This is a genomic window from Saccharospirillum sp. (genome assembly GCF_040881935.1).
In the GTDB taxonomy this organism is placed as follows: Bacteria; Pseudomonadota; Gammaproteobacteria; order Pseudomonadales; family Natronospirillaceae; genus Saccharospirillum.
Genome location: NZ_JBBECH010000084.1, coordinates 1 through 57409 on the forward strand (window position 1 = coordinate 1; position 57409 = coordinate 57409).

At 54.3% G+C, this 57409-nt stretch carries 55 protein-coding genes, 1 pseudogene and 1 CRISPR repeat array (1 of these 57 cut by a window edge); of the genes and pseudogenes, 45 read left to right on the forward strand and 11 right to left on the reverse strand.

Annotated elements, in window-relative coordinates:
- The 12 genes from WEB54_RS15630 to WEB54_RS15685 form a co-directional block, all read left to right on the forward strand.
- Positions 1–443: tripartite tricarboxylate transporter permease (locus tag WEB54_RS15630; protein WP_368056640.1), on the forward strand; the 443-nt coding region annotated here is incomplete at its 5' end.
- Between the two features lie 3 nt (positions 444–446).
- On the forward strand, positions 447–998 hold the full coding sequence (locus WEB54_RS15635; protein WP_368056641.1) for a tripartite tricarboxylate transporter TctB family protein: 552 nt from the start codon (positions 447–449) through the stop codon (positions 996–998).
- 73 nt (positions 999–1071) lie between these two features.
- The gene (locus WEB54_RS15640; RefSeq protein ID WP_368056642.1) at positions 1072–1677 is read left to right on the forward strand and encodes a cupin domain-containing protein; all 606 of its coding nucleotides are present in this window, start codon (positions 1072–1074) and stop codon (positions 1675–1677) included.
- Between the two features lie 49 nt (positions 1678–1726).
- Positions 1727–2284, forward strand: coding sequence for a cupin domain-containing protein (locus WEB54_RS15645; RefSeq protein ID WP_368056643.1), 558 nt, complete (start codon positions 1727–1729; stop codon positions 2282–2284).
- Positions 2285–2406: 122 nt separating this feature from the next.
- On the forward strand, positions 2407–3402 hold the full coding sequence (locus WEB54_RS15650; RefSeq protein ID WP_368056644.1) for an EamA family transporter: 996 nt from the start codon (positions 2407–2409) through the stop codon (positions 3400–3402).
- 145 nt (positions 3403–3547) lie between these two features.
- The gene (locus WEB54_RS15655) at positions 3548–4372 is read left to right on the forward strand and encodes an IclR family transcriptional regulator (protein ID WP_368056645.1); all 825 of its coding nucleotides are present in this window, start codon (positions 3548–3550) and stop codon (positions 4370–4372) included.
- Between the two features lie 81 nt (positions 4373–4453).
- Positions 4454–5407 carry a pca operon transcription factor PcaQ gene (gene pcaQ, locus WEB54_RS15660; RefSeq protein ID WP_368056646.1) on the forward strand — a complete coding sequence of 318 codons (954 nt, stop codon included), beginning with the start codon at positions 4454–4456 and terminating at the stop codon, positions 5405–5407.
- Between the two features lie 383 nt (positions 5408–5790).
- Positions 5791–6750: a Bug family tripartite tricarboxylate transporter substrate binding protein gene (locus WEB54_RS15665; protein ID WP_368056647.1), complete on the forward strand. Its 960-nt coding sequence runs from the start codon at positions 5791–5793 to the stop codon at positions 6748–6750.
- A gap of 18 nt (positions 6751–6768) precedes the next feature.
- On the forward strand, positions 6769–8268 hold the full coding sequence (locus tag WEB54_RS15670) for a tripartite tricarboxylate transporter permease (protein ID WP_368056648.1): 1500 nt from the start codon (positions 6769–6771) through the stop codon (positions 8266–8268).
- On the forward strand, positions 8255–8719 hold the full coding sequence (locus WEB54_RS15675) for a tripartite tricarboxylate transporter TctB family protein (RefSeq protein ID WP_368056649.1): 465 nt from the start codon (positions 8255–8257) through the stop codon (positions 8717–8719). Before WEB54_RS15670 ends, WEB54_RS15675 begins: the two co-directional genes overlap by 14 nt.
- Before the next feature lie 53 nt (positions 8720–8772).
- Positions 8773–9765, forward strand: a complete 993-nt coding sequence (locus WEB54_RS15680) for an ABC transporter substrate-binding protein (protein WP_368056650.1) — start codon at positions 8773–8775, stop codon at positions 9763–9765.
- A 114-nt stretch (positions 9766–9879) separates the two neighbouring features.
- The gene (locus tag WEB54_RS15685; RefSeq protein WP_368056651.1) at positions 9880–10395 is read left to right on the forward strand and encodes a MarR family winged helix-turn-helix transcriptional regulator; all 516 of its coding nucleotides are present in this window, start codon (positions 9880–9882) and stop codon (positions 10393–10395) included.
- A 34-nt stretch (positions 10396–10429) separates the two neighbouring features.
- Here the strand turns inward: WEB54_RS15685 and WEB54_RS15690 are convergent, their stop codons facing one another.
- A complete protein-coding gene (locus tag WEB54_RS15690) occupies positions 10430–11170 on the reverse strand; it encodes an FCD domain-containing protein (RefSeq protein ID WP_368056652.1) in 741 nt (246 codons plus the stop codon).
- A gap of 204 nt (positions 11171–11374) precedes the next feature.
- Here WEB54_RS15690 and manD point away from each other — a divergent pair, with 204 nt between their 5' ends.
- From manD to WEB54_RS15730, 8 genes are all read left to right on the forward strand, one after another.
- On the forward strand, positions 11375–12586 hold the full coding sequence (gene manD / locus WEB54_RS15695; protein WP_368056653.1) for a D-mannonate dehydratase ManD: 1212 nt from the start codon (positions 11375–11377) through the stop codon (positions 12584–12586).
- A 6-nt stretch (positions 12587–12592) separates the two neighbouring features.
- On the forward strand, positions 12593–13615 hold the full coding sequence (locus WEB54_RS15700) for a Zn-dependent oxidoreductase (RefSeq protein ID WP_368056693.1): 1023 nt from the start codon (positions 12593–12595) through the stop codon (positions 13613–13615).
- Between the two features lie 45 nt (positions 13616–13660).
- Entirely contained in the window at positions 13661–14617 is a 957-nt protein-coding gene (locus WEB54_RS15705; protein ID WP_368056654.1) for a TRAP transporter substrate-binding protein, read from the forward strand.
- Between the two features lie 66 nt (positions 14618–14683).
- On the forward strand, positions 14684–15229 hold the full coding sequence (locus tag WEB54_RS15710; RefSeq protein WP_368056655.1) for a TRAP transporter small permease: 546 nt from the start codon (positions 14684–14686) through the stop codon (positions 15227–15229).
- Positions 15229–16503 (forward strand): TRAP transporter large permease, encoded by a 1275-nt coding sequence (locus WEB54_RS15715; RefSeq protein WP_368056656.1) that lies wholly within the window; start codon positions 15229–15231, stop codon positions 16501–16503. The genes WEB54_RS15710 and WEB54_RS15715 overlap by 1 nt, the downstream gene beginning before the upstream one ends.
- Positions 16504–16513: 10 nt before the next feature.
- Positions 16514–17977 carry a mannitol dehydrogenase family protein gene (locus tag WEB54_RS15720; RefSeq protein ID WP_368056657.1) on the forward strand — a complete coding sequence of 488 codons (1464 nt, stop codon included), beginning with the start codon at positions 16514–16516 and terminating at the stop codon, positions 17975–17977.
- Between the two features lie 12 nt (positions 17978–17989).
- A complete protein-coding gene (gene uxuA / locus WEB54_RS15725; protein ID WP_368056658.1) occupies positions 17990–19189 on the forward strand; it encodes a mannonate dehydratase in 1200 nt (399 codons plus the stop codon).
- Positions 19186–20079 (forward strand): sugar kinase, encoded by an 894-nt coding sequence (locus WEB54_RS15730; protein ID WP_368056659.1) that lies wholly within the window; start codon positions 19186–19188, stop codon positions 20077–20079. Before uxuA ends, WEB54_RS15730 begins: the two co-directional genes overlap by 4 nt.
- 282 nt (positions 20080–20361) lie before the next feature.
- Here WEB54_RS15730 and WEB54_RS15735 read toward each other — a convergent pair.
- Positions 20362–21789 (reverse strand): annotated as a pseudogene (locus tag WEB54_RS15735) (alpha-glucosidase).
- Between the two features lie 291 nt (positions 21790–22080).
- Positions 22081–22224 carry a hypothetical protein gene (locus tag WEB54_RS15740; RefSeq protein ID WP_368056660.1) on the reverse strand — a complete coding sequence of 48 codons (144 nt, stop codon included), beginning with the start codon at positions 22222–22224 and terminating at the stop codon, positions 22081–22083.
- Between the two features lie 136 nt (positions 22225–22360).
- Here WEB54_RS15740 and WEB54_RS15745 point away from each other — a divergent pair, with 136 nt between their 5' ends.
- The 3 genes from WEB54_RS15745 (at position 22361) to WEB54_RS15755 (ending at position 25831) form a co-directional block, all read left to right on the forward strand.
- Entirely contained in the window at positions 22361–23455 is a 1095-nt protein-coding gene (locus WEB54_RS15745; RefSeq protein WP_368056661.1) for an NAD(P)/FAD-dependent oxidoreductase, read from the forward strand.
- Between the two features lie 99 nt (positions 23456–23554).
- Positions 23555–24325 carry a TSUP family transporter gene (locus tag WEB54_RS15750; protein ID WP_368054595.1) on the forward strand — a complete coding sequence of 257 codons (771 nt, stop codon included), beginning with the start codon at positions 23555–23557 and terminating at the stop codon, positions 24323–24325.
- Between the two features lie 177 nt (positions 24326–24502).
- Positions 24503–25831 (forward strand): DEAD/DEAH box helicase, encoded by a 1329-nt coding sequence (locus tag WEB54_RS15755; RefSeq protein WP_368054597.1) that lies wholly within the window; start codon positions 24503–24505, stop codon positions 25829–25831.
- Positions 25832–25888: 57 nt separating this feature from the next.
- Here WEB54_RS15755 and WEB54_RS15760 read toward each other — a convergent pair whose 3' ends face one another.
- Complete coding sequence (locus WEB54_RS15760) at positions 25889–26101, reverse strand: DUF1127 domain-containing protein (protein WP_368054599.1); 213 nt, start codon at positions 26099–26101, stop codon at positions 25889–25891.
- 125 nt (positions 26102–26226) lie between these two features.
- Here WEB54_RS15760 and WEB54_RS15765 point away from each other — a divergent pair, with 125 nt between their 5' ends.
- Positions 26227–27156 (forward strand): LysR substrate-binding domain-containing protein, encoded by a 930-nt coding sequence (locus tag WEB54_RS15765; protein WP_368054601.1) that lies wholly within the window; start codon positions 26227–26229, stop codon positions 27154–27156.
- Between the two features lie 342 nt (positions 27157–27498).
- On the opposite strand, the gene WEB54_RS15770 is transcribed toward WEB54_RS15765, so the two are convergent.
- The 3 genes from WEB54_RS15770 to WEB54_RS15780 all read right to left on the reverse strand — a co-directional run bounded on the left by WEB54_RS15770 (position 27499) and on the right by WEB54_RS15780 (position 29648).
- Positions 27499–28557 (reverse strand): peptidase M42, encoded by a 1059-nt coding sequence (locus WEB54_RS15770; RefSeq protein WP_368056662.1) that lies wholly within the window; start codon positions 28555–28557, stop codon positions 27499–27501.
- 19 nt (positions 28558–28576) lie between these two features.
- Entirely contained in the window at positions 28577–29122 is a 546-nt protein-coding gene (locus WEB54_RS15775) for a DUF2058 domain-containing protein (protein WP_368056663.1), read from the reverse strand.
- A gap of 199 nt (positions 29123–29321) precedes the next feature.
- A complete protein-coding gene (locus WEB54_RS15780) occupies positions 29322–29648 on the reverse strand; it encodes a hypothetical protein (RefSeq protein WP_368056664.1) in 327 nt (108 codons plus the stop codon).
- On the opposite strand from WEB54_RS15780, the gene WEB54_RS15785 reads away from it, so the two are divergent.
- Positions 29647–30231: an alpha-ketoglutarate-dependent dioxygenase AlkB gene (locus tag WEB54_RS15785; RefSeq protein ID WP_368056665.1), complete on the forward strand. Its 585-nt coding sequence runs from the start codon at positions 29647–29649 to the stop codon at positions 30229–30231. The two genes, WEB54_RS15780 and WEB54_RS15785, sit on opposite strands and share 2 nt — an antisense overlap.
- On the opposite strand, the gene WEB54_RS15790 is transcribed toward WEB54_RS15785, so the two are convergent.
- Positions 30224–30817: a hypothetical protein gene (locus WEB54_RS15790; RefSeq protein WP_368056666.1), complete on the reverse strand. Its 594-nt coding sequence runs from the start codon at positions 30815–30817 to the stop codon at positions 30224–30226. The two genes, WEB54_RS15785 and WEB54_RS15790, sit on opposite strands and share 8 nt — an antisense overlap.
- Positions 30818–31182: 365 nt before the next feature.
- Between WEB54_RS15790 and WEB54_RS15795 the strand changes: the two genes are divergently transcribed.
- From WEB54_RS15795 to WEB54_RS15820, 6 genes are all read left to right on the forward strand, one after another.
- On the forward strand, positions 31183–32055 hold the full coding sequence (locus WEB54_RS15795; RefSeq protein ID WP_368056667.1) for an acyl-CoA thioesterase domain-containing protein: 873 nt from the start codon (positions 31183–31185) through the stop codon (positions 32053–32055).
- Entirely contained in the window at positions 32048–32695 is a 648-nt protein-coding gene (locus tag WEB54_RS15800; protein ID WP_368056668.1) for a flavin prenyltransferase UbiX, read from the forward strand. The genes WEB54_RS15795 and WEB54_RS15800 overlap by 8 nt, the downstream gene beginning before the upstream one ends.
- Positions 32696–32697: 2 nt before the next feature.
- The gene (locus WEB54_RS15805; protein ID WP_368056669.1) at positions 32698–33783 is read left to right on the forward strand and encodes a DUF3524 domain-containing protein; all 1086 of its coding nucleotides are present in this window, start codon (positions 32698–32700) and stop codon (positions 33781–33783) included.
- Positions 33784–33977: 194 nt separating this feature from the next.
- A complete protein-coding gene (locus tag WEB54_RS15810) occupies positions 33978–34361 on the forward strand; it encodes a helix-turn-helix domain-containing protein (protein WP_368056670.1) in 384 nt (127 codons plus the stop codon).
- On the forward strand, positions 34358–34678 hold the full coding sequence (locus WEB54_RS15815; protein ID WP_368056671.1) for a HipA N-terminal domain-containing protein: 321 nt from the start codon (positions 34358–34360) through the stop codon (positions 34676–34678). Before WEB54_RS15810 ends, WEB54_RS15815 begins: the two co-directional genes overlap by 4 nt.
- Positions 34678–35697 carry a type II toxin-antitoxin system HipA family toxin gene (locus tag WEB54_RS15820; protein ID WP_368056672.1) on the forward strand — a complete coding sequence of 340 codons (1020 nt, stop codon included), beginning with the start codon at positions 34678–34680 and terminating at the stop codon, positions 35695–35697. The genes WEB54_RS15815 and WEB54_RS15820 overlap by 1 nt, the downstream gene beginning before the upstream one ends.
- Before the next feature lie 26 nt (positions 35698–35723).
- On the opposite strand, the gene WEB54_RS15825 is transcribed toward WEB54_RS15820, so the two are convergent.
- The 3 genes from WEB54_RS15825 to traF all read right to left on the reverse strand — a co-directional run bounded on the left by WEB54_RS15825 (position 35724) and on the right by traF (position 39644).
- Positions 35724–36488, reverse strand: a complete 765-nt coding sequence (locus WEB54_RS15825; protein ID WP_368056673.1) for a pteridine reductase — start codon at positions 36486–36488, stop codon at positions 35724–35726.
- Entirely contained in the window at positions 36476–37705 is a 1230-nt protein-coding gene (locus WEB54_RS15830; RefSeq protein WP_368056674.1) for a multifunctional CCA addition/repair protein, read from the reverse strand. Before WEB54_RS15830 ends, WEB54_RS15825 begins: the two co-directional genes overlap by 13 nt.
- Before the next feature lie 229 nt (positions 37706–37934).
- Positions 37935–39644 carry a conjugal transfer protein TraF gene (gene traF, locus WEB54_RS15835; protein WP_368056675.1) on the reverse strand — a complete coding sequence of 570 codons (1710 nt, stop codon included), beginning with the start codon at positions 39642–39644 and terminating at the stop codon, positions 37935–37937.
- A gap of 341 nt (positions 39645–39985) precedes the next feature.
- Here traF and WEB54_RS15840 point away from each other — a divergent pair, with 341 nt between their 5' ends.
- The 14 genes from WEB54_RS15840 to cas2e all read left to right on the forward strand — a co-directional run bounded on the left by WEB54_RS15840 (position 39986) and on the right by cas2e (position 52041).
- Positions 39986–40177 (forward strand): flagellar assembly protein T N-terminal domain-containing protein, encoded by a 192-nt coding sequence (locus tag WEB54_RS15840; protein WP_368056694.1) that lies wholly within the window; start codon positions 39986–39988, stop codon positions 40175–40177.
- Positions 40178–40385: 208 nt separating this feature from the next.
- Positions 40386–40640 carry an Arc family DNA-binding protein gene (locus WEB54_RS15845; protein ID WP_368056676.1) on the forward strand — a complete coding sequence of 85 codons (255 nt, stop codon included), beginning with the start codon at positions 40386–40388 and terminating at the stop codon, positions 40638–40640.
- Positions 40637–41062, forward strand: a complete 426-nt coding sequence (locus tag WEB54_RS15850) for a type II toxin-antitoxin system VapC family toxin (protein ID WP_368056677.1) — start codon at positions 40637–40639, stop codon at positions 41060–41062. The genes WEB54_RS15845 and WEB54_RS15850 overlap by 4 nt, the downstream gene beginning before the upstream one ends.
- A 132-nt stretch (positions 41063–41194) precedes the next feature.
- Positions 41195–41776, forward strand: coding sequence for a helix-turn-helix domain-containing protein (locus tag WEB54_RS15855; protein WP_368056678.1), 582 nt, complete (start codon positions 41195–41197; stop codon positions 41774–41776).
- Entirely contained in the window at positions 41773–42291 is a 519-nt protein-coding gene (locus WEB54_RS15860) for an ImmA/IrrE family metallo-endopeptidase (protein WP_368056679.1), read from the forward strand. Before WEB54_RS15855 ends, WEB54_RS15860 begins: the two co-directional genes overlap by 4 nt.
- A 189-nt stretch (positions 42292–42480) precedes the next feature.
- Positions 42481–43308, forward strand: a complete 828-nt coding sequence (locus WEB54_RS15865; protein WP_368056680.1) for a WYL domain-containing protein — start codon at positions 42481–42483, stop codon at positions 43306–43308.
- Between the two features lie 145 nt (positions 43309–43453).
- The gene (gene cas3 / locus WEB54_RS15870; protein WP_368056681.1) at positions 43454–46138 is read left to right on the forward strand and encodes a CRISPR-associated helicase Cas3'; all 2685 of its coding nucleotides are present in this window, start codon (positions 43454–43456) and stop codon (positions 46136–46138) included.
- Between the two features lie 18 nt (positions 46139–46156).
- On the forward strand, positions 46157–47749 hold the full coding sequence (gene casA, locus WEB54_RS15875) for a type I-E CRISPR-associated protein Cse1/CasA (protein ID WP_368056682.1): 1593 nt from the start codon (positions 46157–46159) through the stop codon (positions 47747–47749).
- Positions 47746–48333 (forward strand): type I-E CRISPR-associated protein Cse2/CasB, encoded by a 588-nt coding sequence (casB, locus tag WEB54_RS15880; protein ID WP_368056683.1) that lies wholly within the window; start codon positions 47746–47748, stop codon positions 48331–48333. The genes casA and casB overlap by 4 nt, the downstream gene beginning before the upstream one ends.
- Positions 48334–48347: 14 nt before the next feature.
- Positions 48348–49385 (forward strand): type I-E CRISPR-associated protein Cas7/Cse4/CasC, encoded by a 1038-nt coding sequence (gene cas7e, locus WEB54_RS15885; protein WP_368056684.1) that lies wholly within the window; start codon positions 48348–48350, stop codon positions 49383–49385.
- An 8-nt stretch (positions 49386–49393) separates the two neighbouring features.
- Positions 49394–50119 (forward strand): type I-E CRISPR-associated protein Cas5/CasD, encoded by a 726-nt coding sequence (gene cas5e, locus WEB54_RS15890; RefSeq protein WP_368056685.1) that lies wholly within the window; start codon positions 49394–49396, stop codon positions 50117–50119.
- Positions 50119–50811, forward strand: a complete 693-nt coding sequence (gene cas6e / locus WEB54_RS15895; protein WP_368056686.1) for a type I-E CRISPR-associated protein Cas6/Cse3/CasE — start codon at positions 50119–50121, stop codon at positions 50809–50811. Before cas5e ends, cas6e begins: the two co-directional genes overlap by 1 nt.
- A 13-nt stretch (positions 50812–50824) precedes the next feature.
- On the forward strand, positions 50825–51745 hold the full coding sequence (cas1e, locus tag WEB54_RS15900) for a type I-E CRISPR-associated endonuclease Cas1e (protein ID WP_368056687.1): 921 nt from the start codon (positions 50825–50827) through the stop codon (positions 51743–51745).
- Positions 51745–52041: a type I-E CRISPR-associated endoribonuclease Cas2e gene (gene cas2e, locus WEB54_RS15905; protein WP_368056688.1), complete on the forward strand. Its 297-nt coding sequence runs from the start codon at positions 51745–51747 to the stop codon at positions 52039–52041. The genes cas1e and cas2e overlap by 1 nt, the downstream gene beginning before the upstream one ends.
- A gap of 101 nt (positions 52042–52142) precedes the next feature.
- A CRISPR array of direct repeats spans positions 52143–57409; the repeat unit is 29 nt; unit sequence CCGTTCCCCGCAGGCGCGGGGATCAACCG; it runs 2692 nt beyond the window's last position.

Sequence of the window (57409 nt, forward strand, 5' to 3'; positions counted from 1 at the left end):
TGATGATTTCGCATCTGGATATTGTCTTTGTAATGATTTTCACCATTGTCATTGGTAACCTGATCGGAACCATCTTTGGTATGTTTCTGGTGAATCCCCTGACGCGAGCCACGTTCTTGCGCTCGTCCATACTTGTTCCCGTCCTTATATGTATTGTCTTTACCGGTGCTTATGTAGTTCACAACGCTTGGTTCGAAATGCTGATTGCACTGGTCTTTGGCATTCTCGGTTATGTGATGAAGGAACTCAGCTACTCACGTGCGGCCATGTTAATTGGTCTGGTACTTGGGTATGCCATCGAGAAAAATCTGTATCTTGCCTTGCAATTAAACGGACCGCGTTTTTACCTCGAGCCTATTCCGCTGACACTGGTAGTGATAACGGTTGTGTTTTTGGGTTGGAATATCTGGACATTTGTTCGCGACCGGAAAAAGGAGGCTTGAGTTATGTCCAATGAATATAAAAATCCGGGACAGAAAAATCTGGAAGACATCACCGTGGTGACTAAAGAGATCCGGGTCGCTGAAGTGGTGTTTATCCTATTCTTACTGGTCGTTACCATTGCTGCGATTCTGGAGTCACTGACCTACAGTATGACGGCCGCTCGCACCCCTCTGGTTATTCTGACGCCTCTTTTGTTGCTGATCATTGGCATCAGCGTTCGGGAAATCAGGGCCATGAAGAGGGAGTCAGCCAGTTTGGCTGAGACGGCCAGGAATGCATTGGCAGGTCAGTACCGGACGCTCAACCAATTTATTGTATTCAGTCTCTGGCTAATATTTCTCATCGTCATGGTGATTGTGTTGGGGCAATACCTTGCGATCGCGATCTTTACCTGGTTGCTGATGCGACCGGTTGGCAAGGAGTCCAACTCGCTGTCGATCAAAATTGCGCTTGGCCTTCCGTTGGCGCTTTACGGGCTCTTTGACTTGGTTCTTAACCTGGAAATGTTTCCGGGTATTTTGTACCAGCTGTGGGCTGGGTACGACGTCTTTTGAATCACGTTTGGCTGAATAGTGTGGGGCGGCAATAAGCTGGCCCCAGTAGTTGATTGAAACGAGGTAGCAAACCATGGCTTGGACAGAATCACAGTATTGGTTGGCGGGTGATGTCACCCGCGATCTGTATCAGGATTTGCTCGATGATGCGGCAACGGCCCCAGAGCGAGACAAATTGCGTAAGAAAGTCGTTCGACCTGAAGAAATGCCCTGGGAGATGTCGAAACAGGGTCTGCTCAAACATTTGTTGCACGACAAAATGAACACCCGCATGGAGTCGGTCGACGCCTACATGCAGATCATTCCGCCCGGCAGTCATTCAGGCAAGCACCGGCATCTGGCTGAAGAGTGCCTGTACGTGCTTGAAGGTAAGGGCTATGACCTGCACCAGGATTGTGATGTGGAAATAACCGATACCTATCACTGGAAGGCGCAGGACAAGGTACAAAAATTTGAGTGGGAAGCCGGAGATATCATTTACATTCCGCCTAACACCATTCACCAGCATTTCAATGCCGATCCGGACCGGCCAGTACGGTTAATTTCAGCAATCAACCGGATCTATAAAAAATTTGGTCTGAACGATGTAGAGCAGCTTGAAAATGCCCCGGAGTATGATCCAGCGGTAACCTTGAATGCCAAGGTCATACATGGCTACATCACCGCAACATCTAAATAACAGCGGCTCCGCGTCGAAAGGCGGGGCAGGTAAGCAGGAGTCCAGCTAGATGGGTACTGAATCGCATTATCACAGTAAGAAAGATCGAGTCTTTGTTCGCGCCATTGCGGGCCCGTACAATTTGAACGATGAGTTACAGCGCTTGCGCAGCATGCCGCGGGTACGCAAGGGTACTGAGATCAAGTTTCAGGATGGTCCTCAGGCGTACAGCCGACATTATGTGGAACCCAAAGACGGTATTACGCAGACCTTTCACCTGCACCTGGAGGAGTACGCACCGGGTGGCAAGTCGCAAAAACACGGTCATGTGAATGAAGCGGCTTTTTATATCCTCGATGGCAAAGGGTACGAGATACATGATGGCATACGCTATGACTGGCAGGCGGGCGACATTGCCATTGTACACAATAACTGTGTGCACCAGCACTTTAACGCCGACCCGGAACGGCCGGCGCGGGCACTGGTGATCAAGACCAAACCCATGTATATGTTTATGAATATGCTGTTTCAACAACAGGTGGAGCCTCGACCCACCGAACCGGCTCCAGGCGCTGAAGGCTTCGTGGAACGCGAAGCGGAAGAGGACTATAACCACGGCGACTACTAGCTACCCGTTGCTAGTCGGGCTCTCTGATCAGAGAGCCCTGTTTCACCGAATTTCAGATCATCAGCCGCCGCTGATTGGAAGGCGATTGAAGGGTTTTGTTTTGCTAAGCCGGAGTTAGTTATATGTTAGGTGGTTTTCTCGCTCTATTGTCGGCAATAACGTTTGGGTTAAACAATGCCAGCGTCAGGCGTGGTGTGCTGAGCGGGTCTGTTCTGCAGGCACTGGCGATTACGGTTCCCGTGGGTGTGCCTTTTTTCCTGGTGATGATTCTGGTGACTGGCAACATCGGTGCGGTTACCGGTTTAACCACTGAAACCTTTCTCTGGCTGTCGGCTGCCGGGGTATTGCATTTTGTGATTGGCCGATATTGCAATTATCGGTCGACCAAAGCGATCGGTGGCAATCTTTCCGGTCCCTGGAAGCAATCGAATCTGATCCTGGCGCTGGTACTGGCTATCGTATTTCTGGGGGAGGTGTTAACACCCCTTAAGGTCACCGGGATCGTGCTGATTCTGCTGGGTGCCTATTTTACTTCCAAGGCCACCTTCAAAAAGCCAAAGCCGGCTAAAGAAGGGGCTCCCAAGCCGGAGCACCCGGGATTTGAGCCGAGCTACCGGGAAGGTTACAGCTTTGCGCTATTGTCAGCCGTCGCTTATGGATCTAGCCCGATTCTGGTTCGTATGGGGTTGGAATCACAGGGTCCCGGTTCCAGTTTCTGGGGTGGCCTTATTTCCTATTCGTCCGCGGCGCTGGTTATTGGCCTGATCCTGCTGCTTCCCGGGCGCTGGCAGCACGTCCGCGAAGTGGGGCAATCATCCGTGCGCTGGTTTTCGCTGGCGGCCATCCTGGTCGGATTCTCGCAGATGTTCCGGTACATGGCGCTCGCAATAGCGCCAGTGTCGGTGGTGACGCCTATCCAGTCTACATCGGTGGTCTTTCGGGTTATATTCGGTTGGTTAATCAACCGTAATACAGAGGTCTTTGGCACCTGGGTAATACTGGGCGTCATTGTGACCATGTTGGGCGTGTTGGGGTTGTCGGTATCGACAGAGATAGTGACCGCTAACTTTCAGCTTCCGGGCGTTGTCATGTTACTGGTCGAGTTTCGTTGGCCCTAAACCCGGCCGCCTTCTGGTTGTGGGCTGTCTGGTTATTTTTCGCTCATATCGGTATAGTTCAGGCCCGGAACCTGTTGACGGATCTGAGTCGGAGTGCCTTACGATGCGCTCGGAGGGCCTAATTGATGAAGCATACAAGGACAGCATGAGCGAACTACGACACATCAATCAAAAAACTGAGAAAGCAGGTAACAGTGCAGACGACAAGAAAAGTCGTGGTTTGTCCTCGCTGGCCAATGCCATTGCCCTGCTTAAAACCTTTAGTGAAAAAGACGTCGAGCTGGGCATCAGCGAGCTGTCCAAGCGGCTGGGTCTGGCGAAAAGTACGGTACACCGTATGGCGACGACACTGGTCATCGGCGGGTTGCTGGAAAAGAATACCGCCAATGACAAATACCGGCTTGGGCTAACTCTGTTCAGTCTGGGTGGCCTGGTTCGGCGACGGCTGGATGTACCCAGTGTCGCCAGACCAATTTTGCAGGAGCTCAAGAGTGAGCTGAACGAGACTGTACTGTTGGGTGTGCTGGATGGGCCGGAAGTGGTCTATTTGTTTCACTTTGAAAGTACCCATGCCATACGCATGCAGTCGGATATTGGTGTGCGTAAGGAGGCACTGTGCACCGGTGAAGGGCAGGTGATACTGGCGTTCAAGAGTGATGTGGAAATAGATGAGGCCTTGTCGGGTACGATCAAACAGCGTACCAACTATACGATCACCGATCCGGCTGAATTGCGTAAAAAGCTGCTCAGAATACGAGCCCAGGGGTACTGCGTGGAAGATCAGGAGAGCGAAGTGGGGATGAGGTGTATCGCCGCTCCCATTTTCAATATGAACGGTGAGGTGGTTGCCGGTATGGGTCTGGCTGGGCCGATCCATCGCATGGATGAGGATACAATCCTGCGCTATGTACCTCACGTCCAGGATACCGCCCGGGCCGTTTCCCAGCGTCTGGGTTACCGGCCATTCTGACCAATTCAGGGCAGCGCCTTTACGGCTAACTGCCCGGGTCTGTTATGCTTATCTGACCAAAGGTCAGTATAGCGCCCCGCCATGTCGACATTGCACACACCCAAGAGCCCCATCATTGATAACCGGATCAAGTTCCGGCATTTACAGTGTTTTATCGAAGTGGTTCGCCAGGGTGGTGTGGTGCGTGCTGCCAGTTACCTCTCCCTGACACAGCCCGCCGTGTCTAAAAAGTTGCGTGAACTGGAAGACATGCTGGGTGTTGAGCTGTTGAACCGGCAGCGTAAAGGAGTTGAACTGACCCGGTTTGGTGAGGTGTTTCTACGCTACGCACTGAACAGTACCGACGCCTTGCGTGAAGGCATTGACCGGGTCAGCGCGTCAAGCCGGGCCGAGCATTCACCCGTGGTAATTGGTGTGTTGCCAACCATTGCTACCACTGTCATGCCTAAAGCATTGCAGGCCTTTAAATCCAAAATGCCCTATGCCGATGTCACTTTGCTGAACAGTGGCAACAGGATGCTGTTGGACGCACTGCGGATGTCTGAACTGGATTTGGTGGTAGGGCGGGTTGGATCGCCCGCGCAAATGCAAGGGCTGGTGTTTGAGCAACTCTATCAGGAGCGGATCGCTATTGTTGTGCGGCCTGATCATCCGGTGTTGTGGCAGTCACTGGCTTCACTGGAGGTGTTGTCCGAGTACCCTATTTTGATGCCACCCCCGGACTCGGTGATTCGCAGCCTGGTTGACCAGTTTATGATCCTGAACGGCATTCGACCCAACGCCAACCGGATAGAGACGATTTCCCATGCTTTTGGACGCGCCTATGTGCGAGATTCAGATACGGTATGGCTGATATCCCACGGTGCCGTTCAGGCTGACATATGTGAAGGGCGCCTGGTTGAACTGCCTTATGATTTTTCGACAACCCTGAGTCCCGTTGGCATCGCGACCCGGGTTGACGGTCATCCCAGCGAAGCGCAGTTGGTGTTGATGGAGCAGGTGCGGCAGGTGACGCAAACGTTGTCTGCGGTGTGATATATCGAAAATGAATCTCTTTTACCTGAACACTGACCGCTTAGTAAGTGCGGTGAGTAGCCAAAAGTCCATGCCAAATATCCGTTCAATGAGTTAAATCAATAGATTTGCGGGTGAACAGAGCGTCCCACTGCTTTATTTTGTTTAACTTCCGTAACCCTGTCTGTCCTTTAAACTGCATGGCTTGGGCCGGTCTGTCTTAGATATATCATTTTCGATATATTATTTTGTCTAAATTTCATTTCCCATGAAGCAGTGAGTTGCGTAACTTGGCTCATAGCCGAACGACGTTCCCTATAAAGGGATGGCTCGGCCAGTCGGATCTCGCAGTGGTCCGATACAAAGACCTAAAACCTGACAAAAACAAATAAAGGTAGCCCAACATGAAGATTAAATCAGCCTTGCTGTCGGCACTGGCCGGTGTCGCAATTATGTCGGGTGCTCAGGCCGAAGTTGATCCGTCTGACACCGTCTCTATTGTTGTTCCTTATGGTCCCGGGGGCGGGTTTGATCGCGCCGTCCGCGGATTTGCACCGTATTTCAGTGAAGCCCTGGGGGGTGCCAACGTTATCACCGCAAACATTCCCGGTGCCGGTGGGCAGCGTGGCTCAACCGAGGTCAGCCGAGCTGATCCGGATGGTCTGACTCTGGGTATTTTTAACCTGCCCGGGTTCGCTCTGCCTGCCATTCTGGGTGAAGAAGTCGGTTACGACCTGCGCGAATTGAGCTGGATCGGGCGTCTGGAGTCGGACGACTATGTGTTGATCGTTGCCGCCGATTCGGACATTCAAACGCTGAACGATCTGATCGCACTGGATGACCTGATCATTACCTCAACCGGTTATGGCTCGACGGTGCTGGCGGCCTTGCAAATTACCGCAAGTGAGCTTGGCCTGGCAGAGAAAGATCCGATCTACCTGTCTGGTTATGGTGGTACGACCGATGCGATTGTCGGCCTGATTCGTGGTGATGGCCAGGTAAGTATGGCCCCGGTATCGTCTGTAACTCCCTATCTGGAATCCGGTGATGTGCGTGCATTGGCCATGTCCGGAACCCAAAGTTTGTTTGAGGGTGTGCCCACGTTTGCCGAAGCAGGGTATCCGGGGTTAACACCGTTAAACTTGCAGCGTTCTATTGCCGGTCCTCCGGGAATTGATGATGCAACCCTCGAGCAATTGCGCTCCGCTTTCATGGATGTGGTTCAAAATGACGAGTATCTGGAATACGCCAAGAGCATTGGTATGAACATGTCCCCAATGAACGGTGCTGAAACAGCGGCTGATATATCCAGCAGCTTCGAGTTTTACGAGCGTTTCAGCACAAGCCTGGCAAACCCTAACTGATCAGCGGAAATCACTGTCATGCTAGACTCTTTTATGACGGCGACGCTGTATCTCGCCGACGGGGTTACCCTGATGTACCTGATGCTGGGGGTCCTGGTGGGCCTCCTGTTCGGCATCATCCCGGGCCTTGGCGGCGCTACCGCCATAGCACTGTTGTTACCCCTGACGTTCGGCATGGAGCCCGAACAGGCGATCACGCTGATGGGTGGCATCATGGGGTCAAGCGCCATTGGCGGCTCAGTCACGGCCATTTTGCTGAATGCGCCGGGTACGGCGCCCAACGCGGCCACCTGTTTCGATGGCTACCCGCTTACCCGCCAGGGTAAGGCGGGTCTTGCCATCGGCGCTGCAGCTACGGCGTCGTCAGTCGGTGGGATCATTGGTGTCGTGGTTCTGGTCGCTGTACTGCCCATGGCCAAATCTCTGGTGTTGCTGTTTGGCCCGCCAGCCTTCTTTATGTTGGCGGTGTTGGGCCTCGTCTCTCTGACCATCTCGAACAATAATATGCTGCGTGGTTTGATCGCTGCGGCGTTTGGTCTGTTCATTGGGTTCGTCGGTTACGATGACATGGGCGGTGCCCTGCGTTTTACCGCCGGGGTCGACTACCTTTGGGACGGTATCAAGCTTGTTCCCGCCCTGATCGGGTTGTTCGCCATCGCTGAAATGATGCGTCTGATGGTAGAGGGAGGCTCTATTTCAAAGGTTGATCGCAGCGAACTGGGCGACGTCAAGGGCGTCGGTGAAGGGTTCAGGGCGGTTTTCAAGCATCCGAAAACGGTGTTCAGCGGATCTTTTATTGGCACTCTGGTGGGTATTGTTCCGGGCGTAGGTGGAACAGTCGCTTCGTTTTTGTCCTATTCATTTGCAGTCCAATCAAGCCGCGACAGTTCGCAATTTGGCAAAGGGGATATTCGCGGTGTTATTGCTCCTGAAGCCGCTAATAATGCGAAAGATGGCGGCTCGCTGATTCCAACCCTGGCGTTTGGGATTCCCGGTAGCGCTGAAATGGCCCTGTTTCTTGGTGTATTGGTACTTCATGGCATGCAGCCCGGACCCTTGTTGTTGATTGAGCGTGAGTGGAGTCTGCTGGTGCTGATCATCGCCTTGTTGCTGGCCACCATAGCGTCGGCCTGCGTCATAGCGGTGGCCACAAAATACCTAATTAAAATTACCTTTATCGATTCGTCGATACTCATTCCCACGGTACTGGGTGTGGCTCTTGTCGGTGCCTATGCCCTCGAAGGATCGATGGGTGACGTCGTGATGGCGGCCATGTTTGGCGTTATTGGCTACGTCATGATTCGGCTCGATTATCCGCGCATTACGTTGGTCATTGCCATTGTGTTGGGTGGTATGATGGAGCGCAATTTTATCCAGTCGATGCTGATGTTCCGCAGTGACTGGACCGGGTTTTTCCGCGATACCACCAGCCTGGTGATTTTCATCATCATCGCCGTGGCGCTGGCATTGCCTGTGCTGGGTCGAATCAAGCGAGGAATGCGCAATGCGAACGCCTAGTACCCTGACTCGGCCAACGGTTCTGATATCCGTTGCCCTTCTCGCACTGGCCATTATCTTGTTGGTGCTTTCGCAGGAATTCGGTCGCTCCAGCGGCATGTTCCCTAGATTTATTGGCTGGGTGTTTGTCGCGCTGGCTGCGGCCGATGTTCTGGTTCAACTGGGGCGGTGGTATCAGCAATCACTGCCGGAAGCCACGGAAACCAGTACCACGGTTAAACAGTTGAAGGCCATGGGGTGGCTGTTCGGGTTGGTGGTGTTCCTGTTTGTGTTTGGTTTCTTAATCACCATTCCGCTGTATATTTTTGTCTTCCTTACCTGGCGTTCTGGTCACGACAGAGCGAAATCAGCGGCTATCTCCCTGGGTGCGCTGTTTTTTGTATGGATCATCTTTGTCTGGTTGTTGGATTATGAACTCTATGTGGGGCTGATACTGGAACGTTTCTTGTGAAATGTCTCGGTGTAAAACAATTCGTCTCTTGAAACAATAAAGGTCACAGTGACATGAGCAAACTTTCCCTGTCAGTCGCCATTGGTAATTACGACCGGATGAGACCCCTGGTCGATGGCGCAGTGCAAATAGACGGTGTTGATCCGGTATTCATGTTGCATGATCCGGAAGAAATTTTCTTTCGGGCATTTAGGCATGCGGATTTTGACATCACCGAATTGTCGATGAGCAGTTATACGGTGAAAACCGCGAATAATGATTGCCCCTACATTGCCGTTCCGGTCTTCCCTTCCCGGGCCTTTCGTCACACCTCCATCTACATTCGCACCGACAGAGGCATTAACACCCCGGCCGACCTGAAAGGAAAGCGGGTGGGTGTGCCCGAGTACCAACTGACGGCGAATGTTTGGGTGCGTATGATTCTGGAAGAAGACTACGGCGTTAAACCCAATGACATCACCTGGGTTCGGGGTGGGTACGAAGAGCCCGGTCGGGTCGAGAAAATCAATCTCAACCTGACAGAAGGCACTCAGGTCGTTAATGTCCCTGACGGAGAAACCATAAGCCACATGCTTGCCATGGGTGAGATTGATGCTGTCATTGGCCCCCGCGCACCGTCCTGCTTTACCGAGGGCAATCCGAACGTTGGCTATTTGTTTGCCGACCCCCAGGCCGAAGCGAAAGCCTGGTATCAGCGTACCGGTTTGTTCCCGATCATGCATACCCTGGGTATTCGAAAGGCGCTGGTGGAGCAGCATCCCTGGCTGTCATTTTCCGTGTTCAAGGCGTTTGAGAAATCGAAACAGGTAGCGATGCAGCATCTGACCGACACATCGGCAACCAAGGTTACACTGCCTTTTGTTGAAGACCAGTTGCGAGCGGCCCGGTTATTGATGGGGAATGATTTCTGGTCTTACGGATTCGAACAAAACCGGGAAACGCTGGCCCGGTTCCTAGCGCAACATCACAAAGAAGGCTTATCCAGTCGTCTGGTGTCACCGGAAGAATTGTTTCATCCGGCCAGTATGGAAAGCTTTAAGATATAGCCACGGTAATCTTTCTGTAATCCGGCCAATATCTGTCGAGGTTCAGTCTGTTGACTGGATCTCGATGGTTCCTTGTGTAACCATTCTGTCAGGCTTTATCCGGATAGACACCGAATGACACACCACGCCACGGATCATCAGTTCGACCTAAACCAATTCCTGCCCTATCGCCTCAACCGCGTGGCGGACCAGATCAGTGAACAACTGGCGCACCTGTATGAAACTTCCTATTCGCTGACCATCGCCCAGTGGCGGGTGCTCGCCTGGCTGAACCAGTGTGAAGTACTGACCGCCAAGCAGATTCGGGAGGCGACGCGTATGGACAAGGCCCGGGTATCCCGGGCGGTGCAGTCGTTGGTGGAGCGCGAACTGATCAGCCGTAGTCCGGACAGCCAGGACCAGCGGGCGCATCCTCTCCGACTTACGGCAACCGGCCAGGCATTGCTGGCCAAGTTGCTTCCAGAAGCAGAGGCCTGGGAGGCTGATTTGCTGACGGTTTTGTCGAACGATGAGCGGGCAGCACTGATAAACGCTATGGCGAAGCTGGAGCGAGCGTTTGCAAGCTCAACTCCACCGGCTCCGTGCGGTAACGACGGGATCGCCGAATTGAATCCGGCAAATGGAAGGTAACCAGACCCCTGACCAGCCAGATTGGTAACCTGGATCAGGGGCTCCCAAGCTGTTGGTTGGTGGGTTGAGCAAAAATATAGCCGTCAAAATCAGGGTCTTCGGTGTCAGACAGGTCAAACAGTGTTTGTTTTACATTTTCCAGATGCTGCCACATTGCGTCTCTAGCACCGTTAGCATTGCGTTTCTTTAGCTGGACCATTACCTGCCTGTGGTCCTCCAGCCATTGCCCGTGATAGGAAGAGTCTTTGATTCGCGAGTGGAGCTGTTGCCACATGGGGTTACCGTCACGCATATCCCATAACCGGGTTGCTGTATCCAGCAGCAATGCGTTTTGGGTGGATCTCGCGATCAGGAGGTGGAAGTTTCTGTCCGCTGCATTTGCCTTCTCGGCTGAATCAATTTCAGCGCCTTCGAGTTCCAGGGTTTCCAGTAATTCCTTGATATCGGTCTTGGTTATAGTAAGGGCGGCTTGGGCGGCGATGGCACTCTCCAGTACCTGCCGAGCTTGAAGCAATTCAAAGGGTCCGACATCGGATACTCTATTAACCGGTTCCGAAGTAAGGTTGTTACGCAAATAACTTCCTGAACCCTTTCTCACTTCTATCAGTTCTTCGATCTCCAGCATGATAAAGGCTTCTCTGACCAGCGTTCTGCTGACGCCAAACAGTTCAGCATACTCTCGTTCAGTCGGGAGCTTATCGCCAATTGCCAGGGATGATTTCGCCAGCTCCCGTCTGATCTTATTGCCAATGTCTCTGTACAGTCGTTCTGCCATGTGATGCTTCTTGATGAGTAGCTGAAAGTGGTATGCCATTCTCCTGTAAAACACTTTAAATGTCGACGAGTAATACCCTTTTTGCAATTAAAGGGTTATTTGGTATGTCAATTGTTGAAAAAACACTTGATTTCATCATTTCATCCCGCTAAGTTTGGCTGATCAGTACATTTGGTATGCCAAAAACAATAAAGGTAGCTTTGAATGATAATTCGATCAGCCAAAGTAATAGTGACTTGCCCGGGGCGTAATTTCGTCACCCTGAAGCTGGAGACCGATGAAGGGATTAGCGGTATCGGTGACGCTACTTTAAACGGTCGGGAAATGTCAGTGGTTGCTTATCTGGAAGAGTATATCCTACCTGCTCTTATTGGTAAGGATCCGCAAAGAATAGAAGACATTTGGCAATACTTGTACCGCGGGGCCTATTGGCGCCGGGGGCCGGTAACAATGACGGCGATAGCCGCTGTGGATGTCGCCTTGTGGGACATTAAAGCAAAAGTCGCTGGTATGCCTCTCTATCAACTGCTTGGCGGTAAGAGTCGAGAGAAGGTCATGGTGTACAGCCATGCTACAGGGCTGGACATTGACTCTTGTCTGAATGAAGTTCGCAAGAAAGTCGAATTGGGCTATAAGGCGGTTCGTGTTCAGTGTGGTATACCAGGTCTGGCTGCTACCTATGGCGTCGCCAAAGTGCCGGGTCAGCCTTACGAACCTGCTGACTCAAGGTTGCCTGCTGAACATGTGTGGTCTACCGAGAAGTACCTGAATCATGTGCCTTCATTGTTTGCCGCCGTAAGAAAAGAGTTTGGTGACGATCTGCTTCTATTGCATGACGTACATCATCGACTCACCCCTATTCAGGCGGCGCGACTGGGCAAAGAAATTGAGCCCTATCATTTGTTTTGGCTGGAAGATTGCGTTCCAGCAGAAAACCAGGCTTCTTTTGAACTGATTCGTCGTCACACTACGACACCATTGGCCGTCGGCGAAGTCTTCAATAGCCTTCACGACTGCCACGAGCTAATTCAGAAACAGCTTATTGACTACATTAGAGCGCCTCTTTCCCATGCGGGAGGCATCACTAATGTCCGGCGTATTGCCGACTTTGCAGCTATTTTCCATGTGAAAACCGGTTTTCATGGCGCGACCGATCTGTCTCCCGTCTGTATGGGGGCGGCTCTGCATTTTGATTCCTGGATACCGAATTTTGGTATTCAGGAGCACATGCCTCATAGCGAGGAAACAGACCGGGTATTTCCGCACGCCTACAAATTTTCAGGCGGCTTCTTCACCCCCGGGGAAGTTCCGGGTCATGGTGTCGACATCAATGAAGAGCTTGCCGCCAAGTACCCTTACAACCCCGCTCAGCTTCCAGTCAATCGACTGGAAGATGGCACATTGTGGAATTGGTAAGTAATGATGAAAGCATTTCAAGTTTCAAATATCAACGACTACGCCTTGATCGATGTAGACAGACCTGAGGTGGGACCTGGTGAAGTACTGATCAGGACATCATTTGCCGGTATTTGCGGTTCCGACTTGCACATAATTCATGGAAAAAACCCCTTTGTGCAATTTCCCCGAATTACGGGTCACGAGTTTTCAGGTGTTGTCGCCGCTGTAGGTGCGGGCGTAAGTCATGTACGCCAAGGTGATCAGGTCTGCGTTGATCCGGTTATCAGCTGTGGCAACTGCTATGCCTGCCGGGCTGGGCGCTACAATGTCTGTAGTAAACTTGCCGTTTTTGGCGTTCATCGAAATGGTGGATTCAGTGAGTATACCAGTGCTCCTGCCACGAATGTAGTGGCGTTACCGGAAGCCGTTAGCCTTGAACAAGCCGCCCTCGTAGAGCCTTATTCTATTGCAACGAATGTTCTATCCCGTATGGAGCCATTGCCCGGTGATGCATTGTTGGTTTATGGCGCGGGGGTCATCGGCTTGACGATCGTCCAGGTCGCTAAGGCTATGGGTATTGAGCGAATAGTGGTAGTGGATATTGTCAAAGAACGGCTGGAAGTCGCGGCAATTCTTGGTGCGACAGATATTATCAACAGCCGCGTAACCAATGTCGAGGACTGGGTCGCCAGTCACTTTAAGGGCTGCGGTATACCTCTTATCGCCGATGCAGCCTGCATTCCATCACTGTTCCCGGAGATGCTACGAATAGCCTGCCCGGCTGGTCGCATTGGCTTGCTTGGCTTTAGTTCGGAACCAAGCGCATTAGCACAAATTGAAGTCATCAAAAAAGAGTTAACCATTGTTGGCTCCCGACTCAATAACCGACGGTTTCCTCAAGTCCTCGAGATGATTTCCTCTGGCCGATTGGATCCGCTTGCGCTGATAAGTCACAGAATAGCGTTAGGTGATATCGGCGAAGGAATTCAACTAATGGAGAACCACCCCGAACTTACCCGAAAAATTGTGGTGGACATGGGTAAGTAGTCAATAAAAACAAAATGCAATTGAAAAATGAGGATGGAACTAACCATGATCAAATCTATATGTAAAATGGCTGTTTTTTCAACATTGCTGGTCGCTGGGGTCTCCCAGGCCGAAGAAGTTACATTGAAATTCGGATATCCGGTTAATGAAGAGAACATTTGGCACAAAGCCGCAATGGAATTCAAACGTGTAGCGGAAAGTCAGTCTGATGGCCGTATTGAAGTGAAGCTATACCCCAGCGAACAGTTAGGGAAAGAGATGGAGGTGATCAACAGTATACAGCTTGGTACGGCTGATATGACCATAACAGGTGAGTCTCTTCAGAACTGGGCGCCTAAAGCCGCGCTGTTGGCTGTTCCGTATGCATTTACCAGTTCAGAGCAGTTACAGGCAGCTGTAAATGGTGAAGTAGGCATGGAGATTAGTGAACAAATAGTAGAGCGGACGGGTCTTCAGCCTATTGCATGGTTTGAGCGTGGTCCTCGCCATCTGACGTCTAACCGGCCAATCATGTCCCCCGACGACTTGAACGGACTGAAATTAAGGGTCCCCAATGTTCCTTTGTTTGTGAAGCTATGGGAGGCTTTGGGAGCTAAGCCTATTCCAATGGCTTTCAGTGAGGTATTTACATCGTTACAACAAGGTACGATTGACGGGCAGGAAAACCCACTTAGCCTAATCAATAGCGCCAGTTTTTATGAAGTACAGGAATACGTTAATTTAACGGGTCATGTACGTAGCTGGATTTACGTAGTCATAGGGCAGGAGCAGCTTAACAGCATGCCAGCGGACTTGCGCAGCATTGTACTGGATGCGGCTCAGCAAATGCAGGAATATGAGCACAGTATGTTTGCCTCCGATGAAGCTCAGTTGCGCGCGACGCTCGAGGAGCGTGGAATGACCTTTGTAAATCCCGATCTCGAAGCATTCAGATCCGCAGCGCAAAGAGCAGTGCAGGAAGCACTTACGGCCGAACAGCTAGAACTCTTTGAGAAGATCTGATACACCTGTAAAAGATGCCTGCTTACACTCTTCGAGTGGAAGTAGGCCACAACAGAGAAGACTGCAATGGCCGGCTCACAGACAGAAAAATATCCAGGTAGCCATGTTGGCAGGGTTGGGTATTATATTCAGATGTTGGTAAAACTTCTTGACGGGATTTTTGCAGTTTTGGCTGTTTCCGCGTTACTGGCAATAGCCGTGGTTGTGATTATACAGATAGTTTCCCGATTTCTGCTACCAACCTCTCCTATATGGACAGAAGAGCTATCTCGCTATCTGTTTATCTATCTTATTGTTATGAGCTCTGGTTTGATCGTCAGAAAAAACCTCCATGTGCGTCTGGAGCTATTTCAATCCGCGTTAAGTCCGTTTTGGGGAAAGGTCTACGACATATTCTGCCACTTGATGGTGGGTGGTTTTGCACTTTACATACTGCCTTATTCCATCAAATACGCCCAAATAGGACGCTGGCAAACCTCGCCAGCCTTGGAAGTTCCTATGTATTGGTCATTTTTGTCCGTTTGTTTTTTCTTCGCTTTGACTGCCTTTTATAGTTTTGTCTGTATTGTATTGCTGTTTCTCGAACGCGATGACCAGGGAGTGCTGCGATAATGGAAATATTCTTGCTGTTCGGCACTTTTTTCTTATTGCTGTTTATAGGTGTTCCGATAGTATTTTGTTTGGGTATTGCATCTCTAACCTATCTGTCGATGGCGGGGATTTCATTTACGATAGTACCTCAGCGACTCTATGCTGGTATGGACTCATTTGTACTGCTTTGCATACCGGGATTCATCCTCGCCGGAAACCTTATGAATTCCGGAAAAATAACTGACTATATAATCCGTTTTAGTAATGCTCTCTTGGGGCATATTCGAGGCGGGCTCGGCCTGGCAAATGTTGGCGGCTCAATGATATTCGGGGGTATTTCCGGGACTGCGGTGGCCGATACTGCAAGTATTGGTGCAGTGATGATTCCAGGTATGGCCCGGAGTGGTTATGACAAGTCGTTTGCTGCAGCGGTCACCGCTGCTTCCTCCACTATTGGTCCAATAATACCTCCGAGTGTACCCATGATCATTGCCGGGTCGCTAAGTGGTATCTCCGTCGGAAAGATGTTCCTGGCTGGGGTGGTTCCGGGGTTCTTGCTTGGATTAGGAATGATGGTAACGGCTTATGTCATTTCCGTAAAACGTCAATACCCAAGAGAAAAGCGTGCTACATTGAAAGAGATATTCATTGTTGGTCGAGGTGCTATTTGGGCACTTCTTATGACTTTTATTATCCTGTATGGAATTATAGGCGGGCTTTTCACGCCAACAGAAGCCTCTATTGTGGCGAGCTTATATGCGTTTGCAGTGGGAATGTTTGTATACAAAGGTATCACTTGGAGTAACTTGCCAAAGTTGCTGCTGGATACGGTTTTGAGTTCTGCCAGCCTTTTGCTGCTAGTCGGTATGGCAAATCTGTTCGGCTGGATTTTGACAAGTGAGAAAATCCCGCAGATGTTGGCTGAAGCGATATTTGCTGTTAGTGAAAATCCTTTCATAGTAATTCTTGTTGTCAATATCGTATTGCTCATTGTTGGTGGTTTCATGGAAACCATCGCAGCACTCATAATCCTTTTTCCAACATTGTTAAAAGTGGCCGAAGGCATTGGCATGGATCCCGTTCAGTTTGGGGTTATGGCGGTACTGAATCTTATTATTGGATTAACAACACCGCCTGTGGGGGTTTGTCTGTTTGTAGCCTCTGGTATCAGTGGGCTGTCAATGACGGCTATTGTTCGGGCAATTTGGCCTTTCCTTATATGCAATATTTTAGTGCTTCTCCTGGTTTCATACATCCCTGCAATATCTTTGTGGCTGCCGTCACTTCTAGGTTGATTTTACGATTATGAAAGTAACTTACATTGAAAGTAATATCGACAGTCGAGACCATGATATCGGTATCGTGCATATCGGTCTTGGTGCTTTTCATCGCGCACATCAAGCCGTCTATTTAGAAAAAACGCTTAAAGAACATGACGGAGATTGGATGATATTCGCCGCCAATATCCGCTCCAATAGCCAGTTGGTGCAGCAATTGGAGCAAGCGAGCCATCGTTACCATGTTGTGGAGTATTCCGATTCAACGGATGCTACGGTACGTGAAATAAGAGCCATTAAGTCGTCTATTTATTGTGGCGATGACGTTGAACGAGCCAGGCTCGTTGCTCAGATGGCAGAGCCATCTACCAGAATTATTACGCTAACGGTGACCGAGAAGGGTTACTATCTTTCTCCGTCGACGGGAAACTTGCTTCTGGAGCACGCAGATATTCAGCATGACTTGCTTTATCCCGGGCGCCCCAAGAGTGCACTGGGGTTAATCCTTGCCGCTTTGAAGCGGCGCCGATCTGATGGTACCAAACCCTTTACGGTGCTGTCCTGTGACAACATGCCTCACAATGGAAATCGTACCAAACGGGCTGTTATAAGCCTTGCTGAAGCAAACGACCCGGATATGGCGATGTGGATAAAGGAGCATGTTTCTTTTCCCAACTCGATGGTGGATCGCATTGTCCCGGCAGCCACCGGCGATGATCTGGAGTCTATTTATGTTGACACGGGTATAGACGATCCGTCTGTCGTTAAGTGTGAAGCATTCAGTGAATGGGTCGTTGAAGATGACTTCCCCGCTGGTCGCCCTCAATTGGAGTCTTCAGGCGTCTTGATGGTACAGGATGTCTCTCTCTACGAGAGTAGAAAGCTAAGAATGCTAAACGGTAGCCATTCATTGCTCGCCTACCTGGGACTGCATGCGGGGCATAAAACGGTGGCGCAAGCAATGCGAGACCCGGATATCCCCAAGTTCCTTCAACGTTATATGCTAGAAGAAGTCGCTCCAACACTGCCTGACTTTTCGAAGCTGGAGCTTCAAAAGTACTGCAAGAGATTACTGGTTCGGTTTGAGAACAGCAGTCTACAGCACCAACTAAAACAAATAGCGATGGACGGTAGTCAGAAATTGCCACAGCGCTGGTTGGAGGGACTAGTGGAGTTGCAGTCAATCTCACGTAAAGCGCCTGCGATTGAGCTTGGAATCGCCGGGTGGATCAGCTTTATTTCCCGTGCACAGGCCAACCATGAAATCATTGATGACCCTTTGGGGAGCTCTCTCGCAGAGTTAGTTCGGAGCAACAGTGCCAGCTCAGCTGACTTAGTGGCCGCCTGTCTGGACCTCAAGGAGATTTTTCCTAAATCGTTAAGTGTGCAAACTGACTTTGTTGATCGACTGATTACGCTGGTAGATTGCTTGCGATCAGGTACGCCAGTGCAACAAATGATGAACGAATACCCCGGAAACCTCGTTAGCTAAGAGAGGCTCTATATGGAACATACATGGCGTTGGTTTGGTACAGGTAGAGATTCCATTAGCTTGCAAGATATTCGTCAGGCAGGAGCAACCGGTATAGTCACTGCGTTGCATGACATTCCAAATGGAGAGGTTTGGCCTGTTGAACAGATAGAGAGAGTCAGATGTGAGATAGAAGCGGCCGGTCTGCATTGGTCAGTAGTGGAAAGTATACCTGTTCATGAGGATATTAAGCGGCGAGCGGGAGACTACCTGAGATACATCGATAATTATTCCCAGAGTATTCGTAACCTGGCCAGTTGCGGTGTTAAAACGGTTTGCTACAACTTCATGCCTGTACTCGACTGGACGCGGACCGATTTGACGTACACCTTGCCGGACGGTTCAAGAGCCTTGCGTTTTGACCAAACAGCATTTTCGGCGTTTGATCTCTTTATTCTCAAGCGATCTAACAGTGAGCGCAGTTATAGCGAGGCTGAAATTCAATCTGCGAAAGAATATTTTACCAATCTTACGGAAGCACAGAAGAGTGTTCTTGTCGGGACCATTCTGGCCGGGCTTCCAGGGGCTGAAGAAAGCTATAGCCTGGAGGACTTTCGAGCAGCCTTAGCAGGCTATGACGGGATTGACAAGGCGGTTCTACGCGAAAATTTCGCATTCTTCCTGGACCATATTGTGCCTGTGGCTGAAGCCTGTGGGGTTAGTCTGGCCGTGCATCCGGACGACCCTCCTCGTCCTATTCTCGGCTTGCCGCGAATTGTTTCAACAAAGCAGGATGTCGAGTGGCTGCTCAATCGGGTTCCGTCGCCTGCCAATGGTATAACATTTTGCACAGGCTCATACGGGGTGCGTGAGGACAACGACCTATGCGACATGGCGACAGCGTTTGCTGATCGTATCTACTTTACCCATTTGCGCTCTACTCAGCGCGAGGAAACTTGGGGTAGCTTCCATGAGGCGGCTCACCTAGAAGGCAATACAAACATATCCGACGTGATTCTGGTACTTCTGAAGGAGGAGCGGCGGCGTAAAGTGCAAGGCATAGGTAGGCAGATTCCTTTGCGTCCGGACCATGGTCATCAAATCATGGATGATCTTCGCCGGACATCCAATCCGGGCTATTCTGCCCTGGGGCGTATGAAAGGTCTTGCTGAAATACGCGGTGTGGAATTCGCTCTGACCAAATATGTCCTTAAAGAGGAATTGAGCCCATGAGTGAGTATTCTATTGCCTGCATCGGTGAATGCATGCTGGAATTAACGCCAAGCGATAGCGAGACAACGCTGCGTAAGGGGTTCGCGGGCGACACTTTCAATACTGCTCACTATTTGAAGCGTATTTTGGGGCAAGAGGCAGCAGTCAGTTATGTCAGCGCTGTTGGGGACGATCCAATAAGCCTCGAATTGATCGCCAGGTTACAGTTGTCAGGATTGGATACGCAGTGGATTCGTCGTCTGAGCGGGAAAACGATAGGGTTGTATCTGGTGGACAATGACAAAGATGGCGAGCGACATTTTACCTATTGGCGCTCCGACTCCGCTGCCAGGTTGATGTTTCAGGGGCCTGAAGGACAGGGCTTGCTTGATCAACTGAACAGCTGTGATGTTGTCTATTTGTCAGGAATCAGTTTAGCGATTCTGACGGCTCAAGACAGCGTTAGGCTAATAGAAGCTCTGCTCAGCTATGATGGCCTGGTGGTCTTTGATCCTAATTACCGGCCGAGTCTTTGGGCATCCGCGGAAGAGGCGTCGTTGGTGTTGCGAGATCTCGTTAAGACACGAGCGATCGTGATGACAACGCTGGAGGATGAAAAGGCCCTGCATAACCTGACAACAGCAGAAGAGGTCGCATCATTCTGGCTGGAACAAGGAGCCAGGGATGTCGTTGTGAAAATGGGTTCCCTGGGGTGCTATATAGCTTCCTTGAAAACGATTGTGCCCGCGTTACCGGGCATTGAACCCATTGACACCACGGGTGCAGGGGATTCTTTTAATGGGACCTATTTGGCTGGTATCATCCTTCAGCTTCCTCCCTATGACGCTGCACGGGAGGCACACATGTTGGCGGCTGATGTGATTCGTCACCGGGGTGCCATCATTGAATAGGTCCAGTGCAGTCTTTAAAGCAGTGTAGATAGACCCGTTGCATTGTAGCCTCTTGCAACCAGACATGGCCGGATGTGGATTAACCCTTTTCTGGGTATGGTTGGTTCCAGGGTCATTAAATGAATTCCTTCAGGCTCACAATTGAGGCTTCCCAGGGAGCCAGCGTCAGTTTTGGTTTGAGCAGCTGTTGTGTGCTGCCGCTGTGGATCAAGTACCTGGCTGTCGCGTGAGCCAGGCTGGAGCCTAGATCAACTATTGCCAGGTCGGATGAGATGTTTGCGATTACGAGCAGTGTTCGGTGTCGCCTTCGCGCAGATAGGCAAACACCTGAGGGTGTTCAGGCAGTATCAGTTTGAAGCGCCCCTCTATCAGGGTGAGGTTGGTTTTACGCAACTGGATCAGCCGCTGGTAGTGATAAAAGACGGAGACCGGGTCTTCCAGGCTGGCTTCGACGTTTATCTCGGGGTAATTCGGGTTCACTTTCAGCCAGGGTTTGGCGGAGCTGAAACCGGCGTTGTCGCTGGCATCCCACTGCATGGGTGTGGGTGTGCGTGCGTTGTCGCGGCTATTCCTGTGAATGGCGGCCATCAGCGCATCGGGCGCATCACCCTGCTCCAACCGTTCCGCAAAGAGATTGCGGGTTTCGATGTCCTGATAGTCTTCTATCACCTTGAACGCCACGTTGGTCATGCCGATTCCCTCACCCTGATAAACGTAGGGTGTGCCCTGCATGCCATGCAGCACGGTGGCCAGGGCCTTGGCCGAAGTCTCACGATACTCGCCGTCATTGCCGTATTTGGATACCGCTCTGGGCAGGTCGTGGTTGTTCCAGAACAGCGAATTCCACTCCTAGCCTTCCAATTCTGTCTGCCATTTGGCGAATACCTGCTTCAGCGCGACCAGGTCGAACTCGCGCGGGCGCCATTTGCCATGCACCGGGTCAAACGTCAGTTCGATGTGTTCAAACTGGAACACCATCGACAGCTCTTCCCGTTCAGGGGCTGAATACAACCGGGCGGTTTGCGGTGTGACGCTCCAGGGCTCGCCCACGGTGAGGGCGTCCCGGTCTTTCAGTGTGGCTTGGTGCATGGCCTGCAAGTGACTGTGCAGGGTAGGACCGTTGGCGAGCACCTTGTTGTCGACGTCTTTGCCGATCAGGTCGATTACGTCCATACGGAAACCGGCGATGCCACGGTCTAGCCAGCGGTTCATCATTGCATGTACAGCCTCGGGAACGGCTGGGTTATCCCAGTTCAGATTTGGTTGTTTGGTTGAGAACTGGTGAAAACAGTAGTCATTGGTGGCCTGGTTGTAGGTCCAGGCCGGCCCGCCAAAGTAGCTGCGGATGTCGTTTGGCAGTGAGCCGTCGGGCCGAGCATCCCGCCAGATGTAGAAATCACGGTAGGGGCTGTTTTTGGACGAGCAGGCCGACTTGAACCAGGGGTGTTCATCTGAACTGTGGTTCACGACCAAATCCATTATGATTTTGATATCGCGCACCCGGGCTTCGGCAATCAGCCGGCTCATATCGGCCAGGTTGCCGAATTCCGGCGCTATGTCGTCGTAGTCCGAGATGTCGTAGCCGTTGTCGTCCATCGGTGATTTGAAGACCGGCGACCGCCAGATGACATCGATGCCGAGCAGTGCCAGGTAGTCCAGCTTGCTGATGATGCCGTTCAAATCACCCATGCCATCGCCGTTACTGTCCATAAAGCTGCGAGGGTATATCTGATAGACAACAGACGTTTTCCACCAGGGGTGTGTGTAGCGCGTCAACTATCTTGGCCGGACCGGACAAGTTAATTGTCGCTCTATAGGTGTGGCATTAAGGGCCTCCTGTTCACGGTTGATAAATGTGAGCCTAGCCTAGACGTTAGAACGGCGTAAGAGTAATGGTTTTAAAGGAAGGCGGGTTGAATCGGGATGGGTTTGAGTGGTTTTCAGGCCAGGTCAGGCCGGTAGCAGCGTGACCTGGCTCAGCGTTATGCGGCGCAACACTGATCAGTGATCGTGTTTGTGGTGATCCTGTTCAATGGCGGCGCCGACGCTGCCGGCTGGCTTTTGGAGATCAGAAGGTTTGTTGCCGACTTTGGCTGCCTTGGGTTTTTTCTTTTCCTTGTGGCCTTTGTTCTTTTCTTTGCTCATGATCCTGGCTCCGTTAATCTTTCATTGGAGAGCCTCATTGCTGCGTTCTCCAGATATAGTTTTAGCTGAAAAATCTCTACTGTCAAAGGCGACGGCCGAGTTATTTTTAAACGTGTTAACAGATGTTCGAGGTTTTATGGATGTCATCGTTATTGGCGCCGGTGTGGTCGGCCTGGCCATCGCCCGGCGCTTTGCCCTGGCGGGTCAGTCGGTACTGGTGCTCGAACAGCACCCAACCCCCGGTCAGGAAACCAGTTCACGCAATTCTGAAGTCTTGCACGCCGGTATTTATTATCGCCCCGGGTCGCTGAAGGCCCGCCTCTGTATACAAGGCTATGAACAGCTGGTGGCCTATTGCCAGGACAGGCACCTGCCGTTTCAATTGCCAGGCAAATTGATTCTGGCGACCGATGAAGCGGGTGAAATCACCCTGACAGGGTTACAGGCCAATGCCGCTGCCAATGGCGTATCGCTGACCACGCTGACGCAAGACCAGGTCGCCGAACGTGAACCGGCGGTGTCGTGCCGCAGTGCACTCTGGTCACCGAAAACCGGCATTATCGATTCTCATGCATTAATGATGGCCTTTCAGGCTGACATCGAATCGCGCGAGGGCGATGTGGTTTGTCATCACCGGGTTGAACACTTGGAGCGCAAAGGTGAACGCTGGCAAGTATCCGTTATCGACAGCGACGGTGAACGCTCGGTGATCGACGCCGACCGGGTGATTAATGCAGCTGGGTTGGGCGCACTGCCGGTTGCCAGATCCGTCTCTCCGGAGATTCCCGAATTGCCGGAAGCGGCCTACGCCAAAGGCTGCTATTTCGGATACAGCGGTCGTTTGCCGGTTTCACACCTGCTGTACCCGACTCCGGAAACCGGCGGCCTCGGTATTCATCTGACGCTCGACCTGAACGGTCAACCCCGCTTCGGGCCCGACGTAACCTTCCTCGACAGTGACATAGCGGATTACCAAGTCGACCCCGACCGGGCAGATCGCTTTGCCCGCGCGGTACAAACCTATCTGCCCGGCCTGGATGCCAGCAAACTGGTGCCTGCTTACGCCGGGGTGCGGCCCAAGGTGAAAACCGGCAACGGCATCGCCGATGATTTTATGTTGCAAACCTATGACGCGGCGGAACACCAGGGGCTGGTCAATCTGTTTGGTATCGAGTCGCCGGGGTTGACGGCCAGTATGGCCATTGCCGATGTCGTGTACGAATTACTCTGAGCGTACCTGCAACGCTCTGTGCAGAGTCGGGCGCTGGTAATTGCAACGGTATTCGTTAGTCTACGGGTCTTTTTAATTAAGTCGTTAAGCGAATGTTATATGACCTTTGAAACCGTGCTGACTCTGTTGCCCTGGCTCAGTCTGATTTTTCTGGCATCGGGCATGGTAAAGGGGGTGTCTGGGTTTGGCATGCCATTCATTGCCATACCCGCCTCGACCATTCTGTTCAACGTGCCGATAACCCAGGCCATGGGTTGGGTGCTTGCATCGGGTTTTGCCACCAACATCGTGCAGCTCGCGCAGGCGCGCCTGCATTGGCGGGTGTTGCGCAAAATCTGGTTGATGGTCGTGGTGTTGCTGGTCACCATGGCCTTCTCGGTGCAGCTTCTTTCCGTGATGGGCACACACTGGCTGTCCATTTCACTGGGCGGCGTAATGGTGTTGTCTATTGCAGCCCAACTGGCCCGGCCTTTAAAGGTATCTGCTGATAAGAAAACACGCTACTACGTCATCAGTGGTTTTTTCAGCGGGCTTTTTGGCGGACTGACGTCGTTTTTCGGGTTTCCGTCGTTGCAGGTGCTCCTTGCCTCGGGCTTGAAAAAGCTGGAGTTTATTTTTGCGACCAGCTTTGTGCTGTTTACCGGAACCGTTGTTCTGGCCATCGGTCTCGGTACTCAAGGGCTGGTGACACCCTATGACGGCCTGATGTCGGTGTTGCTGTTCATCCCGGCGGTCGCCGGTATGCTGATTGGCCAGCGCTTGCGTGACCGCATGTCGCCGGTGGTCTTCGCTCGGGTGGTCTTGGTGGTATTGCTGGCCACGGGGGCCAGCATGTTCTTGCGCGGTTTGTACGGTCTGCTTGTTGCCTGAGCCGTGAGAATGATTTTCTTAATCTAGCGGTTATTCATATCGACATCATTGGGCTGACGGAACTTTTACCTGACAGTCTGTGCTGTGACCCTGTTACTAAGTCATCGTCTGGATTGCTGTGTCTGCTATACTCGCCGCCAACAACCCCGCCCGACTGATCAATAAGGTATTCACCCAGTGTTTGATGAACTAGACATCGCCCCCCCGCTATCTGCTGCATTAACCAAGCACGGCATTCTCGAAGCCACCGATGTGCAGGAAGCCGTTATTCCGCGCATTCTGGATGGAAAAGACCTGATGGTCAGTGCCCAGACCGGCAGCGGTAAAACGGTGGCCTTCGTGTTGCCCATGGTGTCGATGTTTAATCGCCGATCTTCGCCCAACACCGGTATTCGAGCGCTGATACTGGCCCCTACCCGTGAACTGGCGCGGCAAATCCAGCAGGTATGCCGGCAGTTGGGCGGTGCGGTCAATGTAACCAGCCTGAGCATCACCGGTGGCGCTTCCTTTCAGGAGCAAGCCGCCGAATTGCGCAAAACACCGGATATCCTGATCGCCACACCGGGCCGGTTAAAAGAACATCTGGAACGGCGCAGTCTGGAGCTGTCGGACATCGAATACCTGATTTTCGACGAAGCCGACCGCATGCTCGACATGGGCTTCCGGGATGATGTGATTGCCATCACCGAACACTGCTCGCCAACGCGCCAGACGCTGCTGTTTTCAGCCACGCTGGAGCACGGCGGTGTGCTGGCCATGGCCAAAAAGCTGCTGCACGAGCCGGAAACCATATCGCTGCATGCTTCGCGTTCGGTGCCGGAGAACATTCGCCAGCAATACATCCTGGCGCACGACGACACCTTCAAGGAAAAACTGATTCACGCTCTGCTGGATGAAGCCCCAAACCAGCAGGTCATCATCTTTACCAATACCATCGTCAAGGCCGAGCGGCTGCATTCACTGTTGCTCAGCGGTACCCGCCGTTGCGGCCTGTTGCACGGCAACCTGACACAGGAAGAACGCAACGCCGTAGTCAGTGGCATGCGCAGTGGCAAATACAAAGTGCTGGTGACAACAGATGTCGCTGCGCGTGGGCTGGACTTGCCCAGCGTCGAGCTGGTGGTGAATTTCGATCTGGCCCGAAAAGGCGACGAATACCTGCATCGGGTTGGCCGTACCGGGCGTGCTGGTCAACCGGGTAGGGCGGTTAGCCTCGTCGGCCCGAATGAATGGGACCTGATGGCCCGCATCCACAAATACCTTGGCGCCGGCTTTGGCAAGACCACCCTACCGGGCCTGACCAGCACCTACCAGGGCCCGGCCAAGGTGAGGGCGTCTGGCAAGGCCTATGGCAAAAAGAAACCGAAAAAGCTGAAGGGCAAAGACAAGGCCAAGGCTAAAAAGCCTGCCAAATCAGGCCCGCGCCCGAGTCGGCCGAGCGGCCCGACCGAAGACCGCGACGGCGGCTACAAGCCGATGAAACGCAAAAAGCCCGCGGCTGAGTAAAGCGCGGGCTTTTTGATGGCCCCGCTGCCGGCGGGGCTGATAAAAACTATGTGTTTCTTAACGCCAGATCGGCTTGATGATCTCACGCACGACCTGATCGCGGGTCAGACCCAGATCACGCAGACGATAATCCGGCAGGCTGGCCAGATCCTGACGCGTCTTGTAGCGCATACCGATGCGCTTGAACTGCGCCAGCAAACGCTTGGCAAAGGGAGCGGGTGAGCTGATTTCACAGCAGGCCAATGGGGTGTTGAGCGTATATTGAGTCATGATTCGCCTCCTGTTCAGGCAGTGGGATGATGATTGCATTGTCTGTCTTTTTCGGATAAGCCACAATTGATATAAATTGCGTTTCGAGTAAGCTGGGCTTAACTGAAGCCTGTCGGAACGTCGATATGTCAGATGCCCAACTCGCCCGCTTGCCTCCGCTTAATACACTGCGCTGTTTCGTTCTGGCCGCGGAACACCTGAGCTTTAAAATTGCCGCCGAAACCCTGTTCGTCACCCAAGCGGCCGTAAGCCACCAGATTCGCAGCCTCGAGGAACACCTCGGCGTTAAGCTGTTCGAGCGACGCAATCGGGAAGTCCGGTTAACGCCGGAGGGCCATGCCCTGTTGCCCTATGTGAAAGAAGCCTTTTCCAGCCTGAGTACCGGCTTTTCACGCCTGCGCGCCGACCTCAACCCGGACCGGCTGAAAGTCTCGGTGATTCCCTCCTTCGCCTCAGCCTGGTTGGCCCCGCGCCTGGGCAGTTTCCGCCAGCGGCAACCGGAATACCGGGTCGTGTTGAACCCCACGCACAAGGTCGACACCTTCGATGGCGAAACCGACGTTGCCCTGCGGTTCGGCAGCGGTCGCTACCCGGGGCTGGTATCGGAATGGCTGATGCACGACACCCTGATGGCGGTCTGCGTACCCGACATGCTACCCCCGGAAGGAGCAACGCTGGATTGGTTGCGCACGGTCGATCTGGTGGAAGATCTCGATTACGAGCCGGAACCCTGGGGCCGCTGGATCCGGCAACAGGAACACCCCTGGGAAGGGTTTAACGTGGCCATGACCATTGAAGATTCCCGAATGCTGATCGACATCACCCTGGCCGGTGGTTTCGTCGGTCTGGCACGCAAGTCACTGGTGCAGAGTCATATCGTCAGTGGGCGCCTGGTCAAGGTATTCCCATTCGAGCTACCCATGGCATTCTCCTACTACCTCGTCGCCCCGGAGCGCTACCTGAAGCGCCCCAAAGTAGCCGCCTTCCGCAAATGGCTGATCCACGAAATGCAAACCACCTTCCTCCCGGAAATGTGGGACTTCCATGGGACCTGAGGGTTGGTAGCCAGGGGTTCGTGCCAGATGCCGGGTAGGCCTCTCCGGGGTCGGCGTAAACCCGTCCATGGGGCCTAGACTTCGGCATCCATGCTTCAGACTTCCCCGGAGAGGCCTACCCGGCACCTGGCACTCGGTTTGGCTGCCACTTTCATAAGACAGGAATGCTTGTTTTTGAGGTGGCGTTATAGCGAGTGCCAGTGACTGGGTAGACCTGTGTGGGGAAGTCCGCAACATGGATGTTGCGGCCTAGGCTCCATGGATGGATTCACGCCGACCCCACACAGGTCTACCCAGTTGCTGGAACGGACTCGTGGCAACCAACCAAAAACAACGGGCCTGTCAGGCCACGCAGCGGCCGATCCCCTGAAGTAACCTCAGAAACGATTGGACCGCTGCTACCTGGGCGGTTTCCTGCATGGTGTGGTAGCCGGTGGTGGGGATTTGCAGGGTGGTGCCGTGTACCAGGCCGTTGGAGGCGGCGGTGATACGGCCGAGTTCTGTGCTGCCGAGGGACTGGGGTTTCTGGCCGCTGGCCTCCAGCTCCGCATTGCGTTGGGCGATGTAGTCGTCTTTGAAGCTGTAGCGGATACCCTCGCTGTTGCACAGAGCCTCCAGGCTTTCGGTGGTGTCGCGGTTGAACTCGGCGTTGGCGTCGCGGTGGCGCAGCACCACATCCTGAATGTCGGCGCTGGCTCGGTCCGGGTAGGGGCTGGTGTCGACCACGACCAACTGGTTGGTTGAGCCGCCAAAACGGCGAAACCATTCCAGCAGGTAGCGCCAGCTGCGCCCGGCTTCTTCCTGGGCGGTAAAGAAGGCGGTGCCCTGGTAGCCGAGTGAAAACAGATGCACCAGGCAGGCGGCGGTCAGCACGTTATCCAATTGGCCGCTGAGTAGACCGTCCTGATGCAGAAGGCGATCCTGAAACGCCACCGGTGTGCCAGCGACCAGGTGGTCGAGCCCTTCGACGTTGAAGATCAGGTTGTTGCGGTGCTCGCAGATGTAGCTGTCGACAATGGTGCCGCCACCCCGGTACGCGCCGGACCAGGGTTCATAGGCCATCAGCGGTGTTTTGGGAAAACGGTCGACGATTTTACGCATCAGCTCTTCCGAGACTGAGTTGCCCAGCAAATCGGAGCGGCTGCCGGCCACAAAGGCGGCGTACTGGAACTCATTGGGGCCAGTACAGACCAGACCATGGCGGTCGATGTGGGCGGAAAAATAGGTGGTGTCGGGCTGATTGCCTTGCGCGACCAGCAAGCCTTCGTACCAGGTGACTTTGGCACCGCGCTCTTCAAGCTCGCGTTGCAACACCCGGAAAAAGGAATGTTCGGCCCCGACCACGCTGGGTTCACGGATCAGGACTTTAAGCAGGTCGATAAAGTCGTCAAATTGCGCCATGGTGTCGGGGTTTTCCTGGTTACCACATTAAATCGTCGGGGACGACAAAGTCGGCATAGGGGTCGTCTTCATCCGGCTGGTTGGCATCGGGTTCGGCTAAAAATATCACGGCTTCGGCAAAACGCTGCGCGATTTTTTCAGCGACTGCTTTGGCGACAACAACATAGCGCTCATCGACCGAACAAATGGCGACGCGACCTTTGGCCAACTGGTCCTGAATTTCCTGGTTAACATAGAGCTGTTTGATTTTATTGATGCGCGCATCGGTAAAGCTGAAGCGAATATCACCCTCGACCTGCAGCGCATTTTGTTCCAGCATCTGGGCCGCCTGAGCTTTCATCGCCTTGGCCTGTTCGGCCTCCAGCCGCTGACGGTTCAGGTCGCGGTCGCGCTCGGCTTTTTCGTCGCGTTCGTGCTGCAAGCGTGCCTGCTTTTCAAGGTCGGCGTCAGTCGGGCCCTTGTGTTGATGTTTGCTTTGCTTGCGCTTGTCCCGTTCGGCTTTTTTGGCCGCGTTCTTGTCGACCAGGCCAGCTTTCATAAGCTGGTCTGCCAGTGATTTTGCCATGCTAAATGCCTGCTTTGGTGGCTGTTTTGGTTGCAGGCATTCTAGCAGGCACAGCAGGGGCTTGGTATGCCGACTGGCTAACCCGCCGTAAGTCGTTGAACCAGAGCGCATTCATCGACCACATCCAGTTTTTCTCGGGTTTGAGGAAACTGACCGCACAGGTGCGATAGGACGGTTTTCCGGCCAGTGTGAGAGAAATCTATAAATCTTTGAATTGGTTTTTGAGGGCCTCGAAGGCGCGGCGTTTGACGTCGTCTTCGAGTTGTACGGGGTCGGCCTCGGGGATCAGCCGGCCGTTGTCGAGTTGGGCATCTGTTGGGGTGGGGGTCTGGTCGGCCGGGGCATTTTCCGATTCAATGTGATCCTGCAACAGTATCAGCGCATCGACCGAGCCTTGAATCGACTCTTCATCGCCATCGTGCTGGCTGATGCGTTGTTCGAGACGTGCGACGACTTGCTGTACTTCGTCCAGAGCGGGCTGTTTTTCTGAGAGCCACTGTTGGGCACTTTCTGCGGATGTAGACATGAGAACCTGCGAAACCTTACTGGATGATCAATCGGGGTGCCTGCAAGTGTACCGGAACTGGTGGCCAAACGCCGAGGCCTGGATGCAGGATTGTGTCGAGAATTTGCCCTGGGAGCAGAGCCGGGTGCGGGTTTATGGCCAGGATCACCCCATTCCAAGGCTCGAAGCCTGGTTGGGCGAAGCGGGTGTTCGCTACGGCTACAGTGGTCAAACTCGTGTAATGAACGGCTGGCCCGCGCACTGGTTGCACCTGCTTGAGACCGTAAACCGGGAAGCAGGTTGTGAGTTCAACTTCGCACTGGCTAACTGGTATCGAAACGGTGCCGACCGTATGGGCTGGCATGCCGATAGTGAGCCCGAACTGGGCGTCAATCCGACAGTGGCGACGCTGTCATTAGGTGCTGCCCGTGATTTCCGGTTGCGCCGCAATGAACAGCACAAAGATACGCTGACAGTGTCGCTGGCCTCGGGTGATCTGGTGGTAATGAGTGGCGCACTGCAGCACCACTGGCAGCACAGTTTGCCGGCTCGTGCGAAAGCAGGAGACAGGATTAGTCTGACGTTTCGGCAAATAGTCAGCTAATTAACGAATCCGCATCGCGATACAGCTTTGCCATCTTGTCGACGATGGCATTGCGGATGCTGGATTTCTCGAACTCGGACCGGCGCGTCAGATTGGCGAGTTTCACCCTGTGCAGGTGCAGGCAGGGCATGCTGGCGTTGAATTCCCGCAGGTCGCCTTTCACCAGCATGGGCAGAAAGGGGTCTTCCGAGTGACGGGTGCGAATCATCTTCTTCAGAGCTTGTTTGAAGGGGATGGGCACGGGCTTTACGTCCCGGCTTTTGTATTTGACGATGACGTAGAAGCCGGTCTTGCCGATTAGCTTCCCAGGCACGATGTGAAAGCCGGTGTCCCGTACCGCCTCGGGCACGATGCCGTGAAAGGTATCGTGAAAGGCATAGGGGTTGGGCAGCACCACCATCTTACTGTTTTCGTTGCTGGGGAAGTGCAGGCTGTAGTTGGTGTAGAATTGTTCGACCGAGGGCGAATAGACGCACAGACGGCTTTCAAAGCAGCGCACAAAATCAACCGCCTGGTTGCGGCTCTGGATGGAGTCCAGGCTCCATTCCAGGTCGCTGTTTTGGGGTTGCTGTGCCATGGTGGTCATGCGTTCGCTCCTTCGCCGTTTCTGGCTGTGTCAACCGGAGTTCGGTTGTGGTTAGCCGTCTGCAGAGGCAATAGCAGGGCGGGGCTAAGGTGAAACCACGGGATATACGGTTACTATAGGGTAAAAAAATACCTGTTCGATGGCTAACCCTTTGAACGGGCCTGAACTGTGACGCCAGTTTGAAATCGTACAGTGTTTTTTCAACTTAAAGCGTCAAAAAATCTACATTCAGCCATGGTTGTTTTTTGAACATCTTTATATTGACAGTCTTTTGGCGCGACTTAAAGCGCATTTTTTGGAACAATGCGCGGCTTTTACGCATGCAATCAAATGGTCGCAACCCGGCCATCAGAGGAGGATGCCGAATGGCAAATGCTGTAGTTGAGCGCTTGATCGAGTTATTGCAACTGGAACCGATAGGTCAGCTGCGCTACCGCGGCTTGTCGCAGGATTTGGGCTACCCCAAGGTATTTGGTGGCCAGGTGATTGGCCAGGCACTGTCGGCGGCGATTCAGACGCTCGACAGCCGCATGCCGCACTCGTTGCATTCCTATTTTTTGAGGCCGGGCGACACCAATCACCCGATCGAATACGAAGTTGAGATCATTCGCGACGGCCGCTCTTTCAGCGTACGCCGGGTGATTGCCAGCCAGTTCGGCAAACCCATTCTGGCCATGACGGCCTCGTTTCAGACCCAGGAGCCAGGCCTGGAGCATCAAGACTCTATGCCCAATGTGCCGGGGCCTGAGGTGCTGGAATCGGAAGTGAAACTGTACCGGGACCATGCCGATGAGATTCCCGGCCGGGTGCGGGATCTGTTTACTGCCGAACGGCCCATCGAATACCGCATTGTCGAAGCGCAGAACCCGTTTCGACCACGCCATGGTATCGCCAAACGCCATATGTGGATTCGCGCCAACGGCAGCCTGCCGGACGACCCCCTGGTGCACCAGTCGATGCTGGCCTACACCACTGATTATGGCTTTCTGGAAACCGCGCTGATGCCGCACGGCATCTCGTTGATGAAACCCGGCCTCACCATCGCCAGCCTCGACCACGCCATCTGGTTTCATCGCCCGTTCCGGCTTGATGACTGGCTGCTGTACGTCGCCGATAGCCCAAGCGCCAGCGGCGCACGCGGCTATGTGCGCGGCCAGATTTTTGATCGCGATGGCAACCTGGTCGCCAGTACCGCCCAGGAAGGCCTGATTCGGTATAGCGGTGACCGCGATGAATGAAGCAACCTTGAAACGCCCGCGCATTACCCTGGGCATCACCGGCGCCTCTGGTACGCCCTATGCCGAGCGTCTGCTGCAGGTTTTGCTGGCGGCCGATTTCGAGGTGCATTTGTTGGTGTCCAAAGCCGCCCTGATGGTCGCCGCCGTTGAAACCGGCACGCCCTGGCCGGCCCAGCATGAGAAACTGGCTGCTTACTTGCGAGAACGGCTGGGAAACGATGGTGAACTGATCATCGCCGGCCGGGAAGACTGGATGAGCCCGGTCGCCAGTGGTTCCGGCGCACCGGAGACGATGATCGTCTGCCCCTGTTCTACCGGCACGTTGGCCGCCATTGCCACCGGCCAGTGCGATAACCTGATCGAACGCGGCGCCGATGTGGTGCTGAAAGAAGGTGGCAAGTTGATTCTGGTGCCGCGCGAGACGCCGTACAGCGAAATCCACCTGACCAACATGCTAACGCTCAAACGCGCTGGTGCTCACATTGTTCCAGCCAGCCCGGGCTTCTACCACAAACCTGAAACCGTGGCGGACATGGTCGATTTCATCGTCGCCCGGGTGCTCAAGTGCGCCGGTATCCCGCAAAGTCTGCTGCCGCCCTGGGGTTACCAGGGTGCCGGAGCAAACGCAGGCCAGGAGTAGCCGTGCGGGTTCTATTACTCAGCGCCTACCACGGCGCCAGCCACAAATACTGGTGCGATGGACTGATGGCCACCTTTCCGGACATCGACTGGACCCTGAAAATCCAGCCTGCCCGGCATTTTAGCTGGCGCTTTATCGCCTCTGGTTTGATCTGGGCGCTGGACGACGATGCCGACTTTGACCGGCCATACGACCTGATCATCGCCACCAGCATGAGCGACCTGACCCGGCTGCGGGCCTTTCGCCCCGGCCTGGCCTCCGTTCCCACCTGGCTTTACATGCACGAAAACCAGTTTGCCTACCCGCGTACCGATACCCAGGCCGATGCGCACCGGACCAGTTGGCAGTTTCTGAGCATTCAAAACGCACTCTGTGCTGACTGGATCAGTTTTAACACCGATTTCAACCGCCGCACTTTTCTGGCCGGTGCCCGCAAGCTGCTGCGCAAACTGCCGGAAAAACTGCCCGGCAAGCCCATCAACCGGATCGAGCAACGCTCGGACGTCTTGCCGGTACCGCTGACCAGTGCCTTCTCGGCGCTCGCATCCGAACCCAAAGAACCAAACCTGATCGTCTGGAACCACCGTTGGGAATGGGACAAGCAACCGGAACGTTTTCTGGCGGCCCTGTTGCGATTGCGTGAAGCGGGGCTGGATTTCCAACTCGCCATGCTCGGTTCCGGGGGCGGCCGCAAAGGCGAATTCGAACCGGAACGCAGGGCACTGGGCGATGCCGTAGTGCAGTGGGGCGAGGTGCCACGGGACGATTACAGGCAATGGATTGGCCGTGCCGGAATCGGCGTATCGACGGCCTTGCACGACTTTCAGGGTCTGTCGATGCTGGAACTGACGCAAGCCGGCGCAGAGGTGGTGGTCCCCCGACGGCTGGCTTACCCGGAATGTCTGCCGAACGCCCGGTTTTATAAGGGCTGTGAGCAGAATGCCGAGACTGACATTGCGGAGCTAACCAACACGCTGGAGCCTCTGTTAAACGGTCGCAAACGTCGTCAACCCGTTACACAACCAAGTTTTACCTGGTCAGCGCTGGCTGATGCCTATGCCAAACGGTTAGCGACGCTGACATCCTAATCTCAGGCCCAACTCGTCCCGCCTTCGCAGCCGATTCATCCTAAGTCCAACAGACTCCTGTAGCTTTTGGTTGTAAATAAAGATTAAATATCAATATATTCACAACATCTGTTGTAAATAGATAGATATGGCTGATAATATTCTTAAATACATATTAAATTATAGAAAATTTATAAAATTGGTTGTAAAAGCAAATGGAAAAACAACACTCTCATCTCTCACAGCTTCATGATTACCTGCAAAGTCAGCTACACCCGACTCAGACTGGACTAACGCCGAACCAGGGGCCGGGTGTCGCCGAGTCATTGCTGGCGATCATTGGTCGTCTTGTAGAACTTGAGCGGCGATTGGCTGAGTCTCAGAGTTACCATGAGCTGGCGCCCTTCGGTGAGATTGGTCGCGTTGTCAGGGAAGCCCGAAAGCGCCAGGAACTGACCATTGAGGATCTGGCCGATCTCGCGGATGTTGGGGTCTCTACCATCATCAAAGTTGAAAATGGCAAGAACCAGGTTCAGGCGACCAGCCTGATCAAGGTCGCCCAGGCACTGGGGCTGGACTTGCTGGTGGGCGGTCGATGAGACAGGCAATGGTCTACTTCCATGGCCGCTTGGCGGGAATGCTCCGGGAGGAAGACAACGGGCAGTTTACCTACGCCTATGATCCCCGTTACCTGATCGACGGTGAGCCGATCGCATTCAGCATCCCCTTGTCTGCTGACAGCTACCGCTGGGACGAACTGCCGCCTTTTTTCAGTGGTCTGGTGTCCGAAGGGTGGTTGCGTCAGCTGCAAGCCCAATACCAGCATGTGGATGAGCAAGACAGCTTCGGGTTGCTGTTGGCCAATGGCAGGGATCTGGTTGGCGCCGTCTCTGTTTTACCTATAAGGGAGCCATAATGACCGTTGATCGATGTCTCGCATCCCTAAAACCACTCACCGGGGAAGAGCGGGAGCTGGGCTATAAAAAAAGCGCTCTGCGCCAAGTGTTTGGTACACAGCGGATAGTTCTGCCGCTGTCATTTTCCAGGAAGGATTTTTTCCAATACGGCGTTAAAAGCGCCATGGGGATGTCGATCTCGGGGCTTCAGCAGAAATTGTCTCTCAGGCTGGATGAAAAAACCGGGCTGCTCACCCCCGCCAGCCAGGGCGGCGAGTACATCCTTAAACCTAGCCCAGAGCAATTCCCGTACGCCGCGGAAAATGAACATACCGGGATGATGGCCAGCCGGTTAATGGGCATCAGCACTGCCCAGTGCGCTCTGGTGGCCTTCAGTGATGGCGAGCGGGCTTACCTTACAAGGCGTTTCGACCGATTGCCCGGCGGCGTAAAAGTTCATCAGGAAGATCTGCTTCAGGTAGGTGGGCTTCAACCCGACAGAAAATACGATCCGACGTATGAGCAAGCGGGTGACATCATCCGTGTAGCGACCAATGGCAAGCGTGTGGTGCTCCGGGATTTGTTCAGGCGCGTGGTGTTGTCCTTTGTTATTGGCAACAACGATCTGCACATGAAGAACCTCAGTGTGCAGAAGTCACAGGGGCAGAAAGGCCTGTATTTCGACCACTTGAGCCCGAACTACGATGTTATGTTCGTGCAAGCCATGCCCGCCATGAGAGAAGGCACTTTCCTGGCCTGCGGCCTCCTGCGCGACCCTGATGATGGCGATGAGTTTTTTACCCCGGAGTTCGAGCGCTATGGCTACTACACCGGCCACGACTTTTTCGAATTTGGCCGGCGGTTGGCGCTTCCCGGAAAGCTGATCAGGTCTCTGCTGTTGGACCAGATCAACAAGAAACAGGACCTGCTGGCATTAATCGACAACAGCTTTATGCCGGTGGCCATGAAGCGCGAGGCGAGGGTGCTGGTCAATGACCGGACAGGCATGGTGGCCACTGGCGTACAGAACACATCATAGGAGTTTCAGAGAGAGAAGGTGTTCTGTTATTGCCTTAACGTACGCCCGCCATCTACCGCCAGAATCTGGCCGGTAATGTAGGGCGCGGTGGCCAGAAACAGCGCCGCTTCGGCGATGTCGGTCGGGCTGCCCATGCGGTTTAGCGGAACCTGATCGATTAATGATTGTTCGTGGTCGGCGCCTTCGTGCTCCGGTAGCAAAATAGCTCCGGGTGCGATGGCGTTGGCGCGAACCCGGGGTGCCAGATCCAGTGCGGCGCTCTTGGTCAGGCTGACCAGCCCGGCCTTGGCGGCACTGTATGCTGGGTGGTTGGCCAGCGGGCGCAGGGCATGTATATCGACCAGGTTGATGATGGCGCCTTCCCGGCGCTTCAGTTCCGGTGCCAGTGCCTGAATCATGGCCATGGGCAGCAACAGGTTGCTGTGCATCAGGGGGTTAATGGCATCTTCGGTGATCTCACCCCAGGGGGTGGGAAAGAAGCTGGATGCGTTGTTGATCAGCACGTCGACCTGCCCAAATACGGCGATGGCATCGTCCGCTGCTGCCTGAATGCTGCTCCGGGTATCCAGGGCCGATTGAATGCAGGCGGCGGAGTCTGGCCGGGCCTGATTGAGCGCTTCGACCAGGGCGATGGCGTCGGGCTCGCTGCTGCGATAGTGAATAACCACCCGATAGCCGGCCGCATGAAACACCCGGGCGGTTTCAGCGCCCACGCGCCGTGCCGCGCCGGTCAGAAAAACAACCGGCGCCGTGGCCGATTCCTGATTGATAGTACTGCTTAGTCGGACCAAGTTGCCTTCTCCCGCGCTACGGCGCGTATCCGTTCCCGATTCAGCGCTTCGCCCAGCTCAGCGCCCTGGTAGCCCTGCGCGGCCAGATCGGCCGGTAATACCGATGCACAGGCCGCCAGGCAGCGTTCAAACAACGCGGCCTGAGGGTACGGTTGCTGTTCGAGACCGGATCGGCCGCGGGCGTCGCATTCGCAGGCTTGCAGAAATTGCCGGAAGTGATCACTGCTGCGAAAGGCGCCGAGTTTGCTCAGGGTTTTGACGATGGTCACCGGGCGCAGCTCCCGAATTTTGTGGCAATGGGTGTGATACCGGGCGGTGTGCTCGGCCAGCGCCGCCGCTTTCTTCGGCCAGCGCCAGTCCCCAGCCTGCTGGCGGATCAGGTCGGCGCCCAGGTCTTCGTGGCCCCGGTGGGAGGGCCAGTTTGTGGGCTCGGTCAGCGCTTTGCCCAGGTCGTGACCGAGTGTGGCGACCCGCACTTCAAGCGGTGCGTCCATTTGCACGGCGATTTGCAGTGCTTTAAGGGTGTGAATGCCGGTATCGACTTCGGGGTGCCAGCGCATTGGCTGGGGGATGCCAAACAGGGCATCGAGTGCCGGAAACACGACGTTGAGCGCTCCGCAGGCGCGCAATTCGTGAAAAAAGACTTCGGGGTTCGGTTCCATCAAGGCGCGGCTCATTTCCTGCCAGATGCGTTCCGGTACCAGATAACCCAGTTCACCTTCTTGCACCATGTCGCACATGAGGGCCCGGGTGTCTTCGGCGACGCTGAAGCCAAGATGATCAAACCGGGCGGCAAAGCGGGCGACGCGTAACACGCGCAGCGGGTCTTCCCGAAAGGCGGGCGACACATGGCGCAGCAAGCGGGCGTCGAGGTCGGCTTTGCCGTGGTAGGGGTCGATCAGGCTGCCATCGCTGGCTTGCGCCATGGCATTGATGGTGAGATCGCGACGCAGCAGATCGTCTTCGAGCGTGACATCGGGTGAAAACTGAACCTCAAAGCCAGTGTAGCCATGGCCCGATTTACGCTCGGTGCGCGCCAGGGCGTATTCCTCTTTGGTTTCGGGGTGCAAAAACACGGGAAAGTCTGCGCCCACTCGCTGGTAACGTTGCGCTTCCAGTTCTTCGGGCGTAGCGCCAACCACCACCCAGTCGTGGTCTTTAATGGAAAGGCCGAGCAAGGTGTCGCGAACGGCACCACCAACGAGGTAGATATCCATGTAGGCTGTCAGAAAGGCGTTAAGAGTGAGCCACTAGTGTAGTGGAAAGTGGGCTGTGTTTGGAGTGGGTTCCGTGGCTGTGGTTCGTGCCAGGCACCGGGGTTGCTTAACCGGGGTCGGCGTGAACCCCTCCCTGGGGCCTAGGCTTCGGCATCCATGCCTCAGACTACCCCGGTTAAGCAACCCCGGCACCTGGCACTTGGTGTGTTGCTAATTCTTAATCTAGTGACTAAAACTCCATGGAAAACTGAGCAACAACACCAGCATCTTGAATGACCTCTTCCCAATTATCGAACGATTTGGGTTTGAACCAGGTGCTCACATCAAACCCAACGCCCCAGGGAGTCAGACCAAAACCTGTGGAGACTACATGGCTGTCGTCCAAACTCAGGTTGTTGCGATAACCCGCACGCAACGTAAACCAGTTGTAGGCGTTAAATTCTGCACCCAAGCCAAAATAGCGGGTAGGGGCACCGTATTTCAATGGCTGGTTCTCTGTTATATCGAGGTCAGCAGCCAGGGTAGTCCAGCGAGTTACGTGTGCGCCACCGATACGCATTTTGGGTCCGATATTCAACTCAGAACCCGATTCGGATTCGAAGGTTTGTGGAATAAGGTCTTTGATTACAACACCTGCAGTTACATTGCCTCTGAGCACGTTGTTCCAGGTCATGGCGCCGCCAATATCAACGTTGCCGGTGAAATAGGATTTTGTGTTTGAGGAAAAGTAAGCTTCAGGGTCATCGCCGATTTCTTCTTCGGCATTGCTGAACGTCAGCGTGTCTTCGAATATAGTGAGTGACTGAAGTTTGGGTGTTACACCTACTGAAAACGTTTCACCCATGTATTCGAAATTGCGGGCAGCGGATACGCCAAACTCAACGATGTTGGCACCTACCACGGTGATAGAAGAGTCATTACCGAAGTTTTGCACGGCCGACAATTCGCTGTTGAATTGACCGTTTTGGTAAAAGCCGTTGGCGCTGGTATAGGTTTCGACATTGTTGCCATCGTATGTTTCTGTACCCGTCGAGTTATCAGACAAGGTGTAATTGGTATCAGACCCTGACGTTTCGGCTTCCAAAGCGGCTGTAGCGATGATCAGTTCATCCAATGCATCTTGATATTCCGGCGTGCCAAAACCAAACTCAGCCTCTGCATCGGCAGTCGCTTCTGCCTTTTCAGAAACAGTTGCGGACAATCCAGTAATATCCTGCGCTTCTCCAGTGTAGGCTACTGTATCGCTGACAGCTAAAGAAATGGTGTTAAGGTCATTGTCTCCAACCGTCGCTTTCAAACCGAGTGTTGTATCATTCGACAAGTGAAACGCGAAGCTGATTCCATCTCTTGGGAGTGCCATAGCTGCACCCAGATGAGCCATGATACTCAGCGGCTTGTCTTCTAGTTCAGACAGGCTGTTATTAGTGTCATTGATCGCAATTTCCAGATTTTGAAGCTCTGTCCTGATGCTGATGATTTTGTTGTCGAGCGTGGTATTGCTGTCTGCCAATGCCTCCGCGGCGACTTGCAATTCTTCGGAGGTGCTCGCATCCTCAAACTGTTGTGAGGCATCAATGGTCGCCTGCACCGATGCTTCCAGCGATATGACGGTAGTCCCGTCATCACGTGTACCCCCTTCAACTTGAAGTTGAACTTCATTGGTATCTGTATTGTCGAAGTTCTCTACAACTTCCGAGGTTGCAAGGAATCCATAGCTGTCATCAATAGCGAATTTTGCCGACGGCAGTAGCATGCTGAACCGTGTCTGGTCGGCGTGGGCCGCCAACAACGCCGGATTAAACTGCCCCATGGAAAACGAAGCGGCCGACGCCACCCCGGTATTGCCCATCGCATTCGACTTCGCATCATTCCCGGTAAAGGGGGTTGCCTGAGCTGCACTGGCAGCAATAACGGAAAGGGTAAGCAGTGTTTTCTTCATTCAGAGGCCCTGAGTAGGTTGGGTAAGCACTGTTTATGTTATGGAGCCTCGCTGCAGGACGCCTGTCCCACGTTTCTGGCCCGCACTCTAGGTCCGCTGAAGCCAGGATTGATTAAATAATGGGTGAAACTTTCTTAAATGTGAAGTAAATCACATTGAAAGACGCTGATTGAACAGTTTTTGATCGATTTTTTGGCGAAAAATCGGGTGTTTACGTGCTGTAACAGTGGGGAGTGTCTGAAAGTTGACGAGGTTTTGCTGCTCCCTGTGGCTTTTGGTAACGATGACGACGAAGTTGAAGCCATTGTGGCCGATGGCAGCTACGAAACCATAGCGCCCGCATTCGCGCTTTGCGCAAAGCCATTGAAAGTGCCTCCATGCAGGTGAGCGCTCAAGTGCACAGCACTCAGGTAATGGAAGACGGCAACCTCACCGTCGACTACCTGCGCGTAAACAGCGCCGCCCAGGTGCGTGACATTCAGATCATGAGTGAAGGCCGCCAAGGCGACGTATATACCGTGGCTATCACGTAAGAACACTGCTCGACCAGGCCATGAGCGACATACAACAAACCATTCAATGCCAACCCTTTATGGCCACTATTACCCAGGTGAACGGCACACGCATCTTCCCAATCATACCGCCCCCACACCTGAAAGCCTTTCGGGGAACCTACCTCTTGCTAATTGATGGCAAATAGCTATATTGCATGCAATGCAGTCAGTTGCGAGGTTAAGCATCATGGCATCTATTACCGTAAGGAACGTACCCGACGAAGTTCACCGTGCTTTGCGGGTGCTGGCGGCCCAGCATGGACGAAGTGCTGAAGCGGAGATTCGAGCAATTCTGGAAAACGCCGTGAAACCGGGTGGTCGGGTAAAGCTGGGGACGCTACTGGCAGGTATAGGCCGTGATACCGGTTTGTCTGACGATGAATTTGCCGTGTTTGATGAAGCGCGAGACAAGACGCCATCTAAACCGGTAAGTTTTGAATGATTTTGTTGGATACGAATGTCGTTTCGGAACCATTGCGCGGCACCCCCGAGACCCGAGTAATCGACTGGATCGATGCCCAGGCGTTGGAAACGCTGTACCTGTCAGCTATCACCGTCGCAGAGCTTAGAGCGGGCGTCGCCAGACTACCGAAAGGCAGGCGTCGAACCGGGCTGCATGAAAGCCTTGAATCACAGGTATTACCCTTGTTTGCTGGCCGGGTGCGACCGTTCGATCTTGATTGCACCAGCGCTTACGCTGAGCTAATAGCAAAAGCCAGATCATCGGGCCAGGCAATTGCCGCCGCCGATGGATACATCGCAGCCATCGCGATCAGCAACGGCTTCACCGTTGCCACCCGAGATGTAAGCCCATTTGAAGCGGCTGGGGCAAAGGTGATTAACCCCTGGGAGTGGGCAGGGTAGCCAGAAACGCCAGTAGTACCAGTACTCATACCAGGTAAAACCCGCTAACTGGAACGTGTGAACTCGACAGTTTGCAGCCATATGGTTTACAATTTATAAATAATTATAAAATCCGTAAACCTGGAGGCTGCCATGAACACTCAAGAACGTCTTGTCCAGTTCGGACAGCGCCTGTTACGTGCCCGCAAGGCTGCGGGGTTGTCCATGAAAGCGCTCGCAGAGCAGGTGGGCCTATCTGCCAATGCCATCAAGAAATACGAACATGGTCACAATATGCCCACGTCTACCAACTTGCTAAAGCTTGCTCAAGCTCTGGGAGTCCGTACGGAATATTTCTTTCGACCGGTGAATATTACCCTTCAAGGGGTGGAATACCGGAAGCGATCTGGTACTTCCAAGGCTCTTTTGGATCAGGTCACCGGGGATGTGATGGACCAGGCCGAGCGCTGGGCCGAACTACTGGCACTCTACCCAGACTCGGTCAAGCCTGTTCCCGAATTCGCGCTGCCGGATGGGCTGCCGGCGCAAGTCGCCACTGATGCCGATATTGAAGCGCTGGCGGTACAGATGCGCAACCATTGGGCGCTGGGCCTGAATCCCATTCCGGACATGGTCGATACCCTGGAGGCGCGAGGCATACAGGTGATTACCACCGACGTGGCGCCAATAAACAAGTGGACGGCTTGGCTGGTAACCTTGGCGCTACCCCGGTGATCGTAATTTCCAGTCACTACCCCGGTGACCGGCAGCGCTTTACCTTAGCGCATGAGCTGGGGCACTTGGTGCTCCATGGACGATTATCCGCCGACGGCGACGAAGAGAAAGCCTGCAACTGCTTTGCAGGCGCGTTTCTGTTGCCCAAGGCAGCCTTGCGACAGCACTTGGGTGCGCATCGCAATGCCATTGAGCCGCGTGAGCTTTACATGCTCAAGCATGAATTCGGCATCAGCATGGCCGCCATACTGATGCGGATGCGCCAATGCCGCGTTATTTCCGAAGGCCTGTACAAGCAGACCCGCATCTTTTTTAACAGCTCCGGGTGGCGCACCACCGAGCCGGGCGACCCATACCCTCAGGAACAGACCATTTTGTTCTCGCAACTGGTTTACCGGGCACTGAGCGAAGGTTATATCGGCGAGTCAAAAGCGGCGGAGTTGTTGGGTCAGTCGCTGAGCTTGTTCCATCGGGAGCGCAAACTGGGGGGCATGGATGCTGTTGCTCATCAGTGATGCCAATATCCTGATTGATATGGAAACTGGCAGAGGCAGCACTGGTCGCCTTGGAAAGCGAGGTTTAAGCCCAGAGTAGCTATTTTGGACCACAAGCCAAAAAGCGGACACAAGTGCGCCACCTGCCTTGCTATATTTTGAACTAAGTTCAAACTGAAAAAACGGACCATTCAGTATGAGCGAGGGGCAATGGCCAACACCACCGAAATCCGACACTGGTTTATTGAACTACACGCCTGGTGGGAAGGGCAGATCAACAGCACCATGCTGTGCCAGCAATTCGAACTCTCCCGTCAGGCCGCCAGCAGCGCTCTGAAAACCTACCGGGAAGACATAAACCCGAACAGCCTAACCTACGATGCCCACAGCAAAGCCTACCGCCCAAGCGATACCATGAGCCCGCGTATTATTTCAGGTGACGTGGCGGAGTATCTACACTGGGTGAGTGAACACCGCATACCCGCCTCGCTCAGCCCCGGCTTCGAATCCCTGAAACCTCCGGAGCGCAGCGTATCCCCACAGGTAATGCGCGCCATGGTGCAAGCCCAACGCGAACAACGCCGCCTGGAAGTGGATTACGTATCCCTAACCAACCCCAACGACGAAGGCCGGATCATCGTACCGCACACCTTCGTCAACGCCGGTGTTCGCTGGCACCTGCGCGCCTGGTGCGAGAAAAGCCAACAATACCGCGACTTTGTGCTCAGCCGCTTCCGGGGCACCCCCGAGCTGTTAGATGCCTCGCCCAACGGCAAAGACCAGGACACCGCCTGGAACACCCCACTTGAACTGGTTTTCGCACCCGACCCGAGATTAAACGATGCCCAGAAAGCAGTGCTTATGAACGATTATCAGATGAACAACGGCACACTGGCCGTAGCGACCCGCGCCGCCCTGGCTCAGTACCTGATTCAGGAAATGCAAGTCAGCGTCAAAGTTCTTGACGGTACGCCAGAGGCGCAGCAGTTGGTGTTGGTAAATAAACAGGAGGTTAGGGGGTGGTTATTTGGGGATTGATCTGAAATCACAGTAGGGTCCGTTAAGTTTGTTTACATGTGGTTATGACCAGTATTGTTCACGCCTTTAGTGAGGATCAAGATAGACCAGTGACTTATCCAAAACGTACCAACCTACTGTAGGTGTTTTTTAAGAGGCGGATGTTTTGAAATATTGCCTATACATTGGCAAGGCCCAGCAACCGGATGCGTTGGTTAAGGTCCACTTACTGCCATTTCACTTAATGGATGTTGCTGCCGTTGGCTACCAGGTTTTGAAAACTAAACCTCAGTTGGCATGTGATCTTGCTGATCTACTCGGTTTAACCATTGAGGAAGTGGAGGCGCTACTGGTATTCGGTTTGTTAATGCATGACCTTGGAAAAATGACCGCGTCGTTCCAGAGCTTATTCGAAGAAGCTGGTTATGTGTTGGTCGAACTGCCGTCTGGTGCCAGTTACGATGGTAGGAATGGTCGACATGACCAACTGGGTTACGATGTTTGGAAGGATATAGAGCTGCCTGATGACCTGGCAGGGCAACTTGAAGATAGGGTGGTAAGAAAGCACCTGCGGTATTTTCTCAGTCTTTTCTGGGGGCATCACGGCAAGCCGATCAATGATGGGTACACCCGCCCGGATTCTTCCAAATTCACGGTACACGACAGATTGGCTGCGTCCGAATGGCTCGCAGACAGTTTAGAACTTCTAAACGTAAGCCCACCATGGAATAAACTTTCCTCGAAGGATTTCTTCACTCAATTAAAGCGGGGAAGTTGGCTAATCGCTGGTTTCTCGACCTATTGTGACTGGGTCGGGTCTGATAACTCCATATTTGAGTATTCCGACCAGCCCCTTGCGCCAGGCGAATACTGGGTCGAAACCGCTATACCGAGAGCGAAACAGGCGCTAGCTAAAACTGAAGTGTTCGAACCGTTGGGTATTGTACCTTTTGGTTCCTTCGAGCAAATGTATTCGTTCTCGCCTTCACCATTGCAACAATTTGCGGCTGTGCTCCCTATATCCGCATCTCCCCAGTTGGTTATTTTTGAAGACATTACCGGGTCAGGTAAGACTGAGGCAGCGTTGACGGTCGCTCATCGTCTGCTTGAAGCAGGAAATGGGGATGGTTTCTACTTCGGCTTGCCAACCATGGCGACTTCCAACGCTATGTTTGGACGAGTTGCCGATGTTTATAACCGAATGTTGAAGAAAGAAGGTAACCTCCCGGTAAGCCTTGTATTGGCACATGGTGCCAGGGATATGAATGATTTATTCCAGGAGGCTAAGCTCGGCGAAGGTCGGCCGGAGAGGCCCTATCAGAAAAGCGAAGAAACAGCCTCAATGCATTGCGGCAGCTGGTTAGCCGATAGCCGAAAGAAGGCCCTGCTGGCCCCCGTGGGAGTGGGCACGATTGATCAAGTCTTACTAGCAGTACTGCCTAAAAAACACCAGTCGTTAAGGGTGTTGGGTATATACCGGAAGGTGTTAATACTGGACGAGGTGCATGCGGCAGACACCTACATGCTGGAACTGCTGGACTCGCTGCTGAAGCTGCATGCCCAGCAGGGTGGCAGTGTGGTAATGCTGACAGCAACGCTGAGCATGGCACAACGTGCGCGCTTGACCAGAACCTGGCAGGAAGCGCTTGGTATGCCTGAGAGCGATTGGCAGAATCCCTCGAGCAGTGCATTCCCACTGGCTACCGTTGTCTCAATTGAGAAAGGGCTATTGGAGCAACCCGTGGAGCACCGACCGCAAACACGCAAGGACATCCCTGTTGCCTTTGTGCACACTGAAGATGAATGCGTAGATGTGGTTTTGGCGGCGGCGGAAAAAGGACAGTGCGTAGTCTGGGTTAGAAACTCTGTGGACGAAGCCATTGCTGCGTACAGGCGGATAAAAGAGTACCACCCAACGCCCGAGAAGTGTCTGCTGTTTCACAGCCGTTATGTACTACAACACCGCAAAGACAAAGAAGCCTGGGTGATGCGCCATTTTGGCAAGGAATCCACACCATTAGACCGGGCCGGATATGTACTGGTAGCGACTCAGGTGTTTCAGGAAAGCCTTGATGCCGATGCTGATCTGATGATCAGTGATTTGTGCCTGATAGACGACTTAATTCAAAGGGCTGGCCGGTTGCATCGGCATGTTCGTGACAGCCAGGGCGCCCCAATGCTTGGGGCCAGTCAGGACCAGCGGCCGCAGCCGACTCTTTATGTTCATGCGCCACAATGGCAAACGGACCCCGGCAAAGACTGGTTGATCGAGCATTCCCGTAACACCCAACACGTATACCAAACACCGGGCAGAATTTGGCTGACGATGCGATACCTGCGGAATGCCGGTAGGCTAGAACTGCCCGATCACTCGCGAGTGATGATCGAATCGGTTTATGGCCCTGAAGCAGAAATTCCCAGTGGGCTAGCGATCGCAGAGCAAGAGTATGCAGGAAAGGAGCGTGCCAGTAAGAGTCAGGGGCGGTTCAGTCGGCTGGATCTGGATAAGGGCTACAGCGCCAGCAGTAGCCAGATTTGGGCAGACGATAATATTGAGGTTGGTACCCGTTTGGGAGAGGAGGCTAGAGAAGTCGTTCTGGTGCAGTTGGAGGACGGGGTCTATCGGCCACTGATTTCAGACCGCAACTTTGCTGTAGAGCTGAGTACAGCAAGAGTGAGTAGCCCAAAACTCCTGGCGAGCTTTGCTGAAATCAGTGATGAGCACCGCCAGGAATTTGTCAAAAATTTTAAGCGGGCTAAATTTTCACTGATATGTTGTGTTGCAGATGTTGAATATTCGATAGAGACTGGGTTGGAGATTGCAGCCGCGAAGGTAGACGTTACGCATTGATTTGGAGTAATTGACAGGATGAACCTATGCACCGAGCCATGGCTCACTTTTAAGACAATTCACGATGAGCAGGTGGTTTTACCCCTCAAAGACATCGGCCGTGGCGATCTGGTTGACATTGTGATGCCGCGACAGGACTTCTACGGAGCTTCATGGCAATTTCTTATCGGAATACTGCAAACTGCTTTCGCCCCAGAAGACGACAGCGAGTGGCTGGAGCATTACGAATCACCGCCAACCTCTGCCGATCTTGAGTCAGCGTTGGATAAAATTACCCACGCATTCGAGTTGTTTGGCGACGGGCCGAGATTCATGCAAGACCTAAGCCCATTGGACGGTGCCACATCGGTAGGTATTTCGAGTTTGTTAATTGACGCGCCGGGTGGGAATACCCTGAAACTCAATACCGATCACTTCATCAAGCGTGGCAATGTCGAACAGCTTTCCCCAGCCATGGCCGCTATGGCTCTGTTTACCTTGCAAATCAACGCACCAGGCGGTGGGCAGGGCCATAGAACGGGGCTTCGTGGTGGTGGACCACTGACCACATTGGCGGTGTCGAGTGACCCAGCGCTAAGCCTATTCCGCAAGCTTTGGCTAAATGTTTTGACCCTGGAGGATAGCGACTTAGCCCCGCCGGATCGGTTTGAGGATGGCGCGGTATTTCCATGGCTAACACCAACTCGTGTAAGCGATAAAAAAGGGTCCGAAGTATACCTGCACGACGAGGAAGTGCACCCGCTGCAGCATTATTGGGCGATGCCACGCAGGATACGATTGACGCAAGGAAGGGCTGGCGAGTGCGACTTATCGGGCGTGGAAACTGATTCACTGGTCACTCATTACCATACGCAAAACTACGGTGCAAACTACTCCGGAGCTTGGAAGCACCCATTAACTCCCTACCGGATTGATCCAAAAAAGCCTGAAAGCGAACCATTTTCAATTAAAGGCCAGCCAGGTGGAATAGGGTACCGACAATGGCACCAGTTCCTATTCCAAAACGAAAACGAAGGCGCTATTCCGGCCCTTGTCATTAATAGTCTCGGTTCCAAGGAGGTTTGGCTGGAAGACATTGGGCTGATCGATAACATCGGTGTTTGGGTGTTTGGGTTCGACATGGACAATATGAAAGCCCGTTCCTGGCATGAGTCAAAAATGCCCTTCCTGCCGCTCCCACCGGAAAAAGCGCAACGGTTTTCCAATGAGTTGGCTTTGCATGTAGAAGCCGCCAAGACTGCTTGTTCGGCATTGCGTCGCGCTTGTAAGGACGCTTGGTTTGGCAATGGTGATACCAGGGGGGATTTGGGCTTTATTGATGATCGCTTCTGGAGTGAGACCGAACCGGCGTTCTTTCGGTTGGCATATGACTTAAAAGAAAGCATGCAGGCAGGCGCCGAAAAGATATCTCCCCAGATTTGTAGGTCATGGGTAAATGCGCTTCAAAATACAGCATTAGCTATTTTCGATGAGCGAGTATTGAGTGCAGACAGTCATGACCCCCACTTGAGACGTAAGATAGAAGCCCGGCGCAACCTGAAATTCATTAAGTACAAGGGCGATTATCTGAAACGGTATCAACTGGACACCAAAAGGAAGGTTGCATCATGACCATAAACGAGAAGACAGTCGGCAATGAAAGCGAACTTGCTAACCAATGCATAACTTGGTGGCGCCGTAATATCAGTAAAGAGCCAGTTGAAAACGGCGATACTCGGAAGCGGCCCACGGCTTATCGGGCTACGTTAAAGCGTTGTACATCCATTGACGACGTGCTGGTAACGGAAGCATTTCAGCAGTTGTGGTTGTCTCTGCCGAGTGACATCAGAACGCCACGGCGAATGGTGCTGGTTGCCATGCTTGCCTGGTTACTCGCGGCCATTAAGCAGGATGGACCCCAGACAATTGCAAAGGCTATGGCGAGTAAGCGCAGTCCCGAATCAGATAGCCCCAAAGTATCCCAGATCAGGTTTCAACAACTGGTTCATGCCCGGACACCAGAGGAGTTTGTTAGTCGTGTAAGACGCGTTTTAGCTCAGCTCGGCGGAACTGTGAACGTTGCATCCTTTGTGAAGGAGGTCGAGGGCTGGTATTGGCAGAGCCAATCCAAGCGCACGGAGATTGAGCCGACTCGTCGCCAGACCCTGAAATGGGCCATGGAATACTATGAATCCCAACCTCGCAAATTCAACTAAGAAGGGAAACCAGCATGTCTCGATTTGTACAAATTCATACGTTAACGTCTTATCCTCCCGCCAACCTGAACCGGGATGACCTGGGCAGGCCCAAGACCGCCGTAATGGGGGGTGAAGAACGCCTGCGGGTTAGCTCGCAAAGCCTAAAACGACATTGGCGAACATCCGACTTGTTTCAGGAGGCTCTGGTTGGGCACTTGGGTACTCGAACCCGGGATATCGGCGAAAATGTTTGCAAACGGCTGATTGAAAAAGGCATTGCCGAGAAAAAAGCCCGAGAGTGGAGTGCAGATATAGCCAAGGTGTTCGGCAGTGTAGAAAAAGATAAAGTGACCACTCAGCAGTTGGTATTTGTCAGTCCCGAGGAATGGGACGCAGTTCATACCTTGGCGGATCAACTCGCGCAGGAAAATCGGGGGCCTGAAAAGGACGAACTAAAGCTGCTGCGCAAAAATGCTTCTGCTGCTGATATCGCGTTGTTCGGCCGAATGCTGGCGGACGCTTCCAGCTTTAATGTAGAGGCAGCGTGCCAGGTAGCACATGCGATCAGTGTGCATGGTGTCGTCGTCGAAGATGATTATTTTACCGCAGTGGATGACCTTAATGCGGAGCATGAAGACCGGGGGGCGGCGCACATTGGTGAAACCAGTTTTGCAGCAGCCTTGTTCTATGGTTATGTCTGTATTGATCGCGAATCACTGATTAAGAACCTGGGCGACAACACTGAGCTTGCCAATAAAGCAATTGCAGCATTGGTCGAAGCAATCGCTCGTGTATCACCCAAAGGCAAGCAAAATAGCTTCGGTTCTTTTGCTTATGCGTCTTATATGATGATAGAGCGTGGCAACCAACAACCCAGAACCCTTTCCGCTGCTTTTTTGGCACCCATCAAGGAAAAAGACTACCTCCAGGCATCGGTCGATAAACTGGAACAGCAAGCTGAGTTTTTCGACAGGGTCTATGGTAAATGCGCCGATAGCCGAGTGAACTTTAATGCCTCGACTGGCCATGGATCGCTAAACGACGTGATTGCTCTTGCGGTTCAAGACTAGGAGGTTATATGGAATTTCTTGTCTTCAGACTGTATGGGCCACTGGCGAGTTGGGGCAATACTGCGGTTGGAGGTGTCAGGCCGACATTGGCTATGCCTACTCGTTCAGCCATTCTTGGCATGTTGGGGGCCGCGCTTGGCATCCAAAGGGTTGAGGGCGCACGATTGGATGAACTGGCTAACAGCGTCGACGTTGCAGTCAAGGCTGAGTCGCAAGGCGTGCTCCTGCGGGATTACCACACCTCGCAAGTACCCACTACCGACAAAAAAGCGATATGGCACACACGCAAGGCTGAACTGGACAGTAACCCGGAAAAGATTAACACCATCCTTTCTACCCGGGACTACCGAGCCGATGGCCATTGGGTAATCGCCTTAAACTCGAGGCCGGAAGCCAGAGTCTCACTAGGCGATATAGAAAAGGCTCTGAAGGAACCCCGATACCCATTGTCCCTGGGGCGTAAGTCATGCCCATTGGCGGCACCTCTCCAGCCTCGGTTGATTCAAGCCCCTGGCTTACAGTCGGCGTTGGACTCCGCTTTTGATCTCATCAGTGAGAACCCTGGTGCTCAGATAGCGCTATATCATCCAGAAGTGATATATCAATGGGAAGGTGAGGATTCTGAACTGGACCAAGAGGAGACCTTCGAACAGTGGGATGATCCTGGCTCCCGGCAGCGGTGGCATTTCAAGAAACGGATCGTGCACAGCACCCAAATACTGAGGAGTGCCTAATGTTTCTTTCCAGAATAAAGCCGGAACCTGGGTTTGTGGTTTCCCAGTTGACGGAGCGTGCAAATGCCGGCGACGCTTATGCTCAGCATCAGTTACTCTGGCAATTGTTTGCCAGTCATAAAAACCGGGATTTTTTATTCCGGTACGAGCAAAGCGCTCAAGGACTGTGCTACTACGTTCTTTCCTCCAGTGAGCCTGAACAAACAGTTTCTGGCATATCCTTGAGCTGTAAGCCATTCAAGCCCAAACTCTCAGTGGGCGACGTATTGGCTTATAATCTCAGAGCCAACCCAACGCGAATGCTGAAAGCTGCACAAGAGGGAAAACGGGGCCAACGCGTTGATGTGTTGATGCATGCCAAACACCTGGCCAGAGAGGCAGGTGAAGCATCGGACGAGATAGAAGCCCTTCAATACCAAGCGGCGCGTGATTGGTTGACCAGCTCACACAGGCAAAACGCTATGGGTGTTGAGTTTATATCGGAACCCGAAGTGACTGAATACCAGCAGCACCAAGTGCGCAAGGCATCAAATGGAAAAGGCCATAATGGGCTGATTCAATTTTCATCAGTTAATTTTCAGGGTTTGTTGAGGGTCGTAGAGCCGTCCCGCCTTATTGACAGTTTAAACCAGGGAATTGGCCGGGCAAAGTCAATGGGCTGTGGCTTGATGATGATACGCCGAGCCAGCTAACCGGAGCTTCATTATGGCGTTCATTAAGCTAAAGCCTATTCCGATTAAAGAGCGGCTGGCCATGGTGTTCATTCGCTATGGTCAGATTGAGGTGCGAGATGGCGCTTTTGTAGTTATCGATGAGGTAAACGGCGAGCGCAAACATATTCCTGTTGGCAGTTGTACCGCCATTTTGTTGGAACCAGGCACGCGCATTTCGCACGAGGCGGTTAAGCTTGCGGCAACCACCGGAACGTTATTGATCTGGGTAGGCGAGTCGGCAGTTCGACTTTATGCGGTTGGACAACCTGGTGGTGCAAGGTCGGATCGGTTGTTGTACCAGGCCAAGCTGGCATTGGATGAAAGCCTGCGTTTGAAAGTCGTCCGTAAAATGTTCGAGTTCCGGTTTGAAGAGGCAGCACCAGAAAGGCGATCAATCGACCAGCTTCGGGGGGTTGAAGGCGCCCGCGTTCGAGAACAGTATAAATTGCTGGCCCAGAGGTATGGCATTGAATGGCATGGGAGGCGCTATGACCCTAAAGAGTGGGATAGCTCGGATATTATCAATAAGTGTCTTTCCGCTGCGACCGCATGCCTTTATGGCGTGACTGAGGCTGCTATTCTGGCGGCAGGTTACGCACCCGCCATCGGTTTTTTACACACAGGAAAGCCGAAGTCTTTTGTTTACGACATAGCCGATTTGTTCAAGTTTGATACCGTGGTCCCCGCTGCATTTAAAGTAGCCGCGCAGAGACCGGAGTACCCTGATAGGGCGGTGAGAATTGCATGTCGTGACGCCTTTAAGGAAACGCGTTTGCTAAAACGCATTATCCCCATCATTGAAGAAGTACTCGCCGCTGGTGAGATTCAGCCGCCATCCATGCCCGAAGACTCCCAGCCACCTGCGATACCTGAACCTGACAGCCTGGGTGATTCTGGCCACAGGAGCAGCTAATGGCGATGCTCGTAGTAGTGACAGAAGCAGTACCACCCAGGCTGAGAGGGCGAATGGCAGTATGGCTGCTGGAAGTCCGGGCTGGTGTTTATGTAGGTGATGTTTCTCGCAAGGTTAGGGAAATGATTTGGCAGCAAATTGATGCACTTGCAGAAGATGGAAATGTTGTAATGGCATGGCCAGCAAACAACGATTCTGGGTTCGATTTTCAGACATATGGCAAAAATCGCCGAATGCCTATCGATGAGGATGGTTTGAGGCTCGTTAAGTTTATTCCCGACTTGCCTTCAACCTAATTTAAAAATAGGCTTGCTTCTTTAACAAGCTGAAAGGCTGAAAAGTTGGTAGATTTTTTTGCGCTTGAAAAGTGCTTTAAAATCAATCATCTACGTTAAGTCCGTTCCCCGCAGGCGCGGGGATCAACCGCGCACCTTGAGCAGCCTCGATAACGTGATCAACCGTTCCCCGCAGGCGCGGGGATCAACCAGATGGAGTCTATGCGCGAATGGGCGCGCAAACCCGTTCCCCGCAGGCGCGGGGATCAACCGAACGCATCATCAGCCACGAATCAGCCACAGGCCCGTTCCCCGCAGGCGCGGGGATCAACCGCGCATTGGTGATGAGTATCCGTTGCGCTGCATCCGTTCCCCGCAGGCGCGGGGATCAACCGCTTGGAAGGAAGATTTTTAGAGTTTATTGATACCGTTCCCCGCAGGCGCGGGGATCAACCGGCCATTATCCGCGCCATACGCTACCTGAGCGACCGTTCCCCGCAGGCGCGGGGATCAACCGTCAACACAAGCGAGGAAATAGACATGAGCGACCCGTTCCCCGCAGGCGCGGGGATCAACCGGCCAGGCGGGCAAAGCATCGGGAAGACAAGAACCGTTCCCCGCAGGCGCGGGGATCAACCGAAATGAGTGCTAAATTTTACGCAGAGGATCTTCCGTTCCCCGCAGGCGCGGGGATCAACCGCTATTGCCTGGTCTCGCCTGTACGGTGGTGCCCCGTTCCCCGCAGGCGCGGGGATCAACCGTTTATTCAAGCAATGCTTGATGAATACCGTGACCGTTCCCCGCAGGCGCGGGGATCAACCGTGTCTATGAGCCGAAGTGGGAGTGTTGGGACCCCGTTCCCCGCAGGCGCGGGGATCAACCGTCCGGACGGTGACGTGCCAAACAGGATCAGCTCCGTTCCCCGCAGGCGCGGGGATCAACCGTGGCATGGATCATTTAGCTACGTTACAAGATCCCGTTCCCCGCAGGCGCGGGGATCAACCGAGCGCGGCACAAATCCGCAAAAACGACGAAGCCCGTTCCCCGCAGGCGCGGGGATCAACCGTGTAGCAGGCCCTCAGTCTCGCCCGGCGTAATCCGTTCCCCGCAGGCGCGGGGATCAACCGGTGATCTTGAATGGAACTGGAGGCGAATTAAGCCGTTCCCCGCAGGCGCGGGGATCAACCGTAGCCGCAACCTTTGGCTTGCCGGTTGAGATTCCGTTCCCCGCAGGCGCGGGGATCAACCGATATCTGAATCACTGCCGCGCTGTGTCCGCATCCGTTCCCCGCAGGCGCGGGGATCAACCGGCCACTGAGATATTTGGCCCGGTCGGTATTGGCCGTTCCCCGCAGGCGCGGGGATCAACCGGCGGAGCATGTCGAGAGCCTGATGACTGGGAACCGTTCCCCGCAGGCGCGGGGATCAACCGATGAATTGATTGCTCGAGGATTTGTCATTGCCCCGTTCCCCGCAGGCGCGGGGATCAACCGCCTTTTCGCGTTGTTTGGCTTGGCGCTTGGCCCCGTTCCCCGCAGGCGCGGGGATCAACCGCACACGCTCAGCTTTAGGCCAGAGCCAGAAACCCGTTCCCCGCAGGCGCGGGGATCAACCGCCGAGGCACAGCAGGCATTCAACGCCTTCATCCCGTTCCCCGCAGGCGCGGGGATCAACCGGCCAGGCGGGCAAAGCATCGGGAAGACAAGAACCGTTCCCCGCAGGCGCGGGGATCAACCGGGTGTAGAGCCAGAGCTTCCGCCATTCCCGCCCCGTTCCCCGCAGGCGCGGGGATCAACCGTGCAGGGTAACGGCTGGTTTGTTACTGAAAGCCCGTTCCCCGCAGGCGCGGGGATCAACCGCTCAGCCAATACAGACCGGTACTTGTCGCTTACCGTTCCCCGCAGGCGCGGGGATCAACCGCCAATGGGATGATGACATTGCCGCCGATGTTCCCGTTCCCCGCAGGCGCGGGGATCAACCGTTTGAAGTGCGCCTGCCGTTCGATGCTAAGACCCGTTCCCCGCAGGCGCGGGGATCAACCGTATTCGCGAATTGTTTGATCCACTGTATTGAGCCGTTCCCCGCAGGCGCGGGGATCAACCGTCGGTTCCACAGCAGTACCTCGACCGGGTGCACCGTTCCCCGCAGGCGCGGGGATCAACCGAACAGACATTTCGTGATCTTCCGGGTAAACCGCCGTTCCCCGCAGGCGCGGGGATCAACCGATCCTGCTGAGCAAGCTGGGTGCCTGACTCCTCCGTTCCCCGCAGGCGCGGGGATCAACCGATCACGAGGTTCGGGCTGCCCGTCGCGCGTCTCCGTTCCCCGCAGGCGCGGGGATCAACCGTAGATGTTCAGGGCCATACACTCGACCGCGCTCCGTTCCCCGCAGGCGCGGGGATCAACCGCCGATACACGTTGCGCCTGAATTGATCGGCAACCGTTCCCCGCAGGCGCGGGGATCAACCGCTCCCGGGATAGCATCTTAATCGCCCGAGTAACCGTTCCCCGCAGGCGCGGGGATCAACCGCTCAGGGTGTGCTTGTATGAGTCGGGCGATAGCCGTTCCCCGCAGGCGCGGGGATCAACCGTCGAAATCCGCCGACAATACCAGAGAAGTGACCCGTTCCCCGCAGGCGCGGGGATCAACCGGATATGGGCGCTACGCTCGACACGACCTCAAACCGTTCCCCGCAGGCGCGGGGATCAACCGATGTTTCAGGGCTCCATGCAGGATGTCCGGCACCGTTCCCCGCAGGCGCGGGGATCAACCGACGCGGGCATCGTTGACGATGAATGCACCCCGCCGTTCCCCGCAGGCGCGGGGATCAACCGCTGTGTAAGCCCAACTCGTCATCCACAGGCACCCGTTCCCCGCAGGCGCGGGGATCAACCGGTCTACTTCATGCTCAGGAAATAGGCCATAAACCGTTCCCCGCAGGCGCGGGGATCAACCGTGGGTAATTCCGGCACAACGGCCAACCACTACCCGTTCCCCGCAGGCGCGGGGATCAACCGCCGGGGGCTCATCTGTTACTATAGACGCATCGCCGTTCCCCGCAGGCGCGGGGATCAACCGTCCCGGTGCTCTATGAAAACGGGATTAACGACCCGTTCCCCGCAGGCGCGGGGATCAACCGGTGGCTTTGGCAATCAAGAGCCGCCTTTCTGACCGTTCCCCGCAGGCGCGGGGATCAACCGCCTGTAACTGAGACGCCAATAAGAGTCATTGCCCGTTCCCCGCAGGCGCGGGGATCAACCGTTGATGGCCGCTGGTCAGACGAACGCACCCAGCCGTTCCCCGCAGGCGCGGGGATCAACCGATTCCGCAGACTCAGCGCGGCGTTAACCAGCTCCGTTCCCCGCAGGCGCGGGGATCAACCGGGCAGCAGCCAAGTCCTGATTGACACAGGAACCCGTTCCCCGCAGGCGCGGGGATCAACCGGCTTGGCAGGCATGGGCGCACAGGCTACCGGCCCGTTCCCCGCAGGCGCGGGGATCAACCGCGTGACATTGAGGCTAGGGGCGCTGAAGAACACCGTTCCCCGCAGGCGCGGGGATCAACCATAGAGATAAATCAAAGCCGCCTAGCTGCAGACCCGTTCCCCGCAGGCGCGGGGATCAACCGCTCATTCAATGCCATCCTTTGAGTAGGGTTTACCGTTCCCCGCAGGCGCGGGGATCAACCGAGGCAACCCAAGAGGCTGCGCCTAAATTTGAACCGTTCCCCGCAGGCGCGGGGATCAACCGCGCCAAAGGTCCGCCGCGACGGTACACAGGTCCCGTTCCCCGCAGGCGCGGGGATCAACCGCGCAGCTGCGTGCATCTGCCGAGGCGTATGACCCGTTCCCCGCAGGCGCGGGGATCAACCGGCGCAGTTACGCCGCTTCCTGCTGGCTGCTCACCGTTCCCCGCAGGCGCGGGGATCAACCGCGGGTGTCCGGTTCTGACGTGGTACCGGAGCACCGTTCCCCGCAGGCGCGGGGATCAACCGATTATGACCTGGAACGAGATCGGCTGATAAAACCGTTCCCCGCAGGCGCGGGGATCAACCGGAATGCCTGGACTGCCAGCGCATGCCCTTTGCCCGTTCCCCGCAGGCGCGGGGATCAACCGTGACCCGCAGCGTCGCTGAACGCCTGGCGTTTCCGTTCCCCGCAGGCGCGGGGATCAACCGGGTGTAACGCATGTCTGAACAGGAACAGGACGCCGTTCCCCGCAGGCGCGGGGATCAACCGCGATGGACCAGGCAGACGGTGAAATCGGAAAGCCGTTCCCCGCAGGCGCGGGGATCAACCGCGCGTTGGCCAGCACCCAGGGCGCCCGCATAACCGTTCCCCGCAGGCGCGGGGATCAACCGCGAGCAGGACGTCGTTGAACTGGAGTTCGGTGCCGTTCCCCGCAGGCGCGGGGATCAACCGGGCACCTTCCCCGGTTCGGCTACCAAGGAGCACCGTTCCCCGCAGGCGCGGGGATCAACCGTCATAATCTTCGCCGGCAACGAAAAGCTGCAGCCGTTCCCCGCAGGCGCGGGGATCAACCGTGGGTGGTCGGGCATTTGCTGCTTTCCGTGGCCCGTTCCCCGCAGGCGCGGGGATCAACCGTTCGCCGCTGACATCCGTATGCCCATTACCACCCGTTCCCCGCAGGCGCGGGGATCAACCGCTGGCTGGCCACCGAAGCGGGTAACCTGAACACCGTTCCCCGCAGGCGCGGGGATCAACCGTGGGTGGTCGGGCATTTGCTGCTTTCCGTGGCCCGTTCCCCGCAGGCGCGGGGATCAACCGCCGGTAATGGAGGAGGTGGCCACCACGCTGGACCGTTCCCCGCAGGCGCGGGGATCAACCGATGGCCGGCAAGCGGGTGTTCTACAACGAGGACCGTTCCCCGCAGGCGCGGGGATCAACCGCTGCCTTACAGTGCCCAACATTCTCTCTGAAACCGTTCCCCGCAGGCGCGGGGATCAACCGAGTGGCCAAAACAAGCCGAACCAGCAGCAAGCCCGTTCCCCGCAGGCGCGGGGATCAACCGACGTTACCCAGATGACGCGCAAGGCCGCCGAACCGTTCCCCGCAGGCGCGGGGATCAACCGGCGAGGAGCTAGAGCTTGAGCTTGAAGGACAGCCGTTCCCCGCAGGCGCGGGGATCAACCGTTGGATAAAGCGACCACGTTTGAAGAAACACGCCGTTCCCCGCAGGCGCGGGGATCAACCGTTGACACCATTCTCGACAAGCTGAAAGAGGCGCCGTTCCCCGCAGGCGCGGGGATCAACCGCGCGCACGTTCATTCCGGGATTTTATTTCTAGCCGTTCCCCGCAGGCGCGGGGATCAACCGATGCTTATCGAGGTGCACCCGGACGCTGCCCACCGTTCCCCGCAGGCGCGGGG

Bases quoted from the DNA above. Each gene is read 5' to 3' on its own strand.
- WEB54_RS15635 (WP_368056641.1), top strand. From the start codon at position 447: ATGTCCAATGAATATAAAAATCCGGGACAGAAAAATCTGGAAGACATC.
- WEB54_RS15640 (WP_368056642.1), top strand. From the start codon at position 1,072: ATGGCTTGGACAGAATCACAGTATTGGTTGGCGGGTGATGTCACCCGC.
- WEB54_RS15645 (WP_368056643.1), top strand. From the start codon at position 1,727: ATGGGTACTGAATCGCATTATCACAGTAAGAAAGATCGAGTCTTTGTT.
- WEB54_RS15650 (WP_368056644.1), top strand. From the start codon at position 2,407: ATGTTAGGTGGTTTTCTCGCTCTATTGTCGGCAATAACGTTTGGGTTA.
- WEB54_RS15655 (WP_368056645.1), top strand. From the start codon at position 3,548: ATGAGCGAACTACGACACATCAATCAAAAAACTGAGAAAGCAGGTAAC.
- pcaQ (WP_368056646.1), top strand. From the start codon at position 4,454: ATGTCGACATTGCACACACCCAAGAGCCCCATCATTGATAACCGGATC.
- WEB54_RS15665 (WP_368056647.1), top strand. From the start codon at position 5,791: ATGAAGATTAAATCAGCCTTGCTGTCGGCACTGGCCGGTGTCGCAATT.
- WEB54_RS15670 (WP_368056648.1), top strand. From the start codon at position 6,769: ATGCTAGACTCTTTTATGACGGCGACGCTGTATCTCGCCGACGGGGTT.
- WEB54_RS15675 (WP_368056649.1), top strand. From the start codon at position 8,255: ATGCGAACGCCTAGTACCCTGACTCGGCCAACGGTTCTGATATCCGTT.
- WEB54_RS15680 (WP_368056650.1), top strand. From the start codon at position 8,773: ATGAGCAAACTTTCCCTGTCAGTCGCCATTGGTAATTACGACCGGATG.
- WEB54_RS15685 (WP_368056651.1), top strand. From the start codon at position 9,880: ATGACACACCACGCCACGGATCATCAGTTCGACCTAAACCAATTCCTG.
- WEB54_RS15690 (WP_368056652.1), bottom strand. From the start codon at position 11,170: ATGGCAGAACGACTGTACAGAGACATTGGCAATAAGATCAGACGGGAG.
- manD (WP_368056653.1), top strand. From the start codon at position 11,375: ATGATAATTCGATCAGCCAAAGTAATAGTGACTTGCCCGGGGCGTAAT.
- WEB54_RS15700 (WP_368056693.1), top strand. From the start codon at position 12,593: ATGAAAGCATTTCAAGTTTCAAATATCAACGACTACGCCTTGATCGAT.
- WEB54_RS15705 (WP_368056654.1), top strand. From the start codon at position 13,661: ATGATCAAATCTATATGTAAAATGGCTGTTTTTTCAACATTGCTGGTC.
- WEB54_RS15710 (WP_368056655.1), top strand. From the start codon at position 14,684: ATGGCCGGCTCACAGACAGAAAAATATCCAGGTAGCCATGTTGGCAGG.
- WEB54_RS15715 (WP_368056656.1), top strand. From the start codon at position 15,229: ATGGAAATATTCTTGCTGTTCGGCACTTTTTTCTTATTGCTGTTTATA.
- WEB54_RS15720 (WP_368056657.1), top strand. From the start codon at position 16,514: ATGAAAGTAACTTACATTGAAAGTAATATCGACAGTCGAGACCATGAT.
- uxuA (WP_368056658.1), top strand. From the start codon at position 17,990: ATGGAACATACATGGCGTTGGTTTGGTACAGGTAGAGATTCCATTAGC.
- WEB54_RS15730 (WP_368056659.1), top strand. From the start codon at position 19,186: ATGAGTGAGTATTCTATTGCCTGCATCGGTGAATGCATGCTGGAATTA.
- WEB54_RS15740 (WP_368056660.1), bottom strand. From the start codon at position 22,224: ATGAGCAAAGAAAAGAACAAAGGCCACAAGGAAAAGAAAAAACCCAAG.
- WEB54_RS15745 (WP_368056661.1), top strand. From the start codon at position 22,361: ATGGATGTCATCGTTATTGGCGCCGGTGTGGTCGGCCTGGCCATCGCC.
- WEB54_RS15750 (WP_368054595.1), top strand. From the start codon at position 23,555: ATGACCTTTGAAACCGTGCTGACTCTGTTGCCCTGGCTCAGTCTGATT.
- WEB54_RS15760 (WP_368054599.1), bottom strand. From the start codon at position 26,101: ATGACTCAATATACGCTCAACACCCCATTGGCCTGCTGTGAAATCAGC.
- WEB54_RS15765 (WP_368054601.1), top strand. From the start codon at position 26,227: ATGTCAGATGCCCAACTCGCCCGCTTGCCTCCGCTTAATACACTGCGC.
- WEB54_RS15770 (WP_368056662.1), bottom strand. From the start codon at position 28,557: ATGGCGCAATTTGACGACTTTATCGACCTGCTTAAAGTCCTGATCCGT.
- WEB54_RS15775 (WP_368056663.1), bottom strand. From the start codon at position 29,122: ATGGCAAAATCACTGGCAGACCAGCTTATGAAAGCTGGCCTGGTCGAC.
- WEB54_RS15785 (WP_368056665.1), top strand. From the start codon at position 29,647: ATGAGAACCTGCGAAACCTTACTGGATGATCAATCGGGGTGCCTGCAA.
- WEB54_RS15780 (WP_368056664.1), bottom strand. From the start codon at position 29,648: ATGTCTACATCCGCAGAAAGTGCCCAACAGTGGCTCTCAGAAAAACAG.
- WEB54_RS15790 (WP_368056666.1), bottom strand. From the start codon at position 30,817: ATGACCACCATGGCACAGCAACCCCAAAACAGCGACCTGGAATGGAGC.
- WEB54_RS15795 (WP_368056667.1), top strand. From the start codon at position 31,183: ATGGCAAATGCTGTAGTTGAGCGCTTGATCGAGTTATTGCAACTGGAA.
- WEB54_RS15800 (WP_368056668.1), top strand. From the start codon at position 32,048: ATGAATGAAGCAACCTTGAAACGCCCGCGCATTACCCTGGGCATCACC.
- WEB54_RS15810 (WP_368056670.1), top strand. From the start codon at position 33,978: ATGGAAAAACAACACTCTCATCTCTCACAGCTTCATGATTACCTGCAA.
- WEB54_RS15815 (WP_368056671.1), top strand. From the start codon at position 34,358: ATGAGACAGGCAATGGTCTACTTCCATGGCCGCTTGGCGGGAATGCTC.
- WEB54_RS15820 (WP_368056672.1), top strand. From the start codon at position 34,678: ATGACCGTTGATCGATGTCTCGCATCCCTAAAACCACTCACCGGGGAA.
- WEB54_RS15830 (WP_368056674.1), bottom strand. From the start codon at position 37,705: ATGGATATCTACCTCGTTGGTGGTGCCGTTCGCGACACCTTGCTCGGC.
- traF (WP_368056675.1), bottom strand. From the start codon at position 39,644: ATGAAGAAAACACTGCTTACCCTTTCCGTTATTGCTGCCAGTGCAGCT.
- WEB54_RS15845 (WP_368056676.1), top strand. From the start codon at position 40,386: ATGGCATCTATTACCGTAAGGAACGTACCCGACGAAGTTCACCGTGCT.
- WEB54_RS15850 (WP_368056677.1), top strand. From the start codon at position 40,637: ATGATTTTGTTGGATACGAATGTCGTTTCGGAACCATTGCGCGGCACC.
- WEB54_RS15855 (WP_368056678.1), top strand. From the start codon at position 41,195: ATGAACACTCAAGAACGTCTTGTCCAGTTCGGACAGCGCCTGTTACGT.
- WEB54_RS15865 (WP_368056680.1), top strand. From the start codon at position 42,481: ATGGCCAACACCACCGAAATCCGACACTGGTTTATTGAACTACACGCC.
- casA (WP_368056682.1), top strand. From the start codon at position 46,157: ATGAACCTATGCACCGAGCCATGGCTCACTTTTAAGACAATTCACGAT.
- casB (WP_368056683.1), top strand. From the start codon at position 47,746: ATGACCATAAACGAGAAGACAGTCGGCAATGAAAGCGAACTTGCTAAC.
- cas7e (WP_368056684.1), top strand. From the start codon at position 48,348: ATGTCTCGATTTGTACAAATTCATACGTTAACGTCTTATCCTCCCGCC.
- cas5e (WP_368056685.1), top strand. From the start codon at position 49,394: ATGGAATTTCTTGTCTTCAGACTGTATGGGCCACTGGCGAGTTGGGGC.
- cas6e (WP_368056686.1), top strand. From the start codon at position 50,119: ATGTTTCTTTCCAGAATAAAGCCGGAACCTGGGTTTGTGGTTTCCCAG.
- cas1e (WP_368056687.1), top strand. From the start codon at position 50,825: ATGGCGTTCATTAAGCTAAAGCCTATTCCGATTAAAGAGCGGCTGGCC.
- cas2e (WP_368056688.1), top strand. From the start codon at position 51,745: ATGGCGATGCTCGTAGTAGTGACAGAAGCAGTACCACCCAGGCTGAGA.